This window comes from Pseudomonas frederiksbergensis (assembly GCF_900105495.1).
GTDB classification, from domain to species: Bacteria; Pseudomonadota; Gammaproteobacteria; order Pseudomonadales; family Pseudomonadaceae; genus Aquipseudomonas; species Aquipseudomonas frederiksbergensis.
This window is the reverse complement of the sequence record NZ_FNTF01000002.1, coordinates 974,729-1,032,399: the sequence shown is the minus strand read 5'-3', so window position 1 is coordinate 1,032,399 and position 57,671 is coordinate 974,729. Positions and strand designations below refer to the sequence as shown.

Below are 57,671 nucleotides of genomic sequence, written 5' to 3'. Positions count from 1 at the left end.
GACTGACGGGAAAAAAGTCCCGGTGGTGTACGACGGCGTGGGCAAGGACACTTGGCTGACTTCGCTTGATAGCGCGGCGCCTCGCGGCATGGTGGTGAGCTTCGGCAATGCGTCGGGTGCGGTAGACGGGGTGAACCTGGGCATTCTGTCGGCGAAGGGTTCGCTGTACGTGACCCGCCCGACCCTGGCGACTTACGCCAACAATGCCGAGAACCTGCAGCGTATGGCGGATGAGCTGTTCGAGATGATCATCAGCGGCAAGCTGAACGTGGACATCAGCCAGAAGTACCCATTGGCCGAAGCGGCGAAGGCGCAGACCGAGTTGTCGGCGCGACGTACGACTGGCTCGACTGTTTTGTTGCCTTAACACTGATCGTTCCCACGCTCTGCGTGGGAATGCAGCCAGGGACGCTCTGCGTCCCAAAGAGCGGACGCAGAGCGTCCGGTGAGGCATTCCCACGCAGAGCGTGGGAACGATCATGTGCTAATCCGGGCGCACAACGTGACCAGTCGCCAGATCGCGGATCACGCTCGGGTTCTTGCGGCCACCGAGGTTTCCGCCCAGCACCAAATCAACCTGTCCCCGGAAATATTGCTCCACGCGAATCCGTGTACGCGCCGCCGGCCGGCCCTGAGGGTTGGCCGAGGTCGACACCAGCGGCCCGACCAACGCACACAAATCCCGCACCTGCGGATGATCGCTGACCCGCAATGCCACCGTTTCATGCACGCCGGTAATCCACTGCGGCAACATATTCTGATGCGGCACCAGCCAGGTGTTCGGCCCTGGCCAGGTGCTGGCCATGCGGTCCATCCACAATTCAGGAAAGTCTTCGAAGAGGAAGTCGAACTGGCGAATGTTGTCGGCCACCAGAATCAACCCTTTTTCCACCGACCGCCCCTTGATCGCCAGCAGGCGATAGACCGCCTCTTCGTCCCACGGGTCGCAACCCAGACCCCAGACCGCTTCGGTTGGGTAGGCAATCACCGCGCCTGCGCGAATGGCTCGTGCGGCTTGTTGCACACGCCAACTGTTGACCATGAAAAACTCTCCGGAATAAGGCTCTGCGCAGTTTACCGATCTTCCTTATAAAACCTAGCTCACCCGCGCAAACCAACGCCCGCTTTCGCAGACTGCCCGGCCGTCCATTTCCAGCTCGGTCAACGCTGCCAGCACTTTCGGCAAGGCCCAGCCGCTGGTGACGGACAACGCTTCACTGGTGTGAGGCGCGGCATGCAGCAGCATGAGCAACGGATGTGTCACCGCAGGTGTCGCTGTGGATAACGGCAAATGCTGCCAGCCGCGCAATGCTTCAAGGATATGCTCGATGGTTTCCACCAGCACCGCGCCGTCGCGAATCAGCTGATGACACCCCTTTGCGCCCGGGTGATGAATCGACCCTGGGATCGCATACACCTCGCGCCCTTGTTCCGCCGCCAGCCTCGCGGTGATCAACGAACCGCTGGCGACACTTGCCTCCACCACCAGTACGCCCAGGGATAAACCGCTGATGATCCGATTGCGCCGGGGGAAGTTACTGGCGGTCGGCCCGGCGTCCAGCGGAAACTCCGAAAGCACTGCGCTGCCCGAGGCGATCATGGCGTCTGCCAGCCGTCGATTGCGCTGTGGATAAAACTTTTCAAGTCCCGTGCCAAGTACACCGACCGTTCGACCGCCCACGTCCAAAGCGGCTTGATGGGCGGCGGCATCAATGCCCAGCGCCAGGCCGCTGGTAATGACAAAACCGGCACCGGCCAGACTGCGGGAAAAAGCCGCTGCGGTGTCCATGCCCGGCCGCGAAGCGCGACGGCTGCCGACCATCGCCAGTTGCGGCTTTTCCAGAATGCCGGGATCGCCCGCCACGAATAACAGCGGCGGCGCATCACTGATTTCCGCCAGCAGTGCCGGGTAGTCAGGTTGGTCCCACATCAATAAATGCTGGCCCTGGCGCTCTAACCAGGCCAATGCATGGCTCGCGCCATCACGGATTTCACTGGAGCGCCTGGCCTCTGCGCAAGCGAGGGGCAAACCCAGCGAACGCCAGGCACTGGCCGGCGCGCTGATAGCCTTGGACGCCGAGCCGAAGGCCTCAAGCAATTTCTTGAAACGCACAGGACCGAGTTCCGGCAGGCGATGCAAACGTAAACGAGCTTCCAGTTCCGCAGGGGAAACCGGTGCAAAAGCAGACAGCGACATGGATCATCCTTGATCGTTATGAGCCCCGTTCAAACGGGAATAAGCTGTGGATAACTCTGTTGGTAACTTGTGGAGCCTGTTAAGGATTTCGCACCTTGTCCAGCACCGCCAGGGAGCGTGATGCATTGAGCACCAGACCGTAGCTGAGCTTGTCGTAGGTGCGGAAAACCATCAGCAGACCGGCGCGCTCATCCGGGATTTTCAGTGGTTGACCGGTGATCCGGTCCCGCACGGTCTCGCCGGTCTTCATCACCACCAAGACGTTGCCTTCGACCAGGCCATCGCGCTGACCCTTGTTCAGCGTGACCACATCCAGCGCGCCAATTTGGGTAACCCCGCGCGGCACGTCGATGATCAGCCCATTGATCTCGGTTTTTGGCGCACTGGGCATGAAGGCCGAGTTGATGGAGCGCTCTTCACCGCTGAACAAGCGGTCGCCGAGGCGAACTTCCTGAGTGGTGCGTTGCAGCGCCAGGGTAGCAACGTCGCCTTCAGTGGCCACAATTTCGCCCCCGCCGATGTCGTCGGCATTGATCCCCAAAAACTCCTTAGTGTCAGGATCGGTGTAGACCTTGCCCTGACGGAAGATGCCGTAAACCGGTTGAGCCAGGTCGAAATGGCCGCGAGCGAAGATTCGGTCACCGGTGCCACTGAGCACGCGTTCGGCATCGCCGGCGACGATGTAAGGCGCCTTGTCGAAATCCTCGACCTTGTCGACGATGCGGTTGCTCAGCAGAAAACTGTTGATCGATTGCAGTGGAATGCTCGGGATCGCATCGGCAACCGGGCTGCTGCGGATGCGTGGCGACAGCTTGATGGTGCCCCGGGAAGCGCCGCGGTTGAGGGTCAGACGCGGCTGCCCGTTGACATAGACCAACGACAGTGAGTCGCCGGGGTAGATGAGATTGGGGTTTTCGATCTGTGGATTGGCCTGCCAGAGCTCCGGCCATTTCCACGGCTCACGAAGGTATTTCCCGGATATGTCCCAGAGTGTGTCACCGGATACCACGGTGTATTGCTGTGGAAAACCTTCCCTGAGTTGCACTTGCCCGTGCGCAAAACCGGCCGAGGCCAGAAGGAGCAAGGCGAGTAGTGATTTCCTCATGCGGTGAATCCCTTTATTATGTGCATTCGCGTAGAACGCCAGAGCCCTCGTGGCTCGCTCCTGACCCTTTACCAAAAGAGAAGGAGCTACGTTTTACAACGGTAGCCTGCATCTTCGGACCCGCCAGGCCATCGACCCGACATTACCTCACATGTGCAGCAATTGAGCTTATGGCCATTTTAGACATCCTCGAATTCCCCGATTCGCGCCTGCGCACTATCGCCAAACCAGTGGCCGTAGTGGACGACGAAGTGCGTCAGTTGGTCGATGACATGTTTGAAACAATGTATGAAGCGCCAGGCATCGGCCTCGCCGCGACCCAGGTCAACGTGCACAAACGTATCGTCGTGATGGACCTCTCCGAAGACCGCAGCGAACCACGGGTGTTCATCAACCCCGAGTTCGAAACCCTGACCGACGAGATGGAGCAATACCAGGAAGGCTGCCTCTCGGTGCCGGGTTTCTACGAAAACGTCGATCGCCCACAGAAGGTCAGGATCAAGGCCCTGGACCGCGACGGCCAGCCTTACGAACTGATCGCCGAAGGCCTGCTCGCCGTGTGCATCCAGCATGAATGCGACCACCTGAATGGCAAATTGTTCGTCGACTACCTGTCCAATCTCAAACGCGACCGAATCAAGAAGAAACTGGAAAAGCTCCATCGCCAGAACGCTTGATGCCCTCCTTTCAAAGGCTTGCTGCGGCAAGCCTTTTTCTTTTGCGAGACCTTTTGAATGACTGAGCCACTGCGCATCGTCTTTGCCGGCACCCCGGAATTCGCCGCCGAACACCTCAAGGCCCTGCTCGACAGCCCTTACGAGATCGTCGCGGTCTACACCCAACCGGACCGTCCGGCGGGTCGCGGGCAAAAGTTGATGCCAAGTCCGGTCAAGCAGTTGGCTCTGGAAAACAACATCCCGGTGCTGCAACCGCCAACCCTGCGCAACGAAGACGCTCAGGCTGAATTGGCCGCGCTCAAGCCGGACTTGCTGGTCGTGGTTGCCTACGGCCTGATCCTGCCGCAAGTGGTGCTGGATATTCCGCGTTTGGGCTGCATCAACAGCCACGCCTCGCTGCTGCCACGCTGGCGCGGTGCGGCGCCGATCCAGCGCGCCGTTGAAGCGGGCGACAGCGAAAGCGGTGTGACCGTGATGCGCATGGAACTGGGCCTCGACACCGGGCCGATGCTGCTCAAAGTCACCACGCCGATTACCGCGGTAGATACTGGCGGCAGCCTCCACGACCGTCTGGCGGAAATGGGTCCGCCAGCGGTAATTCAGGCGATCGCCGGCCTCGCCGCGGGTACTTTGGAAGGCGAAGTCCAGGACGACAGCCTCGCCACTTATGCGCACAAATTGAACAAAGACGAAGCGCGCATCGACTGGAGCCGTCCGGCGGTTGAGCTGGAACGCCTGGTTCGCGCTTTCAACCCATGGCCGATCTGCCACAGCACGCTGAACGGCGAAGCCCTGAAGGTTCTGGCCGCCAGCCTCGCCGAAGGGCAGGGCGCTCCCGGTGAAGTCCTCGGCGCCAGCAAGGACGGCTTGATCGTCGCCTGCGGTGAACAAGCCCTGTGTCTGACTCGTCTGCAATTGCCCGGCGGCAAGGCGCTGAACTTCAGCGACTTGTTCAACAGCCGTCGTGAGAAATTCGCCGTCGGCACCGTCCTCGGTCAAGCGGCGGACGCTCAATGAATCCACGTCTGGCCGCCGCCAAGGCACTTGCTGCTGTTCTTAACGGAAAAGCCTCACTCAACAGTTCCCTGCCAACACAAATGGACAAGGTCGAAGATCGCGACCGCGGCTTCACCCAGGACCTGGCGTTCGGCACCGCGCGTTGGCAGCCGCGTTTGTCGGCGTTGGCGGCCAAGTTGCTACAAAAGCCGTTCAAGGCAGCCGACGCCGATGTCGAAGCGCTGTTGCTGGTCGGTCTGTACCAGTTGCTCTACACACGGGTTCCGGCGCATGCCGCCATCGGTGAAACCGTGGGTTGCGCCGACAAGCTGAAAAAGCCCTGGGCCAAGGCCTTGCTCAATGCCGTGCTACGCCGCGCCCAGCGTGAAAGCGAAGCGCTGCTGGCCGAGCTGGAACACGATCCGGTGGTGCGCACTGCCCACCCGCGCTGGCTGCAAAAATCACTCAAGGCGTTCTGGCCTGAACAGTGGGAAGCCATTTGCGCGGCGAACAACGCGCATCCGCCGATGATCCTGCGGGTCAACCGTCGGCATCACAGCCGCGATGCTTACCTCGGGTTGCTGACCGACGCCGGCATTGCCGCCACGCCGTGTGTTTACAGTCGGGACGGCATCATTCTCGACACCGCTTCCGACGTGCGCAGTTTGCCGGGGTTCGCCGAAGGCTGGATCAGCGTGCAGGACGAAGCCGCGCAACTGGCCGCCGATCTGCTCGACCTGGCACCGGGCCAGCGGGTACTGGACGCCTGCTGCGCACCGGGCGGCAAGACCTGCCACATTCTTGAAGCCGAGCCGGCACTCGCGGGCGTGGTGGCGGTGGACCTGGAAGCCAAGCGTCTGGTGCGAGTGCGGGAAAACCTCGCACGCCTGGGCCTGAGCGCCGAGCTGATCGCCGCCGACGGCCGCGATACCGCCACCTGGTGGGACGGCAAACCGTTCCAGCGCATTCTGCTGGACGCACCATGCTCGGCCACCGGTGTCATTCGTCGTCACCCGGACATCAAGCTGACTCGCCAACCAGACGACATCGCTGCTCTGGCGGTGCTTCAAGGCGAGCTGCTCGACGCCATGTGGATAACTCTGGAAGTAGGCGGTGTTCTGCTTTACGCCACCTGCTCGACGCTGCCGACCGAGAACACCGAAGTCATCGAGGCCTTCCTCGCTCGCACGCCGGGCGCCCGTGAACTGGACCTCGCGACTCAAGCCGGCATCAAGCAACCTCACGGTCGCCAATTGCTGGCACAGGACGGCGGCCATGACGGGTTCTACTACGCCAAGTTGATCAAGATCGCCGCCGCACGCGGTTAATGGGTTTTAAGGAGTGACTGGATGAAAATCATCATCCTCGGCGCAGGGCAGGTCGGCGGTTCGCTGGCAGAACACTTGGCCAGCGAGGCCAATGACATCACTGTGGTCGACACCGACGGCGAACGCCTGCGCGACCTCGGCGATCGGCTGGACATCCGCACAGTGCAGGGCCGCGGCTCGTTGCCGACGGTGCTGCGTCAAGCCGGCGCGGACGACGCCGACATGCTGGTGGCGGTAACCAACAGCGACGAAACCAATATGGTGGCCTGCCAGGTTGCCCACACCCTGTTCCACACCCCGACCAAAATCGCCCGGGTTCGTGAAGCGGCGTACCTGACTCGTTCCGAGCTGTTCGACAACGAAGCCATTCCGGTGGACGTGCTGATCAGCCCGGAGCAAGTGGTCACCAATTACATCAAGCGCCTGATCCAGCATCCGGGCGCCTTGCAGGTAATCGACTTCGCCGAAGGCAAAGCCCAATTGGTGGCGGTCAAGGCGTATTACGGCGGCCCGCTGGTGGGTCAGCAACTGCGTCAGTTGCGTGAGCACATGCCGAATGTCGAAACCCGTGTGGCGGCGATTTTCCGGCGTGATCGGCCGATCCTGCCGCAAGGCGATACGGTGATCGAGGCCGACGATGAAGTCTTTTTCATCGCCGCCAAGGCGAATATTCGCGCCGTGATGAGCGAAATGCGCCGGCTCGACGAGAGCTACAAGCGCATCGTCATCGCTGGCGGCGGGCAGATCGGTGAACGTCTGGCCGAGGCCATCGAAAGCCGTTACCAAGTGAAGATCATCGAGATGAACCCGGCGCGCTGCCGTCATCTCTCGGACACCCTCGACAGCACCGTGGTGTTGCAGGGCAGTGCCTCCGACCGCGACTTGCTGATCGAGGAGAACATTGCCGACGCCGATATCTTCCTGGCCCTGACCAACGACGACGAAGCCAACATCATGTCTTCGCTACTGGCCAAGCGCCTGGGTGCGAAGAAGGTGATGACCATCATCAACAACCCGGCCTACGTCGACCTGATCCAGGGTGGCGACATCGACATCGCCATCAGCCCGCAATTGGCGACCATCGGCACCTTGCTGGCCCACGTGCGTCGCGGCGATATCGTCAGCGTGCACTCATTGCGCCGCGGCGCGGCGGAAGCCATCGAGGCGATTGCCCACGGTGATGAGAAGTCGAGCAAGGTGATCGGCAAGGCCATCGAGAACATCGGCCTGCCGCCGGGCACCACCATCGGCGCAATTATCCGCGACGAAGAAGTGATCATTGCCCACGACAACACGGTGATCGAAGCCGGCGACCACGTGATTCTGTTCCTTGTGGATAAAAAGCATATTCGGGATGTGGAAAAGCTGTTCCATGTGGGGTTGAGCTTCTTCTAACTGATCGTTCCCACGCTCTGCGTGGGAATGCCTCAACGGACGCTCCGCGTTCGGCTTCAGATGGGACGCGGAGCGTCCCGGGCTGCATTCCCACGCGAAGCGTGGGAACGATCACTGACTGAGGGGAAATACCAATGATCGAATCCCTGGAAAAAATGCTCGCCAAGGGTGTGGATAACTCATTGCTGCGCTTCGGCCTGGGCAAGGGTTATCTGGATCTTGGGGAATACGCGAAGGCCGCCGAGCATTTCCAGCGCTGCGTCGAATTCGATCCGAAATATTCGGCAGCGTGGAAGCTATTGGGCAAGGCGCATCTGGGGCTGAAGGATTTCGCGTCCGCACGTCAGGCGTGGGAACAGGGCCTGGACGCTGCTCGCGCCCATGGCGACAAGCAGGCCGAAAAGGAAATGACCGTGTTTCTGAAGAAGCTTGAGCGTCAGGCGCACTGATCTATCCACAGCCAGCATCAGTACCAGCGTTCTTCACCCGGCGGCCGCTTCTTGAAGCGCTTCATGCTCCACATGTACTGGCTCGGATACGCCCGCACATAGCGCTCGACCACCTGGCTCATGGCCGCGCAGGACGTTTCGGTATCGGTGCTGTACATGGCCTCTGGCGCGGCTTCGAGAATCACTTTGTAACCCGAACCGTCCGGCAATCGCAGGGCATGCAAGAACACGCCGACCGCTTTGCCGCCAGCCAGCATGTTCGGTACGAATTTACTGGTCAGCGCCTGAGTGGCGAAGAACGGCACGAAGATCCCGGCGGATTCGGCCGGTTCCGGGTCAGCGGGAATGCCCACTGCCCCCCCTTTACGCACTTCCTTGATGACGCTGAGGATGCCTTCCTTGGTGGAAGCGGCCACCCGGTTGCCCAATTGCACCCGCTGCTTGCGCAGCAAATCATCCACAGCCTTCAGCTTTGGCGGACGATAAAAAATGATCGGTTTGCACTGGTTGCAATAGAAGTGGTTCAACACTTCCCAGTTGCCCAGGTGACTGGTGATGCCGACGACACCTTTGCCGGAGGCGAGTGCGTCCTTCAATACGTCGAGCCCTTCGACTTCACGCACCAGGTCGATGGAGCGCTGGGCCGGCCAGATCCAGGCACAGGCGCTTTCGGTCAGGGATTTGCCGATGTCTTTCAGGCTCTGGCCGACCAGACGCTCACGCTCGGCCGGGTCCATGTCCGGGAAACACTTGGCGAGATTGATCCGCACCACATCGCGGGAACGGTTCGGGGTTTTCCACATGACCCAGCCGATGACCGAGCCCACGGCTTGTACTGCCCGCCACGGAAGCAAGGCAAACAGACGCAGAGCGCCTACCAGCAAGGCGCCTTTCAACTTATCCACAGGTCACTCCTGATCTTGTGCTGTGCGCGAGGCGGCTATTCTAACCGCCGTTCGCCAGCGCCGCGTAGCGATCGCAATCCCGGGTGTGGTCCATGACCATGCCCGAGGCCTGCATCAGTGCGTAACAAATAGTCGGACCGACGAACGTGAAGCCGGCCTTTTTCAGGCCTTTGCTCATCTCCACGGCGGTCGGCGTCACGGCCGGCACTTCGCTGCGATCCTTGAAATGATTGATCACAGGCTTGCCGTCGACGAAGGACCAGAGAAACGCAACTGGGTCCTCCAGCGCCAGCCAGGCCTGGGCATTGCGCCGGGCTGCATTGAGTTTGAGGCGATTGCGAATGATGCCCGGATCGAGCATCAATTCATCGATTTCGGCGTCGCTCATTTGCGCCACGCGCTGTACGTCGAAGCCGAACAGCACTTCGCGATATCGCTCACGTTTGCGCAACACGGTGATCCAGGAAAGGCCGGCCTGGAACCCTTCGAGCAAAAGCAACTCGAACAATCCCTGCGCATCGCGTAGCGGCGTGCCCCACTCCTGATCGTGATAAGCCATGTACAGCGGATCTTCAGAACACCAAAAGCAGCGTGGCATAAGGCTCCAGGGGGCGTGCGCAGGACCGAATCGGGTATACTCCCGCTCTTTAAATCGCAGCCCAAGAAACAGGTGAATTTCGTGAGCCAGCCTACGCCAGCCGTGCGTACCTTCCAAGACTTGATCCTCGCCCTCCAGCAATACTGGGCCGAGCAAGGTTGCGTGGTACTTCAGCCCTACGATATGGAAGTAGGCGCCGGGACTTTCCACACTGCCACGTTTCTGCGCGCCATTGGCCCGGAAACCTGGAACGCCGCTTATGTGCAGCCCAGTCGTCGCCCGACTGACGGCCGCTACGGCGAAAACCCGAACCGTCTGCAGCACTACTACCAGTTCCAGGTCGTGCTGAAGCCGAACCCGGACAACTTCCAGGAACTGTACCTGGGCTCCCTCAAGCATGTCGGCCTGGACCCGCTGGTCCACGACATTCGCTTTGTTGAAGACAACTGGGAATCGCCAACACTGGGCGCCTGGGGCCTGGGCTGGGAAGTCTGGCTCAATGGCATGGAAGTGACGCAGTTCACTTACTTCCAGCAAGCGGGCGGCATCGAGTGCTACCCGGTGACCGGCGAGATCACTTATGGCCTCGAACGCCTGGCCATGTACCTGCAAGGCGTGGACTCGGTCTACGACCTGGTCTGGGCTGACGGCCCGTTCGGCAAGGTGACCTACGGCGACGTGTTCCACCAGAACGAAGTGGAGCAGTCGACCTACAACTTTGAACACGCCAACGTCGAGAAGCTGTTCGAACTGTTCGATTTCTACGAAAGTGAAGCCAAGCGCCTGATCGAACTCGACCAGCCGCTGCCATTGCCGAGCTACGAAATGGTGTTGAAGGCGTCCCATACCTTCAACCTGCTGGATGCGCGCCGGGCGATTTCGGTGACCGCGCGTCAGCAATACATTCTGCGTGTCCGCACCCTCGCGCGTTCCGTTGCGCAAGCCTATCTGCTGGCTCGCGCCAAGCTGGGCTTCCCGATGGCGACCCCGGACCTGCGTGACGAAGTGTTGGCTAAGCTGGAGGCTGCACAATGAGTGCTCTGGATTTTCTGGTTGAACTGGGCACCGAAGAGCTGCCACCCAAAGCCCTGAACACCCTGGCCGACGCGTTCCTGGCCGGTATCGACAAGGGCCTGCAAGCCGCTGGCCTGAACTACGAGACCAAAACCGTCTACGCCGCGCCACGTCGTCTGGCCGTGCTGATCACCGATCTGGCGACTCAGCAGCCGGATCGCAGCATCAACCTCGATGGCCCGCCATGTCAGGCCGCGTTCGATGCCGAAGGCAATCCGACTCAAGCGGCATTGGGCTTCGCCAAGAAGTGCGGCGTGGACCTGAGCGAAATCGATCGAAGCGGCCCGAAACTGCGTTACAGCCAGAGCATCGCCGGCAAACCGACCGCGAGCCTGCTGGCGACCATCGTCGAAGATTCCCTGAACGACCTGCCGATTCCCAAGCGCATGCGCTGGGGTGCTCGCAAGGAAGAATTCGTTCGTCCGACCCAATGGCTGGTGATGCTGCTCGGTGACCAGGTCATCGATTGCACAATCCTCGCTCAGAAAGCCGGTCGCGATTCCCGTGGTCACCGCTTCCATCACCCGCAAAGCGTGCGCATCACCTCGCCGGCCAACTACCTGACTGACCTGCGTGCCGCTTACGTACTGGCCGATGCCAATGAGCGTCGCGAGCTGATCAGCAAGCGCGTTGAAGAGCTGGCGACGATGCAGGAAGGGACGGCGATCGTGCCGCCAGCGCTGCTCGACGAAGTCGCCGCGCTGGTTGAATGGCCGGTGCCGCTGGTGTGCTCGTTCGAAGAGCGTTTCCTCGATGTGCCGCAAGAAGCCCTGATCACCACCATGCAGGACAACCAGAAGTACTTCTGCCTGCTGGATGCCGACGGCAAGTTGCTGCCACGTTTCATTACCGTGGCCAACATCGAAAGCAAAGACCCGCAGCAGATCATCGCCGGTAACGAGAAAGTGGTTCGTCCACGCCTGACCGACGCCGAGTTCTTCTTCAAGCAAGACAAGAAGCAGAAGCTCGAAGACTTCAACCTGCGTCTGCAGAACGTGGTGTTCCAGGAAAAACTCGGCAGCGTCTACGACAAGGCCGAGCGCGTTTCCAAACTCGCCGCGTTCATCGCTCAACGCATTGGCGGTAACGCCGCGTGGGCGTCCCGTGCAGGCCTGCTGTCCAAGTGCGACCTGGCGACCGAAATGGTCGGTGAGTTCCCGGAGATGCAAGGTGTCGCCGGTTACTACTACGCCCTCAACGATGGCGAGCCGGAAGAAGTCGCTCTGGCGCTGAACGAGCAGTACATGCCGCGCGGTGCCGGTGCTGAACTGCCGACCACCCTGACCGGTGCGGCCGTGGCCATCGCTGACAAGCTCGACACGCTGGTGGGCATTTTCGGTATCGGCATGCTGCCAACCGGTAGCAAAGACCCGTATGCCCTGCGCCGTGCTGCACTCGGCGTGTTGCGCATCCTGATCGACAAGAAGCTCGACCTCGACCTGAACGACGCCGTGGCGTTTGCCGTGAATGCGTTCGGTACCAAGGTGAAGGCGGCCGGCCTCAACGATTCGGTGCTGGAGTTCATCTTCGACCGTCTGCGTGCACGTTACGAAGACGAAGGCGTGGATGTCGGGACTTACCTGTCGGTCCGTGCCCTGAAACCGGGTTCGGCGCTGGACTTCGATCAGCGCGTACAAGCGGTAGAAGCGTTCCGCAAATTGCCGGAAGCCGCTGCCCTGGCCGCGGTGAACAAGCGCGTTTCGAACTTGCTGAGCAAGGTCGAAGGCTCTGTTCCTTCAGTCGTTGAAGCCAAGTACTTCGACAATGCCAATGAGTTCTCCCTGTACTCGGCGATCCAGCAAGCTGACCAGGCTGTCCAGCCGATGGCTGCGGCGCGTCAGTACAGCGAATCGTTGGCACGTCTGGCTGCCTTGCGCGAGCCAGTGGATGCGTTCTTCGAAGCCGTGATGGTCAACGCTGAAGATGCCAAGGTCCGCGCCAACCGTTATGCGCTGCTGTCACGTCTGCGTGGGCTGTTCCTCGGCGTCGCCGACATTTCGCTGCTGGGTTGAGGGGCTGCTGTTGAAACTGCTGATTCTCGATCGGGACGGGGTGATCAATTACGACTCCGACGCTTACATCAAGTCGGTGCAGGAGTGGATTCCGCTCCCGGGTTCGATCGAAGCCATCGCGCAGTTGAGCAAGGCCGGCTGGACGGTAGCGGTGGCTACCAACCAGTCGGGCATCGCTCGCGGCTATTACGACATCGCCACCCTGGACGCCATGCATGAGCGCTTGCGCTCCCTGGTGGCGGAGCAGGGCGGTGAAGTCGGGCTGATCGTCTATTGCCCGCACGGGCCGGACGATGGTTGCGATTGCCGCAAACCAAAACCCGGGATGTTGAAAACCATCGCCGCGCATTACAACGTATCGCTGACCAATGTTTGGTTTGTCGGCGACACCCTTGGTGACCTGGAGGCCGCCAAAGCCGTCGATTCTCAGCCAGTTTTGGTAAAGACCGGGAAAGGCGAAAAGACTTTGGGCAAGACCCTACCGGCAGGCACCTTGATTTTTGACGATCTGGCGGCGATTGCCGCAGAACTTATCCACAATTAGAGTGCTTCGATTGTCCTGACCAGGGATTTGATCGGGAGTGCGCTTTATATAGACGGGCAGAGCCCGCAACGGTAAACGTCGCTATGTCGATACTGCAGGCCATCAGAACTTTCCTCTTTTATCTGTTGTTGGGCACCACCTCTTTACTCTGGTGCAGCCTGAGCTTTTTTATCGCGCCTTTTCTGTCGTTCAAGGCGCGTTATCGCTTCATCAACGTGTACTGGTGCCGCTGCGCACTGTGGCTGAGCAAAGTCTTTCTAGGTATCAGCTACGAAGTGAAGGGCGCCGAGAACGTGCCCGACCAGCCCTGCGTAATTCAGTCGAACCACCAGAGCACCTGGGAGACGTTCTTTCTATCCGCCTACTTTGAGCCATTGAGCCAGGTACTGAAGCGCGAGCTGCTCTACGTTCCGTTCTTCGGCTGGGCCATGGCCATGCTGCGACCCATCGCCATCGATCGCGACAATCCGAAAGCGGCACTCAAGCATGTGGCGAAGAAGGGCGATGAATTGCTGAAAGACGGCGTCTGGGTCCTGATCTTCCCTGAGGGAACACGCGTTCCTTACGGCACCATCGGAAAGTTCTCTCGCGGTGGTACCGCTTTAGCCGTGAACGCCGCGCTTCCCGTGCTGCCGATTGCGCACAATGCTGGCAAGTTCTGGCCGAAAACCGGTTGGGCGAAGAAGCAGGGCGTGATTACCGTAATCATCGGCGCCCCCATGTATGCCGAGGGCAGCGGGCCGCGAGCGATTGCCGAGCTGAATGACCGGGTCCAAGCCTGGAACGAACAGATGCAACGTGAAATGGGTTCGCTGCCGGCCGCTCCTGCGGCCCCTTCTGCCAACGATCAAATCGCTGTCTGAGATTCTGTGGATAACCTGTGTACCGTTTTGTTGAAAAGCGTCTAATTTAGTTTTTAACTCTATGATTTATATAGATATTTTATAAACAATTAAAAAACCAAAAAAAGTGCATAAGTTTTTTTCGGATGTAAAAAAACCGGCTGATATAGCCGGTTTTTTTATGCCTTCGGTTCGGCAGCAATCACCGGGTTAACGGACGCAAATTTCGGTTAAAAAAAAGGCCAACGCTCAAGCGTTGGCCTTTTTCGTTTGGCAGGTTTGCTGGATCAGAAGTCCAGGTTGGAAACCGCCAGGGCGTTGCTTTCGATGAAGTCACGACGAGGCTCGACCGCATCACCCATCAGGGTGTTGAAGATCTGGTCCGCGCCAATGGCGTCTTCGATGGTCACTTTGAGCATCCGGCGCTGACTTGGGTCCATGGTGGTTTCCCACAGCTGATCCGGGTTCATCTCACCCAGACCTTTGTATCGCTGGATGGTGTGACGCTTGGTGCTTTCGGCCATCAGCCATTCAAGGGCTTCCTTGAACTCGGTGACCGGCTTCTTGCGCTCGCCACGCTGGATATACGCGCCGTCGTCCAGCAAGGTGCTCAGCTGAGCACCCAGAGAAACAACAGTCTTGTAATCGTTGCTGCCGAAGAAGTCGCGGTTGAAGGTGACGTAGTTCGACAAGCCGTGGGAGATCAGTTCGACCTCAGGCAACCAGACGTTACGTTCACGGTCTTCACGCAGGCTGGCTTTGTAAACCAGACCCGACTTCTCGACTGTGCGCAGACGAACTTCGTACTGGGCCATCCAATCCTGCATCGCTGCGTGATCGGAGAGTTGCTCCAGGCTAACGGCAGGCAGGTAGATGAAGTGCTCGGTCAGCTCCTGTGGGTACAGGCGCGACAGACGCTTGAGCGTCTTCATTACCAGACGGAAGTCATTCACCAGACGCTCGAGGGCCGGTCCGGAAATGCCCGGCGCTTCCTCGTTCAGGTGCAGGCTCGCATCTTCCAGGGCCGACTGCGTCATGTACTCTTCCATGGCGTCGTCGTCTTTGATGTATTGCTCTTGCTTGCCTTTCTTGACCTTGTACAGCGGAGGCTGGGCGATGTAGATGTAGCCGCGCTCGATCAGCTCCGGCAACTGACGGAAGAAGAAGGTCAGCAGCAGGGTACGGATGTGCGAACCGTCGACGTCAGCATCGGTCATGATGATGATGTTGTGGTAACGCAGCTTCGCGATGTTGTACTCATCGCGGCCAATGCCACAGCCCAGCGCGGTGATCAAGGTGCCCACTTCTTGCGAAGAGATCATCTTGTCGAAGCGCGCCTTCTCGACGTTCAGGATCTTGCCCTTGAGAGGCAGGATGGCCTGGGTCCGACGGTTGCGTCCCTGCTTGGCGGAGCCGCCAGCAGAGTCACCTTCCACGAGGTACAGTTCGGAAAGGGCAGGGTCTTTTTCCTGGCAGTCAGCCAGTTTGCCCGGCAGGCCGGCGATATCCAGCGCGCCTTTACGACGTGTCATCTCACGGGCTTTACGCGCCGCTTCACGAGCACGGGCCGCGTCGATCATCTTGCCGACGACCAGCTTGGCTTCGTTCGGGTTTTCCAGCAAGAAGTCAGAAAAGTACTTGCCCATTTCCTGTTCGACCGCGGTCTTCACTTCGGAAGAAACCAGCTTGTCTTTGGTCTGGGAGCTGAACTTCGGATCCGGCACTTTTACCGAGATAATCGCGGTCAGGCCTTCACGGGCATCGTCACCGGTGGTCGCGACTTTGTGCTTCTTCGCCAGCCCTTCGGCTTCGATGTAGGTGTTCAGGTTGCGCGTCAGCGCGGAACGGAAACCCACCAGGTGAGTACCGCCATCGCGCTGTGGAATGTTGTTGGTGAAGCACAACAGGTTCTCGTTGAAGCTGTCGTTCCACTGCAAGGCGATTTCCACGCCGATGCCGTCTTCGCGCTGGATGTTGAAGTGGAACACCTGGTTGACCGGGGTCTTGTTGGTGTTCAGGTATTCAACGAACGCACGCAGGCCGCCCTCGTACTTGAACAGCTCTTCCTTGCCGCTGCGCTCATCCTTGAGGACGATGCCGACACCGGAGTTGAGGAAGGACAGTTCACGAATCCGCTTGGCCAGGATGTCCCAGCTGAAATGGATGTTCTTGAAGGTCAGGTCGGACGGTTTGAAGTGGATCTGGGTGCCGGTGGTTTCACTCTCACCGACGATTTTCATCGGCTCTTTTGGAACACCGTGAATGTAGGTCTGTTCCCAGATTTTGCCGCTGCGGCGAACGGTCAAGACCAGTTCTTCGGACAGGGCGTTCACAACCGACACACCTACACCGTGCAGACCGCCGGATACTTTGTAGGAGTTGTCGTCGAATTTACCGCCGGCGTGCAGCACGGTCATGATGACCTCGGCTGCTGAGACGCCTTCTTCTTTGTGCACGTCTACCGGGATACCACGACCGTTGTCGCGAACGGTGATGGATTCGTCCGGGTGGATGATGATGCTGATGTCGTCGCAGTGGCCAGCGAGCGCTTCATCGATGGAGTTGTCGACTACCTCGAAGACCATGTGGTGCAGACCGCTGCCATCGTCGGTGTCACCAATGTACATACCGGGACGTTTGCGTACGGCATCCAGGCCTTTCAGCACTTTAATGCTCGTTGAGTCGTACGTATTTTCTTCGCTCAATGCCTTCACTCCCGATGGTCGTGGGTCTGGGTGATACGGCCCTGTTCCACGTGGAACAGAGCGACTGGCGTTTCCGTCTGCCAGCCTTCCCTCAATAATTCGTGATCTACACAGGTGATAAACACCTGGCAGCGTAAGTCTTCCAGCAAGCGGCAAAGCGCGCGGCGGTGGTGCTCGTCCAGTTCGGACGGCAGGTCATCCACCAGATAAATACACTGGCCGCGTCGGGCCTGGCTGACCAAGTGCCCTTGGGCAATCCGCAATGCACAGACCACCAGCTTCTGCTGACCGCGAGACAAGATGTCCGCGGCGTTGTGTGCGCCCAATCTAAGACGCAAATCAGCACGCTGTGGTCCGGCCTGGGTATGGCCCATTTGCTGATCCCGCTGAAGGGACCCGGCGAGCACTGCACTTAGCTCTCGGTCTTTGTCCCAACCTCGGTAATAGCTGAGCGTTAAGCCCTCGAGCTCAACCAGTTCGCTCAAGGTCTGTTCAAAGACTGGTTTCAAGGCTTTGATATAAGCGCGGCGGTATTCATCAATTTCAGCGCTGGCCTGGCACAGTTCCCTGTCCCAAACCGCTTGCGAAACGGCGTCAAGTGTACCATGCCGCAGCCAAGAGTTTCTCTGGCGCAGGGCCTTCTGCAAGCGCTGCCAGGTAGACATGAATCGTGGTTCCACGTGGAACACACCCCAGTCGAGAAACTGTCGGCGAATCTTGGGAGCGCCTTCCAACAAGCGGAAACTGTCGGGGTTGATTAACTGCAGTGGCAGGATTTCCGCCAGTTGCGCTGCGCTCCGGGCGTTCTGCCCGTCGATGCGAATCTGGAACTCCCCTTGGCGGTCGCGAGAGATTCCCAAAGCACTGTGCCCACCCTCCGCCAGCTCCACCTGACCGAACACCGTACAGGCGAGCTGCTCGTATTGGATAACCGGTAACAGGCGGGTGCTACGAAACGAACGGGCAAGCCCCAGCAGGTGAATGGCTTCCAGAACACTGGTTTTGCCGCTGCCGTTGGCGCCGTAAAGAATGTTGATTCGGGGGGAGGGGGAGAAGGTCACCGGGTGCAGATTGCGCACCGCGGTGACCGAGACGCGACTTAAGGACATCTAGCTTCTGCTGAGCATGATTACAGACGCATCGGCATGACAACGTAGGCCGAGTCATCGTTGTCGGACTCTTGCACCAGCGCGCTGCTGTTGGAGTCGGACAGGATCAAACGAACCTGCTCAGTGGTCATCACGCCCAATACGTCGAGCAGATAACTCACGTTGAAGCCGATTTCCAGATTGCCGCCGTTGTACTCAACGCCGACTTCTTCTTCCGCTTCTTCCTGTTCCGGGTTGTTCGCCTGAATCTTCAGCTGACCATTGGCCAGTTGCAGACGAATGCCGCGGTACTTCTCGTTGGACAGAATCGCGGTACGGCTGAAGGCTTCACGCAGGGCCTGACGATCGCCGAGTACCAGCTTGTCGCCACCTTTGGGCAGAACACGCTCGTAGTCGGGGAATTTCCCGTCGACCAGTTTCGAAGTGAAGGTGAACTCGCCAGTGGTCGCACGAATGTGGTGTTGACCCAGGACGATGCTGACGATGCCGTCCGGCTCAGTCAGCAGGCGCGCCAATTCAAGGATACCTTTACGTGGCACGATGACCTGGTGACGGTCCGGTTGACCGATATCAGCCTTCATCGAGCACATGGCCAGACGGTGACCATCGGTGGCCACGGCGCGGATGATGCCTTCGGAAACTTCCAGCAGCATGCCGTTGAGGTAGTAGCGCACGTCCTGCTGGGCCATGGCGAAGCTGGTGCGTTCAATCAGGCGACGCAACTTGTTTTGCTCAAGGCTGCACGTCAACGAGCCAGGGCCTTCTTCCACCGTCGGGAAGTCATTGGCCGGCAGGGTCGACAGGGTGAAGCGGCTACGGCCGGCCTTCACCACAAGCTTCTGCTCGTCGACCTTGATGTCGATCAGCGCATCGTTGGGCAAGCTTTTGCAGATATCCATCAGCTTGCGCGCAGGCACAGTGATGGAACCTGGATCAGCAGGCTCTTCGAGTTGTACACGACCGACCAGCTCGACTTCCAGGTCGGTACCGGTCAGCGACAGTTGCTGGCCTTCGACAACCAGCAGCACGTTGGAGAGCACCGGCAAGGTCTGTCGGCGCTCGACGACGCCTGCGACCAGTTGCAGGGGTTTCAACAGGGCTTCGCGTTGAATGGTGAAATGCATGGTCTAGTCCCTTGCCTTAATAAGCTGCGCTGGTGTTCATCAAGTGGTCAGTGTACGCAGCAGGTTCTTGTAGTCCTCGCGGATGTCCGCGTCGGATTCCTTAAGTTCATTGATCTTGCGGCAGGCGTGCAAAACAGTCGTGTGGTCCCGGCCGCCAAACACATCGCCGATTTCCGGCAAGCTGTGGTTGGTCAGTTCTTTGGACAACGCCATGGCGACCTGACGCGGACGAGCGACCGAACGCGAACGACGTTTGGACAACAAGTCGGAGATCTTGATCTTGTAGTACTCGGCGACGGTGCGCTGAATGTTATCCACAGAGACCAATTTGTCTTGCAGTGCCAACAGATCTTTCAGGGATTCGCGAATCAACTCGATGGTGATATCGCGGCCCATGAAGTGCGAGTGGGCGATCACGCGTTTGAGCGCGCCTTCCAGCTCACGGACGTTGGAACGAATACGCTGGGCAATAAAGAACGCCGCGTCATGGGGCAGATCGACTTTGGCCTGGTCGGCCTTTTTCATCAGGATCGCCACGCGGGTTTCCAGTTCCGGCGGCTCGACGGCTACCGTCAGGCCCCAGCCGAAGCGGGATTTGAGGCGCTCTTCAAGGCCTTCGATTTCTTTCGGGTAGCGGTCACTGGTAAGAATGACCTGCTGGCCACCTTCAAGCAGTGCGTTGAAGGTGTGGAAAAACTCTTCCTGGGAACGTTCCTTGCGGGCGAAGAACTGAATGTCATCGATCAGCAACGCATCCACCGAACGGTAGAAGCGCTTGAACTCGTTGATGGCGTTCAGCTGCAAGGCCTTGACCATGTCGGCCACGAAACGCTCGGAATGCAGGTACACAACCTTGGCATTCGGATTCTTCTTTAACAGGTGGTTACCCACAGCGTGCATCAAGTGGGTTTTACCCAAGCCGACGCCACCATAAAGGAAGAGCGGGTTGTAACCGTGCTTTGGATTGTCCGCCACTTGCCAGGCCGCAGCCCGGGCCAGTTGGTTGGACTTGCCCTCGACGAAGTTTTCGAAAGTGAAGGTGCGGTTCAGGTAACTGGTGTGCTTGAGCGCGCCTTCGACTTGCACCGTACGCTGTTCGGCACGAATAGGAGCTTGTTGCGAACTGGCCCCGGCCATCGGGTCGAAGCTGTCGCGCGATGGCTCTTCATTAACCTCGGCAACTTTTTGTGTCGCACGCTTGGTCGGAGCGGCCTGGGATGGCGCCGGGGCGCTGACAGGTGCTTGAGCGGCTTGCGCCTGCGAAGCAGCGGCGGCCAGCGGAGCATTCGGGGCGGCACGTGGTGCCGAACTGCGTTTGCTACCTATTAATAAGGACAGCGCCGGCGCCAGGCCATTGCCATGCTCATCCAGAAGCTCAAGAACGCGGCCCAGATACTTTTCGTTGACCCAGTCGAGAACAAAACGATTCGGTGCGTAGACACGCAACTCGTCGCCTTCGGCTTCGACCTGTAGTGGACGGATCCAAGTGTTGAATTGTTGGGCAGGCAGCTCATCGCGCAAAAGCTCCACGCACTGCTGCCAAAGTTCCACTGACACGGATATCCCCTAAGTTGAAAGCCGGTGAGGCAAAAACAAGCGGCCATTGTAGCCGACCAGGCCCCGACTTATCCACACGAAGGTTGTTCACCTCCTAGGAAGAATCGGTGATTTATATGAAAAAAAGACGACCAGCGGTCTGTGCATAAGCTCTGTGGATAACCGGGTCTAAGGTCGTTGCACAACTGGGGGGGAAACTCGGTGGATAACCGCCTTGTGGATAAGTACCTCTTTCACACACAGCTTATCCGACAGTGCAGCACAGGGTTACCACTGTTTTCCACCGTAGTTGTCATTCTCTGTACATCACGGCTTTAAAGGGCTAATGGCAGTTATCCACAGATGATCGCGCCCCTAGCTTTTATAAGCTTTACAGAAAAGCTTTAAATACTTTCCTTCTTAATTTCTATATCTAGCCAAGGCGCTCGGCAGGAAAAACGCCTGGAGATCTATTTATAAGGAAACGCTGGTTGGAAATTGACCTAGAGGCTTGCTTTCTCTAGAATCCCCGGTCTCTTAAAACGGGGGCCATTCCGGCCCGTTGTGGACGAACCAGGTAACACGACAATGAAACGTACTTTCCAACCAAGCACTATCAAACGCGCTCGTACCCACGGTTTCCGTGCTCGCATGGCTACCAAGAACGGTCGTGCCGTCCTGTCGCGTCGTCGCGCCAAAGGTCGTGCGCGTCTGGCAGTTTGATAATCCGGCACTGGAGGTGAGTCAGGACTTCAGTCGGGAAAAGCGTCTGCTTACTCCCCGGCATTTCAAGGCCGTCTTTGACTCCCCTACCGGCAAGGTTCCGGGGAAAAATCTCCTGCTCCTTGCGCGCAACAACGATCTTGATCACCCCCGTCTCGGGTTGGTTATCGGGAAAAAGAGCGTAAAGCTCTCCGTCGAGCGCAATCGCCTCAAACGTCTGATGCGCGAATCGTTCCGTCTGAACCAGGACTCACTGGCCGGCTGGGACATCGTTATCGTCGCGCGCAAAGGTTTGGGTGACGTAGAAAACCCCGAATTGATTCAGCATTTCGGCAAACTCTGGAAGCGTCTGGCACGCAGCACGCCGGTACCAGCAGTCAAAACCGAAACTGTAGGGGTAGACAGTCCCGATGCGTAAACTGGCACTCGTTCCGATCCAGTTTTATCGCTATGCCATTAGTCCTCTGATGGCCAGTCACTGTCGTTTCTACCCCAGTTGTTCCTGCTACGCGTATGAAGCCATAGAAAATCATGGTCTTCTGCGCGGTGGCTGGCTGGCCTTTCGTCGTTTAGGTCGCTGTCATCCGTGGAATCCCGGTGGTTATGACCCGGTTCCATCTATCCCTACCTCCCGTTCTTCTTCGATGGCCGAGTAATCATGGATATCAAACGCACGATCCTGATCGTCGCCCTGGCAATCGTGTCCTACGTTATGGTTCTTAAATGGAACCAGGACTATGGCCAGGCTGCCCTGCCGACTCAGAATGTTGCTTCCAGTACTACCGCACCGGGCCTACCGGATACGGCGACTGGCAATAATGCTTCTGTCAGTGACGACATTCCCCGCGCCCCAAGCGATACCAGTGCAACTGCACCTGCTGAAACACCAGTAGCTGCAAGCAAAGACCTCATCCAGATCAAAACGGATGTGCTCAACCTGGCAATCGATCCACAAGGTGGTGATGTTGCGCAGTTGACGCTGCCGCTGTATCCACGTCGCCAGGACCATCCGGAAATTCCATTCCAGTTGTTCGATAACGGCAACGAGCGGACTTATCTGGCTCAAAGCGGTTTGATCGGCACCAACGGTCCGGACGCCAGTCCTGCCGGTCGCCCGGTTTACTCCTCGGAGAAGAAGATTTATCAACTGGCTGACGGTCAGGACCAATTGGTCGCAGACCTGAAGTTCAGCAAGGACGGCGTCAACTACATCAAGCGTTTCACCGTGAAACGTGGCCTGTACGACGTAACCGTTTCCTACCTGATCGACAACCAGAGTGCGCAGCCCTGGTCTGGTGCGATGTTCGCGCAACTCAAGCGTGACGCCAGCGGCGATCCTTCCTCGACCACCGCCACCGGTACCGCGACTTACCTCGGTGCTGCCCTGTGGACAAGTAACGAGCCGTACAAGAAAGTGTCGATGAGCGACATGGACAAGGCTCAGCTCAAGGAAACCGTCACCGGTGGTTGGGTTGCCTGGTTGCAGCACTACTTCGTGACCGCATGGATTCCGGCCAAGGGCGAAAACAACATCGTCCAGACCCGTAAAGACAGCAAGGGCAACTACATCATCGGTTATACCGGCCCGGCAATGAGCGTTGCGCCAGGTGCAAAAGCCGAAACCAGTGCTGTTCTGTACGCGGGTCCGAAAAGCCAGGCTGTGCTGAAAGAGTTGTCCCCAGGTCTGGAACTGACCGTCGATTACGGCATTCTTTGGTTCATCGCCCAACCCATCTTCTGGTTGCTGGGACACATCCACGCAATCGTCGGTAACTGGGGCTGGTCGATCATCTTCCTGACCATGCTGATCAAAGGGATTTTCTTCCCGCTGTCGGCTGCCAGTTACAAATCCATGGCGCGCATGCGTGCAGTGGCACCGAAACTGGCCGCGCTGAAAGAGCAACATGGCGACGACCGGCAGAAAATGTCGCAATCCATGATGGAGCTGTACAAGAAAGAAAAGATCAATCCGCTGGGTGGTTGCTTGCCAATCCTCGTGCAGATGCCGGTTTTCCTTTCGCTGTACTGGGTTCTGCTGGAAAGCGTTGAAATGCGCCAAGCGCCGTTCATGCTGTGGATTACTGACCTGTCGATCAAGGATCCGTTCTTCATTCTGCCGATCATCATGGGCGTAACCATGTTCATCCAGCAGCAGTTGAACCCGACTCCTCCGGATCCGATGCAGGCGAAGGTCATGAAAATGATGCCAATCATCTTCACCTTCTTCTTCCTGTGGTTCCCGGCCGGTCTTGTTCTGTATTGGGTAGTGAACAACGTTTTGTCGATCGCCCAACAGTGGTACATCACGCGTAAGATCGAAGCGGCTACCAAAAAAGCCGAGGCGTAACTTACTCTGTGGATAACCACTCAAAACGCCCCCTAGTGGGGCGTTTTGCTATCTGTCACTTTTGTCTGGATACCGCTTTATGAGCGTTCCTCGTGAAACCATCGCAGCCGTCGCCACCGCTCAAGGTCGCGGCGGTGTGGGCATCGTCCGTATTTCCGGGCCGCTGGCAAGTGTTGCGGCCAAGGCCTTCAGCGGTCGTGAACTCAAGCCAAGATTTGCCCACTACGGCCCGTTCCTCAGTGAGAACGATGAGGTGCTGGATCAAGGCATCGCCCTGTATTTTCCGGGCCCGAACTCATTTACCGGCGAAGATGTGCTGGAACTCCAGGGCCACGGCGGTCCCGTCGTTCTGGATATGCTGCTCAAGCGTTGCCTGGAACTGGGCTGTCGTCTGGCCCGGCCGGGTGAATTCAGCGAGCGCGCGTTCCTCAATGAAAAGCTCGATCTGGCTCAGGCCGAGGCCATCGCCGACTTGATCGAGGCGAGTTCTGCACAAGCTGCACGAAATGCCCTGCGTTCATTGCAAGGTGCATTCTCCGAACGTGTGCATAACCTCACCGAGCAACTGATTGGCCTGCGCATCTATGTCGAAGCGGCGATCGACTTCCCGGAAGAAGAAATCGATTTCCTCGCCGATGGCCACGTACTGAGCATGCTCGACAAAGTGCGCGACGAATTATCCACAGTGCTGCGTGAAGCCGGGCAGGGTGCCTTGCTGCGAGACGGGATGACCGTGGTGATCGCCGGGCGGCCAAATGCCGGTAAATCCAGCCTGTTGAATGCACTGGCCGGTCGTGAAGCCGCTATCGTGACCGAGATTGCCGGCACCACCCGGGACATTCTCCGTGAACATATCCACATCGATGGCATGCCGCTGCACGTGGTCGACACCGCAGGTCTTCGAGACACCGATGACCAGGTGGAAAAAATCGGCGTCGAACGGGCGCTGAAAGCGATTGGCGAGGCTGATCGAGTCCTTTTGGTAGTCGATGCCACCGCTCCTGAGGCTCTTGATCCGTTCGCGTTATGGCCTGAATTTCTGGAAATCCGTCCCGACCCGGCGAAAGTTACGCTAATCCGTAACAAGGCAGACCTCACGGGCGAAGCCATTGCCCTGGAAGTCAGCGAGGATGGCCATGTCACCATCAGCCTGAGTGCCAGGTCTGCAGGTGAAGGGTTGGAGTTGCTGCGGGACCACCTCAAGGCCTGCATGGGCTACGAACAGACCTCTGAAAGCAGCTTCAGTGCTCGCAGGCGTCACCTTGAAGCGTTGCGTCACGCCAGTGCTTCCCTTGAGCACGGCCGTGCGCAGCTGACCCTGGCGGGTGCCGGCGAACTGTTGGCCGAGGATTTGCGCCAGGCCCAACACGCTTTGGGTGAAATCACCGGTGCATTCAGCTCCGATGATCTGCTGGGGCGGATCTTTTCCAGCTTCTGTATCGGTAAATAAGACTCTCCGTTGTCCACAGACAGGCCATTCGTGCCTGTCTGTTCCCTCCTTTTCTTGAATTCTCTTCCAGTGCCGAGCCGATTCTTTCTGCTTGAGCGGATTTTCCGTGTCCTGGATTTGCTCATTTAGCAGTTTTCTGTGGATTAAGCCCTGTGAATAACTGCCACTAAGGGCAGTTGATAACAGGGCCTCAAAACTGAAGATAACCGCCCCTGTGGATAAGCACCCCTTTCATCCACAGGCTTAAACCGGTTATCCAAGGGCCTCATTGGTACATGACCACAGGGTTTTGAATCTCTGTACACATTGAATATAGAGGCTTGTAGCGATCTATCCACAGAAAGGTGGCTCAGTAGAAATAAACATAAAAACAAAGATTTAATAAATTTCTCTCTTTTTAATTTCTATAACCGCGACTTCTCCACAGCTGGTTAAATTTTGTGCAAAGGGTTCTTTAGGAAGGGCGAAGTCCCTATACTTGCCGACCAGGTCCAAAAACCTGAGACCAACCTATTCCGGATTACCTAACTGAAGCAGGCACGAGGTGCGTGGTGGATTTCCCTTCCCGTTTTGAAGTGATCGTCATCGGCGGCGGTCATGCCGGTACCGAGGCAGCACTGGCCTCAGCACGCATGGGTGCAAAAACCCTGTTGCTGACGCATAACGTGGAAACCCTCGGTGCCATGAGTTGCAACCCCGCTATCGGTGGGATCGGCAAAAGCCATCTGGTCAAGGAAATCGATGCCCTCGGCGGCGCGATGGCCATGGCTACCGATAAAGGCGGTATTCAATTTCGCGTATTGAACAGCCGCAAAGGCCCGGCCGTGCGGGCAACCCGCGCTCAGGCTGATCGGGTTCTGTACAAGGCCGCTGTCCGCGAAATTCTCGAAAACCAGCCGACCCTGTGGATATTTCAACAGGCTGCCGACGACCTGATCGTCGAGCAGGAACAAGTGCGCGGTGTTGTCACCCAAATGGGCCTGCGTTTCTTCGCGGATTCCGTGGTGTTGACCACTGGCACCTTCCTCGGTGGACTTATCCACATCGGAATGCAGAATTTTTCCGGTGGCCGTGCCGGTGATCCACCGTCGATCGCCCTGGCTCACCGTTTGCGTGAGTTGCCATTGCGCGTCGGTCGCTTGAAAACCGGTACGCCGCCGCGTATCGACGGACGTTCGGTGGATTTCTCGGTGATGACCGAGCAAGCCGGCGATACACCGATCCCGGTGATGTCGTTCATGGGTTCCAAAGAGCAGCATCCGAAACAGGTCAGCTGCTGGATTACCCACACCAACGCCCGTACCCACGAAATCATTGCCGCCAACCTGGATCGGTCGCCGATGTATTCCGATGCCGGGTTGATCGAAGGCATCGGTCCGCGGTACTGCCCGTCGATCGAAGACAAGATCCATCGCTTTGCCGACAAGGACAGCCATCAGGTCTTCATCGAACCGGAAGGCCTGACGACTAACGAGCTGTACCCGAACGGGATATCCACATCGCTGCCATTCGACGTGCAACTGCAGATCGTGCAATCGATTCGCGGCATGGAAAACGCGCACATCGTTCGTCCGGGTTACGCCATCGAATACGATTACTTTGACCCGCGTGACCTGAAGTACAACCTGGAAACCAAAGTCATCGGCGGTCTGTTCTTCGCCGGGCAAATCAACGGCACCACCGGTTACGAAGAAGCCGGCGCCCAGGGTTTGCTGGCCGGGGCCAACGCCGCACTGCGGGCTCAGGGCAAAGATGCTTGGTGTCCGCGTCGCGACGAAGCGTACATCGGCGTATTGGTCGACGACCTGATTACCCTGGGTACCCAGGAACCCTATCGGATGTTCACATCCCGCGCCGAATACCGCCTGATCCTGCGCGAAGACAACGCCGACCTGCGCTTGACCGAAAAAGGTCGCGAACTGGGCTTGGTGGATGACGCGCGTTGGGCTGCTTTCTGCACCAAACGCGAAAGCATCACGCTGGAAGAGCAACGCCTGAAAAGTACCTGGGTTCGTCCGGGCACCGAACAAGGCGATGCGATTTCCGAGAAGTTCGGTACGCCGCTGACCCACGAATACAACTTGCTCAACCTGCTGAGCCGTCCGGAAATCGACTACGCTGGTCTGATCGCCGTGACCGGTGGCGGTGCAGAAGATCCACAAGTCGCCGAGCAGGTCGAAATCAAGACCAAATACGCCGGCTACATCGATCGCCAGCAGGATGAAATCGCTCGTCTGCGGGCCAGCGAAGACACAAAACTGCCTGTGGATATCGATTACACGAATATTTCCGGTCTCTCCAAAGAGATCCAGAGCAAGCTCGGTGCGACCCGTCCAGAGACTTTGGGCCAGGCGTCGCGCATCCCGGGTGTGACGCCGGCAGCGATTTCGCTGTTGATGATTCATTTGAAAAAACGCGGCGCGGGCCGTCAGTTGGAGCAAAGCGCTTGAGTTCGTTGGTCACCTCGCAACACGCAGAAGAGTTATCCACAGGTGCTCGCCAGCTTGGTGTCACGCTGACAGAAACCCAGCATGCTCAGCTGCTGGGTTACCTGGCCCTGTTGATAAAATGGAACAAGGCTTACAACCTGACCGCCGTACGCGATCCGGATGAAATGGTTTCCCGTCACTTGCTCGATAGTTTGAGCGTGATGTCGTTCGTCGAAAACGGCCGCTGGCTGGACGTTGGCAGCGGTGGGGGCATGCCGGGTATTCCGTTGGCCATCCTGTTTCCTGAGTCCCAGGTGACTTGCCTGGACAGCAACGGCAAGAAAACCCGCTTCCTGACACAGGTCAAACTCGAACTCAAACTGGATAACCTGCAAGTTATCCACAGTCGCGTCGAAGCTTTTCAACCTGCTCAGCCCTTCAACGGGATCATTTCCCGGGCGTTCAGCAGCATGGAGAACTTCAGCAACTGGACTCGCCACCTCGGCGACACCGAAACACGTTGGCTGGCAATGAAGGGCGTTCATCCCGCCGATGAGCTGGTAGCATTGCCGGCAGACTTCCACCTCGATAGCGAACACGCCCTGGCCGTACCCGGTTGCCAAGGCCAACGCCATCTGCTGATACTGCGCCGCACGGCATGATTGGGAACACAAGCAAGAATGGCTAAGGTATTCGCGATAGCGAACCAAAAGGGTGGTGTGGGCAAGACCACCACCTGCATCAACCTCGCAGCTTCCCTGGTCGCTACCAAGCGTCGGGTGCTGTTGATCGATCTCGATCCACAGGGCAACGCCACCATGGGTAGCGGTGTGGATAAACACGGCCTGGAAAACTCGGTCTACGACCTGCTGATCGGCGAGTGCGATCTGGCCCAGGCCATGCACTACTCCGAGCACGGTGGTTACCAACTGCTGCCGGCCAACCGCGACCTGACCGCGGCCGAAGTGGTTCTGCTGGAAATGCAGATGAAGGAAAGCCGTCTGCGCAGTGCGTTGGCACCGATCCGTGAAAACTACGATTACATTTTGATCGACTGTCCGCCGTCGTTGTCGATGCTCACACTGAACGCTTTGGTCGCCGCTGATGGGGTGATTATCCCCATGCAGTGCGAGTACTTCGCGCTCGAAGGCTTGAGCGACCTTGTGGATAACATCAAGCGTATCGCCGAGTTGCTGAACCCGAACCTGAAAGTCGAAGGCCTGTTGCGGACCATGTATGACCCGCGCCTGAGCCTGATGAACGATGTTTCGGCGCAGCTCAAGGAACATTTCGGCGAGCAGCTCTACGACACGGTGATTCCGCGCAACATCCGCCTGGCTGAAGCACCAAGCTATGGCATGCCGGCGCTGGCGTACGACAAATCATCCCGGGGCGCCATTGCCTATCTGGCATTGGCGGGCGAGATGGTTCGTCGTCAACGCAAAAACTCACGCACTGCCGCTGCTCAGGCAACTTAAGGAATCCCCATGGCCGTCAAGAAACGAGGTCTCGGACGTGGACTGGATGCACTGCTGAGCGGTCCGACTGTCAGCTCGCTGGAAGAACAAGCGGTGCAGGCCGATCAGCGTGAGCTGCAGCACCTGCCCCTGGACCTGATCCAGCGCGGCAAGTATCAGCCGCGACGGGATATGGATCCTCAGGCGCTGGAAGAACTGGCACAGTCGATCAAGGCTCAAGGTGTGATGCAACCGATCGTGGTTCGTCCGATTGGCAGCGGTCGCTTTGAAATCATCGCCGGCGAACGCCGCTGGCGCGCCAGCCAGCAAGCGGGTCAGGAAACCATCCCGGCGATGGTTCGCGATGTGCCGGATGAAACCGCGATCGCCATGGCGCTGATCGAGAACATCCAGCGTGAAGACCTCAATCCGATCGAAGAAGCGGTTGCGTTGCAGCGTTTGCAGCAGGAATTCCAGCTGACTCAGCAACAAGTGGCCGAAGCCGTGGGCAAATCCCGCGTGACTGTGGCCAACCTGCTACGCTTGATCGCGTTGCCGGAAGTCATCAAAACCATGCTGTCCCACGGCGACCTGGAAATGGGTCATGCCCGTGCTTTGCTCGGTTTACCGGAAAATCAACAGGTTGAAGGGGCGCGACACGTTGTCGCACGGGGGCTGACCGTTCGCCAGACTGAAGCACTGGTTCGCCAGTGGTTGAGCGGTAAACAGGAACCTGCTGAACCGGTAAAGCCGGACCCGGATATCGCTCGACTCGAACAGCGTCTGGCTGAGCGCCTAGGCTCTGCGGTGCAGATTCGCCACGGAAAAAAGGGGAAGGGGCAGTTGGTGATCGGTTACAACTCCCTCGACGAGCTTCAAGGTGTACTTGCGCACATTCGCTGAAACATTTCCTCATGTAGCGTGCAGTCGGAAATACTACCTGACAGTTGAATAGGGGCAGAACCGCCCCTATACTCTGCGCGCATTTTGTCGGCACAAATTATGCCAAGTTATTGAATTCCGGCAGCCGATCATTGGGGAGCAAAAACGATGGAGAGCCGCACGCCAAACCGCTTGCCGTTCCATCGCCTGGCAGTTTTTCCGGTCCTACTGGCTCAATTTGTCGTTTTGGTACTGGCCGCTTTGGCGCTTTGGTACTGGCATGGAGTCGTAGCCGGGTACTCGGGACTCTGCGGAGGCCTGATAGCCTTGCTACCCAATGTTTATTTCGCTCACAGGGCATTTCGGTTTTCCGGCGCCCGAGCAGCTCAAGCCATCGTCCGGTCTTTTTATGCCGGCGAGGCGGGCAAACTGATTTTGACGGCAGTGCTCTTTGCATTGACGTTCGCAGGTGTGAAGCCATTGGCGCCGCTAGCTGTATTCGGCGTCTTCGTGTTGACCCAACTGGTCAGCTGGTTCGCGCCCCTGCTGATGAGAACAAGACTTTCGAGACCTTAGGGCGTTTGAGGCAACCATGGCAGAGACAACCGCTTCGGGCTATATCCAGCACCACTTGCAGAACCTGACCTTCGGTCAGCACCCAACTGGCGGGTGGGGTTTTGCCCACACCGCAGCAGAAGCCAAGGAAATGGGCTTCTGGGCTTTCCACGTCGATACTCTCGGCTGGTCGGTCGCGTTGGGTCTGATCTTCGTTCTTCTTTTCCGCATGGCGGCAAAGAAGGCGACTTCCGGTCAGCCTGGTGCTTTGCAGAACTTCGTTGAAGTATTGGTCGAATTCGTCGATGGCAGCGTGAAAGACAGCTTCCATGGCCGTAGCCCGGTGATTGCACCGTTGGCACTGACCATCTTCGTCTGGGTCTTCCTGATGAACGCCGTCGACCTGATCCCGGTCGACTGGATTCCTCAGCTGGCCATCCTGATCACTGGCGATTCGCACATTCCGTTCCGTGCCGTATCGACCACTGACCCGAACGCTACCCTGGGCATGGCCCTGTCGGTGTTCGCGTTGATCATTTTCTACAGCATCAAGGTCAAGGGCATCGGCGGCTTCATCGGCGAACTGACCCTGCACCCTTTCGGCAGCAAGAACATCTTCGTTCAAGCCCTGCTGATCCCGGTGAACTTCCTGCTGGAGTTCGTGACACTGATCGCCAAGCCAATCTCTCTGGCACTGCGTCTGTTCGGCAACATGTACGCCGGCGAACTGGTCTTCATTCTGATCGCTGTGATGTTCGGCAGTGGTCTGCTCTGGCTTAGCGGCCTGGGCGTAGTTCTGCAGTGGGCGTGGGCTGTGTTCCACATCCTGATCATCACCCTGCAGGCGTTTATCTTCATGATGCTGACCATCGTTTACTTGTCGATGGCGCACGAAGAGAACCATTAAGACCAGTCTCGACTAGTCTGATGTCCCACTCGGTCAAACGAGTGGGTGCCCGAACAGGGCTATGAAACGATTTGTTTTACCGCTTTAAAATCTAAAAAACCTAAACCATACGACGTAAAAGTCGGGAGGAAAGATGGAAACTGTAGTTGGTCTAACCGCTATCGCTGTTGCACTGTTGATCGGCCTGGGCGCACTGGGTACCGCAATTGGTTTCGGCCTGTTGGGCGGCAAGTTCCTGGAAGGCGCAGCGCGTCAGCCAGAGATGGTTCCAATGCTGCAAGTCAAAATGTTCATCGTTGCCGGCCTGCTCGACGCCGTAACCATGATCGGTGTTGGTATCGCTCTGTTCTTCACCTTCGCGAACCCATTCGTTGGTCAACTCGCTGGCTAATTGCTCGAACCTTCGAGTAATTGGTGTGATGTGCAACGAACGAGCGAGGTGTTGGCGTGAACATTAATGCAACCCTGATTGGCCAGTCCGTTGCGTTCTTCATTTTTGTACTGTTTTGCATGAAGTTCGTGTGGCCTCCGGTCATCGCGGCTTTGCACGAACGTCAGAAGAAGATCGCGGATGGACTGGATGCTGCCAGCCGAGCAGCTCGCGACCTGGAGTTGGCCCAAGAGAAAGCGGGTCATCAACTGCGCGAAGCAAAAGCTCAGGCAGCTGAAATCATTGAGCAAGCCAAGAAACGCGGTAACCAGATCGTTGAAGAGGCTGTTGAAAAAGCCCGTATCGACGCTGACCGTGTGAAGGTTCAGGCTCAGGCCGAGATCGAGCAGGAACTGAACAGTGTCAAAGACGCGCTGCGTGCCCAATTGGGTGCTCTGGCCGTTGGCGGCGCCGAGAAGATCCTGGGTGCCACAATCGATCAAAACGCGCACGCGGAGCTGGTAAACAAACTGGCTGCTGAAATTTAAGCGAGGGCGATCATGGCAGAATTGACCACGTTGGCCCGACCTTACGCTAAGGCAGCCTTCGAGCACGCCCAGGCCCACCAGCAACTGGCCTCTTGGTCAGCCATGCTCGGCCTGGCTGCAGCAGTGTCGCAAGATGACACCATGCAGCGCGTGCTCAAGGCCCCGCGACTGACGAGCGCAGACAAGGCCGCCACGTTTATTGACGTGTGCGGCGACAAGTTTGATGTGAAGGTACAGAACTTCATTAACGTCGTTTCCGAAAACGACCGTCTCCCGCTGTTGCCGGAGATCGCCGCTCTGTTTGACCTGTACAAGGCCGAACAAGAGAAATCGGTAGACGTTGAAGTCACCAGTGCTTTTGCATTGAACCAAGAACAGCAAGACAAACTCGCCAAGGTTCTCAGTGCACGACTCAACCGGGAAGTGCGCCTGCAAGTCGAGGAAGACAAATCCCTTATTGGGGGCATTGTCATCCGCGCCGGCGACCTGGTAATCGATGGCTCGGTTCGCGGAAAACTCGCAAACCTTGCCGAAGCATTGAAATCTTGAGTTTGAAGGGGCAGCAGAGCAATGCAGCAACTCAATCCTTCCGAAATAAGTGAAATTATCAAGGGCCGCATCGACAAGCTCGATGTGACCTCCCAAGCCCGTAACGAAGGCACTGTCGTCAGCGTATCTGACGGTATCGTGCGGATTCACGGTCTGGCCGACGTCATGTACGGCGAGATGATCGAGTTTCCGGGCGGCGTCTTCGGTATGGCTCTCAACCTGGAGCAAGACTCCGTAGGTGCCGTTGTATTGGGCTCCTACCAGTCTCTGGCTGAAGGCATGAGCGCCAAGTGCACCGGCCGCATCCTCGAAGTTCCGGTTGGTAAGGAACTGCTGGGTCGCGTAGTCGACGCACTGGGTAACCCAGTTGACGGCAAAGGTCCGCTGAACAACACCGAGACCGATGCGGTCGAGAAAGTTGCTCCAGGCGTGATCTGGCGTAAGTCGGTAGACCAGCCTGTACAGACTGGCTACAAGGCTGTCGATGCCATGATCCCTGTCGGCCGTGGCCAGCGTGAGCTGATCATCGGTGACCGTCAGATCGGTAAAACCGCTCTGGCGATCGACGCGATCATCAACCAGAAAAACAGCGGCATTTTCTGCGTCTACGTAGCGATCGGTCAGAAACAATCGACCATCGCCAACGTGGTTCGCAAGCTGGAAGAAAACGGCGCACTGGCTAACACCATCGTCGTGGCTGCGAGCGCTTCGGAATCTGCAGCACTGCAGTTCCTGGCACCGTACTCCGGTTGCACCATGGGTGAATTCTTCCGCGACCGCGGTGAAGACGCACTGATCGTTTATGACGATCTGTCCAAGCAAGCAGTGGCTTACCGCCAGATTTCCCTGCTGCTGCGCCGTCCACCAGGCCGTGAAGCTTACCCAGGCGACGTGTTCTATCTCCACTCCCGTCTGCTGGAGCGCGCATCCCGCGTTTCGGAAGAGTACGTAGAGAAGTTCACCAACGGCGCAGTGACCGGCAAAACCGGTTCCCTGACCGCACTGCCGATCATCGAAACCCAGGCTGGCGACGTTTCCGCGTTCGTTCCGACCAACGTGATTTCCATCACCGACGGTCAGATCTTCCTGGAATCGGCCATGTTCAACTCCGGGATCCGTCCTGCTGTGAACGCCGGTGTTTCGGTATCCCGTGTGGGTGGTGCCGCTCAGACCAAGATCATCAAGAAGCTCTCCGGTGGTATCCGTACCGCTCTGGCTCAGTACCGTGAACTGGCGGCATTCGCCCAGTTCGCTTCTGACCTGGACGAAGCGACCCGTAAGCAACTTGAGCATGGTCAGCGCGTTACCGAGCTGATGAAGCAGAAGCAATACGCACCAATGTCGATCGCTGACATGGCGCTGTCGCTGTATGCCGCTGAGCGTGGGTTCCTGACTGACGTTGAAATCGCCAAGATCGGCAGCTTCGAACAAGCGCTGATTGCTTTCTTCAACCGCGATCACGCCGATTTGATGGCGAAGATCAACGTGAAGGGTGACTTCAATGACGAAATCGACGCTGGCATGAAAGCCGGTATCGAGAAGTTCAAGGCCACCCAAACCTGGTAAGCCGCAGCGGGAGCCGCAAGGCTCCCGCTTGCTAACCTGATAGGTGTTACATGGCAGGCGCAAAAGAGATTCGCAGTAAGATTGCGAGCATCAAAAGCACGCAAAAGATTACCAGCGCCATGGAAAAAGTGGCGGTCAGTAAAATGCGCAAGGCACAAATGCGCATGGCTGCTAGCCGTCCTTACGCGGAGCGCATCCGCCAGGTTATTGGTCATTTGGCCAACGCCAACCCGGAATATCGCCACCCCTTCATGATCGAGCGTGAAATCAAGCGCGTCGGTTATGTCGTAGTGAGCAGTGACCGTGGTCTGTGTGGTGGCTTGAACACCAACCTGTTCAAGGCCCTGGTCAAGGACATGGCGGTAAACCGCGAAAACGGCGTCGAGATCGACCTGTGTGTTGTTGGTAGCAAGGGTGCGGCTTTCTTCCGCAACTTCGGCGGCAACGTCGTTGCAGCTATCAGCCACCTGGGCGAAGAGCCGTCGATCAATGATCTGATTGGCAGCGTCAAGGTGATGCTGGATGCCTACCTGGACGGCCGTATTGATCGCCTGTCCGTGGTGTCCAACAAGTTCATCAACACCATGACGCAACAGCCTACTGTGGAGCAGTTGATTCCACTGGAGGCGACCGCGGATAAATCGCTCAAGCATCACTGGGACTATCTCTACGAACCGGATGCCAAAGAGCTGCTTGACGGCTTGATGGTCCGTTACGTCGAGTCGCAGGTCTACCAGGCGGTGGTCGAGAACAACGCGGCTGAACAAGCTGCGCGGATGATCGCGATGAAGAACGCTACCGACAACGCCGGTGATTTGATCAGCGATTTGCAGCTGGTCTACAACAAGGCGCGTCAGGCTGCGATCACCCAAGAGATCTCGGAAATCGTCGGCGGCGCTGCCGCGGTTTAACGGTTCAAATATTCAGAGGATCCAGCTATGAGTAGCGGACGTATCGTTCAAATCATCGGCGCCGTTATCGACGTGGAATTTCCACGCGACAGCGTACCGAGCATCTACAACGCGTTGTTGGTACAAAGCGCGGCCGGGACTACTCTCGAAGTTCAGCAACAGCTGGGCGACGGCGTGGTTCGTACCATTGCGATGGGTTCCACCGAAGGCTTGAAGCGCGGTCTGGAAGTCAAGGATTCTGGCGCAGCCATCTCCGTACCGGTCGGTAAAGCGACCCTGGGCAGGATCATGGACGTACTGGGCAATCCGATCGACGAAGCTGGCCCGATCGACACCGAAGAGCGCTGGGGCATTCACCGTCCTGCGCCAACCTTCGCTGAACAAGCGGGCGGCAACGACCTGCTGGAAACCGGCATCAAGGTTATCGACCTGGTTTGCCCGTTCGCCAAGGGTGGTAAAGTCGGTCTGTTCGGTGGTGCCGGTGTAGGCAAAACCGTAAACATGATGGAACTGATCCGTAACATCGCCATCGAGCACAGCGGTTATTCCGTGTTCGCCGGTGTGGGTGAGCGTACTCGTGAGGGTAACGACTTCTACCACGAGATGAAGGATTCCAACGTTCTGGACAAAGTGGCACTGGTTTACGGTCAGATGAACGAGCCGCCGGGTAACCGTCTGCGCGTAGCACTGACCGGCCTGACCATGGCCGAGAAGTTCCGTGACGAAGGTAACGACGTTCTGCTGTTCGTCGACAACATCTATCGTTACACCCTGGCCGGTACTGAAGTATCCGCACTGCTGGGCCGTATGCCTTCCGCAGTAGGTTACCAGCCGACCCTGGCCGAAGAGATGGGGACTCTGCAAGAGCGTATCACTTCGACCAAAAACGGTTCGATCACCTCGATCCAAGCGGTATACGTACCTGCGGATGACTTGACTGACCCGTCGCCAGCGACCACTTTCGCCCACTTGGACGCCACCGTCGTTCTGTCCCGTGACATCGCTTCCCTGGGTATCTACCCAGCGGTCGATCCACTCGACTCGACTTCGCGCCAGCTGGACCCGAACGTAATCGGCCAGGACCACTACGACACCGCTCGCGGCGTACAGTATGTTCTGCAGCGTTACAAGGAACTGAAGGACATCATTGCGATCCTGGGTATGGACGAGCTGTCGGAAGCCGACAAGCAGTTGGTAAACCGTGCTCGTAAGATCCAGCGTTTCTTGTCGCAGCCGTTCTTCGTGGCTGAAGTCTTCACCGGTGCTTCGGGTAAATACGTTTCCCTGAAAGACACCATTGCTGGCTTCAAAGGCATCCTCAACGGTGACTACGACCACCTGCCAGAACAAGCGTTCTACATGGTCGGCGGCATCGAAGAAGCGATCGAGAAAGCCAAGAAACTGTAATCCCGGCGCCCGGCAACGGGCGCTAATTTAGGTTGAGGCAATCAGATGGCTATGACAGTCCATTGCGATATCGTCAGCGCGGAAGGGGAAATCTTTTCCGGCCTGGTCGAGATGGTGGTTGCGCACGGTGCACTGGGTGATCTTGGTATCGCCCTGGGTCACGCGCCGCTGATCACTAATCTCAAGCCGGGTCCTATCCGCCTGATCAAGCAGGGCGGGGAAGAGGAGGTGTATTACATCTCCGGCGGTTTCCTCGAGGTTCAGCCGAACATGGTCAAGGTACTTGCCGACACTGTGCAACGTGCTGCCGACCTGGACGAAGCCTCCGCTCAGGAAGCCGTTAAGGCTGCCGAGAAGGCCTTGCATGAACGAGGTGCAGAATTCGATTACGGTTCTGCTGCCGCACGTCTGGCCGAGGCTGCAGCTCAGCTGCGCACCGTCCAGCAGATCCGCAAGAAGTTCGGCCACTAATAGGCCACCGCTTGTTGTGCGATTGATTAAAAAGGGTAGCCTCGGCTACCCTTTTTTCTTTTTAGAATTCAAAACCTGGTCGCAGCCGCTGACCACCCAGGATTGGTAGCCAGTCATGTCTTTAGAAATCGTTATTCTCGCTGCTGGTCAAGGCACTCGCATGCGTTCGGCACTGCCGAAAGTGCTGCATCCGATTGCCGGCAACTCGATGCTAGGCCATGTTATCCACAGCGCCCGGCAACTTGATCCACAACGCATCCACGTGGTGATCGGGCATGGCGCCGATGCGGTGCGCGAGCGTCTGGCGGCTGATGATCTGAATTTCGTCCTGCAGGACAAACAGCTTGGGACTGGCCACGCCGTTGCTCAAGCGGTGCCTTTCATTGAGTCCGACACCGTCCTGATTCTTTATGGCGACGTGCCATTGATCGAAGTCGAGACCCTGCAACGTCTGCTCAAGCAAGTAGCGCCGCAGCAATTGGGTTTGTTGACAGTAGAACTGGATGATCCGACGGGCTATGGCCGCATTGTCCGCAACGCCGAGGGCAAAGTGACAGCCATCGTCGAGCAGAAAGACGCCAACGAAACCGAACGTGCGATCACTGAAGGCAACACCGGCATTCTGGCGCTGCCGTTCGCGCAATTGGCTGGCTGGATGAGCCGTCTTTCGAACAACAACGCTCAGGGCGAGTACTACCTGACCGACGTGATCGAGATGGCAGTCAGTGACGGTCTGGTGGTGGCCACCGAGCAACCGCATGACGCCATGGAAGTGCAGGGCGCCAACGACCGCAAGCAGCTTTCCGAGCTTGAGCGTCACTATCAACTGCGCGCTGGTCGTCGGTTGATGGCTGAGGGCGTGACCCTGCGTGATCCTGCTCGTTTCGATGTACGCGGTGAAATCACCGTCGGCCGCGACGTGCTGATCGACATCAACGTGATCCTCGAAGGCAAGGTCGTTATCGAGGATGACGTGGTGATCGGCCCGAACTGCGTGATCAAGGACAGCACCTTGCGCAAAGGCGTGGTGATCAAGGCTAACAGCCACATCGATGGCGCGGTGCTCGGTGAAGGCAGCGACGCCGGCCCGTTCGCGCGTTTGCGTCCAGGTACTGTGCTGGAAGCTCGTGCCCATGTGGGTAACTTTGTCGAGTTGAAAAACGCTCACCTGGGCGAAGGTGCCAAGGCCGGTCATCTGACCTATCTGGGCGATGCAGAGATTGGCGCGCGTACCAACATCGGCGCGGGCACCATCACCTGCAACTACGACGGTGCCAATAAGTGGAAAACCGTGCTGGGTGAAGATGTGTTCATCGGTTCCAACAACTCGTTGGTTGCGCCTGTGGATATCTCTTCGGGTGCGACCACGGCGGCGGGTTCGACCATTACGCAGAATGTGGATAACTTGCAGTTGGCCGTGGGTCGTGCACGGCAGAAGAATATCGATGGTTGGAAAAGACCGGAGAAGATTAAGAAAAGCTGAGTTATCCACATATTTGTGACCTGCTTAAGTTATTCACAGGCAGCACCATCGAATTCGCGGGCAAGCCCGCTCCCACATGGATCTCGCAAAACCTGTGGGAGAGGGCTTGCCCGCGATGCTTTTATCCGCAGGTCTTTTTATCGCCCCGCGCTTGACGTTGTTTCGCCAATAGGTTTTGATTGCTTCCGCTATCTTTCGAATCGAAACTTAAGCCATGTCGAAACGCAATACACCTCAACGCCGTCACAACATCCTCGCCTTGCTCAATGAGCAGGGCGAAGTCAGTGTGGATGAGCTGGCCAAGCGCTTCGAAACGTCGGAAGTCACGATCCGCAAAGATCTCGCCGCGCTTGAGAGCAACGGTTTGCTGCTGCGCCGTTATGGCGGAGCGATCACCTTGCCTCAAGAACTCGTAGCCGACCTCGGTCAGCCGATATCCAAATACAAACAAGCCATCGCTCGCGCCGCCGTTGGGCGGATTCGCGAGCATGCGCGGATCATCATCGACAGCGGCAGCACCACGGCGGCGATGATTCCGGAACTCGGCCAGCAGCCGGGCCTGGTCGTGATGACCAACTCCCTGCACGTCGCTAATGCCTTGTGCGAACTTGAGCATGAGCCGGTCCTGTTGATGACCGGCGGCACTTGGGACCCGCACTCCGAGTCTTTTCAGGGGCAGGTGGCCGAGCAGGTACTACGCTCATACGATTTCGACCAGTTGTTCATCGGTGCCGATGGCATCGACCTGGTTCGCGGCACCACCACCTTCAACGAACTGCTTGGGCTGAGCCGGGTCATGGCAGAAGTCGCCCGGGAAGTGGTTGTCATGGTGGAGGCCGACAAAATCGGCCGCAAGATTCCCAACCTGGAGCTGCCCTGGAGCAGCGTCCATACCCTTATTACCGATGATCGCCTGCCGTTCGAGGCACGGGATCAGATACAGGCCCGCGGAATCAACTTGATCCTCGCGGCTGTCAGTCAGGAGAAATAGCATGTGTGGAATTGTCGGCGCAGTCGCAGAACGTAACATTACCGCCATCCTGCTCGAAGGCTTGAAACGCCTGGAATACCGTGGCTATGACAGTGCAGGGGTGGCGATCTACACCAATGACGAACAGCTTGTGCGCCTGCGGCGACCGGGCAAGGTCAGTGAATTGGAACTGGCGCTGGCTGAAGAGCCGCTGGTCGGCCGCCTGGGTATTGCCCACACCCGCTGGGCCACCCACGGTGCGCCGTGCGAGCGCAACGCTCACCCGCATTTTTCCGATGATCTGGCGGTGGTGCACAACGGCATCATCGAGAACCACGACGCCCTGCGCGATCAACTGAAAGCCTTGGGTTACGTGTTCACCTCGGACACTGACACCGAAGTCATTGCTCACCTGTTGCACCACAAACTCAAGGATCTGCCCGATCTCACCGTGGCCCTGAAGGCTACTGTCAAAGATTTGCACGGTGCTTACGGTCTGGCGGTGATCAGTGCTCGGCAACCGGACCGTCTGGTCGCCGCCCGTAGCGGCAGCCCGCTGGTCATCGGTTTGGGCATGGGTGAAAACTTCCTGGCTTCCGATCAGTTGGCCCTGCGTCAGGTCACTGATCGCTTCATGTACCTGGAAGAAGGCGATATCGCCGAAATTCGCCGCGACAGCGTGCAGATCTGGGACGTGAGCGGCCAAGTGGTCGAGCGTGAGTCGGTGCAGTACCGCGATGGCGCCGAAGCCGCTGATAAAGGTGAATTCCGCCACTACATGCTCAAGGAAATTCATGAGCAACCGGTGGTGGTGCAGCGCACCCTGGAAGGTCGCATCAGCCACAATCAAGTGCTGGTGGAAGCGTTCGGTCCACAGGCAGCCGAGCTGTTCGCCGAAGTGCGTAACGTGCAGATTGTCGCGTGCGGTACCAGCTACCACGCCGGTATGGTTGCTCGTTACTGGCTCGAAGAACTGGCCGGCATCCCGTGCCAGGTCGAAGTCGCCAGCGAGTTCCGCTACCGCAAGGTAGTGGTACAGGCCGACACGTTATTCGTGACCATTTCCCAGTCCGGCGAAACCGCCGACACCCTGGCTGCACTGCGTAACGCCAAAGAGTTGGGTTATCTCGCGAGCCTGGCGATTTGCAACGTCGGCATCAGCTCATTGGTGCGTGAATCCGACCTGACTTTGCTGACCCAGGCCGGTCGCGAAATCGGTGTGGCTTCGACCAAAGCGTTCACCACTCAATTGGTCGGTCTGCTGTTGCTGACCTTGTCCCTGGGCCAGGTTCGCGGCACGTTGGCCAACGGCATCGAAGCCACGTTGGTCGAAGAGTTGCGTCGCCTGCCAACCCGCCTCGGCGAAGCCCTGGCCATGGACGGTACCGTCGAAAAAATCGCCGAGCTGTTCGCCGAGAAAAACCACACCCTGTTCCTCGGTCGTGGTGCGCAATTCCCGGTGGCAATGGAAGGGGCGCTCAAGCTCAAGGAAATCTCCTACATCCACGCCGAAGCCTATCCGGCCGGCGAGCTGAAACACGGCCCGTTGGCGCTTGTGGATAACGACATGCCAGTGGTCACCGTGGCACCAAACAACGAGCTACTGGAGAAGTTGAAATCCAACCTCCAGGAAGTCCGCGCCCGTGGCGGCGAGCTGATTGTCTTCGCAGACGAACAAGCTGGCATGACCAATGGCGAAGGCACTCATGTTGTGCAAATGCCGCACATCCACGACATCCTGTCGCCGATCCTTTACACCATTCCGCTGCAGTTGCTCTCGTATTACGTTGCCGTGTTGAAAGGCACCGACGTTGACCAACCGCGTAACCTGGCGAAGTCGGTGACGGTGGAATAAGTTATCCACAGGTGATGGAAACATTAAAAATCGCAGCCTTCGGTTGCGATTTTTTTTATCTGAATTGAGGACACGCCCATGGACCGATTCCAGGAAATGCAGGTCTTCGCTGCCGTCGCCCAAGACCAAGGCTTCTCGGCGGCGGCGCGGCGTTTGGGCCTGTCGGCTGCTAGCGTCACCCGTGCGGTAGCAGCGCTGGAGAAACGCATCGGCACGGTGCTGCTGACGCGAACTACCCGCAGTGTGCATTTGAGTGAGGCGGGTCAGCGTTACCTGGAAGACTGTCGGAGGATTCTCGCCGAGGTGCAGGAAGCCGAGGATTCGGCGGCGGGCAGTCATACCCAACCGCGTGGGCAACTGACGATTACTGCGCCGGTGTTGTTCGGTGAGCTGTTTGTCACGCCTGTAATGGTGAATTATCTGACGCAGTTTCCTGAAGTCAGCATCAATGGGTTGCTGGTCGATCGAGTGGTCAGCATGGTCGAGGAGGGCATCGATGTCGCTGTGCGTATAGGTGAGTTGCCCGACAGTAATCAGCATGCGATTCGCGTGGGTGAGGTTCGGCGGGTGATTTGCGGCTCGCCGGGGTTCCTGACGGCCCATGGTCGACCTCGACATCCTCAGGATCTGGCTCAGGTGCCGGTTGTTGCGACGTCCTCTATCGGGCAGTCGAGAACCTGGCCGTTCCTCGAAGGGGGAGAGACGCTGACTGTTCGACCCACGCCGCGCCTGGTGGTGACGGCCAATCAGGCGGCGATTACGGCGGCGTGCCTGGGCTTGGGGCTGACCCGGGTTCTGTCTTATCAGGTCGCGAGCAAAGTCGCTTCCGGTGAGCTGGAAATCGTTCTGGCGGACTTCGAACTGCCGCCATTGCCTATCCATGTGGTCTATCAGGGCGGGCGCAAGGCCCCTGCGCGGATTCGCAGTTTTGTGGATTTTGCGGTGAGCGCGCTGCGTGAGCATCCGTCCTTGCAGGCCTGATGGTTTATTTCGCTGGGTGAAATAATGGATTGCGTTGGCTGGTTATTCTGTTGTTTTGGGTGCGGGTGGAAGATAGCCCCCCATCGGTGCTGAACACTGTTCAACAGCGCCACCACCCAGCGGAGTCGACCATGCAAGCGATCAAACTCTACAACTTCCCACGTTCCGGCCACGCTCACCGCATAGAGCTGATGATGTCCCTGCTGCATTTGCCCACCGAGTTGGTATTTGTCGACTTGGCCAAGGGCGCGCACAAACAGCCGGATTTCCTCGCGCTCAATGCGTTTGGCCAGGTTCCGGTCATCGATGATCAAGGCGTGGTGCTGGCCGATTCCAACGCGATTCTGGTTTATTTGGCGCAAAAATATGGCGACGGACGTTGGCTGCCAACCGATCCGGTCGGGGCGGCCAAGGTTCAGCGCTGGTTGTCGATTGCCGCAGGGCCGATTGCCTTTGGCCCCGCCAGGGCGAGGCTGATCACGGTGTTTGGGGCGGCTTACAACGCTGAAGAAGTGATCGCTTATTCCCACACCGTGCTCAAAGTGATCGATCAGGAACTGGCCGCAACGCCTTATCTGGCTGGCACCGAGCCAACCATTGCCGACGTTTCTGCCTACAGCTATATCGCCCATGCGCCAGAAGGCAACGTGTCGCTGGAGGACTACGCGAACATCCGCGCCTGGCTGGCACGGATCGAAGCCTTGCCAGGGTTTGTCGGCATGCCGCGCACTCTGGTCGGTCTGCAAAAAACCGCCTGATGCTTACGGCCCGTCATTGTCGGGTTGTTCACACTGCGCCGATGGCGCAGGGGAGAAGTCGTTGTGGATCGTTCACCCTGGCACGCCGGCGAAAAACAATTGCAGGTTCATGTGGGCATTGCCGAGCGAATGGAGGTGCTCGGTCGTAAGGTGATTCGTCGCGAGATGCCGGATCAGCACCGCACGTTTTATGAGCAATTGCCGTTCATGCTGTACGGCGCGGTGGATGCCGACGGTAATCCCTGGGCCAGTATTCTTGAAGGGCCACCGGGTTTCGCTCACTCGCCAACGCCGGGTGCGCTGCAATTTAGCAGCCTGCCGGGGGCTGATGATCCGGCGCAATTAACGGAGGGCGCAGCGATTGGGCTGCTGGGGATCGAACTGCACACCCGGCGCCGCAATCGTCTCAACGGCCGAGTCGGCGCGATGACGGCGAGCGGCTTCGATGTGGCGGTTGAGCAGTCTTTCGGCAATTGCCCGCAATACATCCAATTGCGGCAGTTTCGCTCGGTGCCATTGGCGGAGCCGTCGACTCGCATCGCACAACACCTCAACGGGCTGGATGAAGCGGCCAAATCCCTGATCGCGGGAGCCGATACATTCTTTGTCGCCAGTTACGTCGACGTTGATGGCCAACGCTCGGTGGACGTTTCTCACCGCGGCGGCCAGGCCGGTTTCGTACAGGTAGAAGGCAATCGCCTGACCATTCCGGATTTCGCCGGCAACCTGTTTTTCAACACCTTGGGCAACCTGTTGCTCAATCCCCGGGCCGGTTTGCTGTTTATCGATTTCAATTCGGGAGACCTGCTGCACCTCAGCGGTCGCACCGAAGTCATTCTTGAAGGGCCGCAGATCGAGGCGTTTCAAGGGGCCGAGCGCTTGTGGACATTCGAGGTGGAACGCGTTGTGCGTCGGCCCGCCGCGCTTGCTCTGCGCTGGCGCTTCGACGGCGTGTCACCCACCAGTTTGCTCACTGGCACGTGGGAGCAGGCCAACGCCCGTCTGCAAGCCCAGGCCTTGGGCGATCGTTGGCGGCCGCTGCGGGTGGCGCGCATTAAAGAGGAAAGCCACAACATCCGCTCGATCTATCTGGAACCTGCCGACGGCGCGGGGTTGCCAGTGTTTCAGGCCGGGCAGCATTTGCCGCTGCGCTTCAACATTGCCGGCGAGGTGCACATCCGCACGTACAGCCTGTCGAGTGCGCCGTCGGATGATTTTTTCCGCATCAGTGTGAAGCGTGAAGGCTTGGTGTCTTCGCACCTGCATGAACAGGTGCGCGTCGGTGATCTGTTGGAGGCCCGTGCGCCTCAGGGGCATTTCACCGTGGCACCTGATGAGCGTCGGCCGCTGGTGCTTCTGGCGGCCGGTGTCGGCATCACGCCGTTGCTGTCGATGCTGCGCGAGGTGGTTTACCAGGGCCTGCGCACCCGCCGCATCCGGCCGACCTGGTTTTTCCAGAGTTCGCGCACGTTGGCCGATCAAGTGTTTCGTCCTGAGCTGGATCGTTTGCTCGAGGACACAGGGGATGCGGTCAGGGTGTTGCGTCTGGTGAGTCAGCCGGAAGCCGGGGCCTTGGAGGGTGAGGATTTTGACCTGACAGGGCGGATCGACACTGCGTTGCTCAAGACCCTCCTTGAAGTGGAGGACTACGATCAGCTGGATTTTGTCCTATGCGGTCCGGGCAGTTTTACCCAAGGGCTGTACGACGGCCTGCGGGAACTGCACATCCGTGATGCAAGGATTCACGCCGAAACCTTCGGCCCCTCGACCTTGCGCCGAGTGCCGGACCCCGACTCGGTGGTCATCGAGCAACCGCCCGCTGCTACCACCTCGGTGCCGGTGGTGTTTCAGCGCTCGGCTAAAGAGGCGCGCTGGCAACCGGACGGTGGCAGTTTGCTGGAGTTGGCGGAAAGCCGTGGATTGCGCCCGGAATTCAGCTGTCGCGGCGGTTCCTGCGGGACCTGCAAGACCCGGCTGATCAGCGGGCAGGTGAATTATCCACAGCCGCCAGCCGAAGTGCCGGACGACGGACAGGTGCTGATTTGCTGTGCGATTCCGGCGCAGGGATCGCAACCTTTGGTATTGGATATTTGATGATTCAGCACCGGTGATCATTGCCCGCAAGCCACTGGCTAAGTAGGGTAGCGAGCAGAGCGAAAAAGGGCCTTGAGAGGCCCTTTCTGCATTTCAGGGATAAGACTTTTGATGGTTTTTTTCATTCGCATGATCGGTTTGCTGGCGATGATGGCGTTGCTCAGCGGTTGCGAACGACAGGACGCGCCACCGCTTGATCAGCAACTTTACGTCTGGCAACGGCAATGGACACCGGCCCACGAATCAGCGCTGAGGGACAGCCGCGCTGACTTTTCCACCCTGCGGGTGCTGGCCTTGCAGGCATTCCCCGAGGCGGGTTGGAGCCGGGCGCGGATTGACCCGGCGCTGCTCAAACGCGATGGGCGACCACTGATCGCGGTGATTCGTCTTGATGGCCAACTCAAGTCGCTGGATCGGGACGTAGTCACCGCGCAGATCCGGCAAGTCCTCGGCGATTGGCAAGGGCAGGGGTTGAATCTCTCCGGCGTGGAAATCGACCACGATGCCGGTAATGCTCGGCTACCGGCCTACCGCGAATTTCTTATGCACCTGCGCGCAGTTCTGCCTGCCTCTCTGCCGTTGAGCATTACCGCGTTGCCGGCCTGGCTCGACAGCCCCGAGTTGCCGGCATTGTTATCCACAGTCGACAGCAGCGTGTTGCAGGTACACGCGGTGAGCGATCCGCGTCTTGGCTTGTTCGACGCGGATCAGGCTAGGCAATGGACCAAGGCCTGGAGCCGCATCGCTGCCAAACCTTTCTATCTGGCGCTGCCGGCTTATGGCGTGGCGTTGTTTCCGGGAGAGGGCAGTGCGCCGGTAGTGGAAAGCGAAGTGCCGATAGAACGAGGCGGCAAGCGCCGGGAATTGCTGGCCGACCCGCAGCAACTGAGTCGGCTCGCGACCGAGTTGCGCAACGATCCGCCCGCTCATCTTGCAGGACTGATCTGGTTTCGTTTGCCGCTGGCGAGCGACCGCCGGGCCTGGAGCCTGACGACCCTGGGCGCCGTGGCGCGCGGCGATGCCCTCGACAGTCGACTGGCGTTGAAACTCTCGGTGCAGAACGATCTCTACGACATCAGCCTCAGCAATCAGGGCAACCTCGACAGCGCCTGGCCCGAACGCCTGACTCTCGCGGTGCAGGGCTGTGACGGTGCCGATGCGCTGGCCGGTTATGCATTGCAACAGCGGCCGGATCTGCTTACCTTCACCCGCCTGCGCGACGGTCGAATACCGGCGGGCGGGCAGCGCGCCATGGGTTGGGCTCGTTGCGCGCATATTGATCAAGGAGGTTCGAATGTTGACCCGTAACTGGCCCCGCCATCTGCTTTGCCTGAGCCTCAGCCTGCCGCTGGGTTCGGCACTGGCCTGTGGGCCGGATTTCCCGATGCGTCTGCTGGACAACCGCGGTCAGTCGCTGGCGGAACTGCCGGAAGGAAATTTCAGGTTTGAAATCAGTCGCCTCGGGCATGCGGTCGCCGGGCTGAAGAACGTCAGCGAAACTGCCTATAACATGGAGGCGCCCGACTACGCAGAACAGCGGGATAAGGCTGAGCAATCCGGTTTGACGGCTGAGCAGCAAGCGCGGGTGAAACAGTTGCGCAGCCTGACCGATGCGCAGGAGGTCGAGAGTCAGGGCGCGAGCCTTCCGCCGGAGCTCAAGCTCTATCTGGCCGGCGCTGTGGCATTCAATGCCGGCGATCATGGACTGGCCGCCGAGTACTTCCAAAAGGTGCTGGCACTGCCGGCGGATCAACGGGTGTTGCGCAGCACGTGGGCGGCTTATTCGCTAGGTCGGGCGCTGTTTGCCATGAGTTCCGAAGCGGACGCTGGCCCTGACGTGTTGGCTCAATCGGCAAAGGCCTTCGAGCAGGCCCGTCAACTGAGCATCGACGGCTTCAGTGACCCTCTGGAGCTGGGCGTCGCCAGCCTCGGCGAAGAAGCCCGCGTCGCCCGCACGGCCGGCGACTGGAACCGCGCTATCGAACTTTATGCCACGCAAAACCTGCAGGGTTCGGCGGTGGGTTACACCTCGCTGAAACTGCTGGTAGCCGACCTCGCGGCACTGCCGGAGGATCAACTGGCCGTGTTGCTCGAGGGCAAACCAGTGCAGCAACTGGTGACCGCGTCGTTGATCAGCCGACTGGGCTGGTCATTCGGTGATCAACCGCCGAACGAATTGAAACTGATCAAACTGCTGCAAAACAGCACCCGCGGCAGCCTCGATAACGCGGATCGCCTGGCGGCGGTGAATTATCAACAGGGTGATTACGCCAGCGCCAAGGCGTTCCTCGAACACGCCGGTGATGGCGGACTGGCGTGGTGGCTGCGGGCCAAACTGGCCGTGCGCGATGGCGATAAAAACGCGGCTGCCGCGGCATACGCCAAGGCTGCCCAGGCCTTCCCGCAGAATGAGTCGTGGGGCGAGCGGCGCACGCCAGACTGGGACTTCGAAACGCTTCAGCCCAAGTGCCGGGTCGAGGGTGAAAGCGCGATCCTGGCGTTGCAACGCGGGGATTACCTGCAAGCGTTCGATCAGCTTTATCGCAGTAAGGATATCTACTGGTTCGACGCCGCCACGGTCGCCGAGCGGGTGTTGACCGTCGATGAGCTCAAGCAATACGTCGACACTCAAGTGCCGGCACCGCCCCCTCTGACTCAGCAGGATCGCGACAACTATGTGCAGTTACCGGTGGCGGCGAAACTGCGCAATTTGCTCGGGCGGCGCTTACTGCGCGAAGAGCGGTACGACGAGGCACCGGCGTACTTCGAGAACGTCGAGTTGCAACACAAGGCTACGTGGTACGGGCAGTGGCGCCACGACGCCGAATCCAAATGGTGGCCGACCAAACGGGCATTCGCTTATTACCAAGCAGCGACACTGGCGCGTTTCGACGGAATGGAGTTGTTGGGCTACGAGATGTCCCCGGATTACGCGACCTTCGGTGGTAATTACAGTCTCGAAAACAGCGAACTCAAGGTCGGTTCATTAGTGGCTGAAGGTGAAGTCAAACGTCAGCTGGCAAGCGCAGCCCTGCCCGATCAGCGCTACCACTATCGTTTTGTCGCCACCGCATTAGCCAGTCGCGCAGCGGACAATTTGCCGCATTCCAGTGCGGCCTTTGCGGCAGTGCTGTGTGATGCGGCGGGGTGGAACAGCAGCCTTGAAGAAGAAAGCGCCTTCTACCAACGCTATGTCAAAGAAGGGCCGTACGTGTATTGGGCAGTGAACTTCGGTCTCCATTGTCCCTATCCTGATTTCCAGAACGCTGACAAACGTTATGTAACCCAGGCATTGGACCCTGTTCGCTCGGCCTTGCGACCTTACAAAAAATGGCTGCAAGCGGGCGGCGTTGTTGTGTTTACAGCGGTAGCGCTGGTGCTGATCAATCGCCGCAAGCGCAAGGCGCTGGCGTAATCAGGCTTGTTGCACAAAGGTCAGCCGCACGGCGAAGCCGATCAACAAGCTGCCGAACAGCCACTGCTGCACGCGCTGGGCTGAAGGACTGCGTTGCAGCCAACGGCCCAGCGCTGCGCCGGTCAGTGCGTAAGCACTGTCGAACAGCAAACCGACACCGACCAGCACAATCCCGAGGGTCGCAAATTGCGCGAGCACCGGTCCGTCGTGTGGATCGATGAATTGTGGCAGCAGCACCGAACAGAACAGCAAGGCTTTGGGGTTGAGCAGGTTAGTCAGCAAACCGCGCTGGATCGCTGCGCGCCAGCGAGGTTTCTCGGTGGTGGCGTCTGCTCCGTGCAAATTCGGCAGCATAGTGGTTCGCAGGCATTGAATGCCGATCCACAGCAGATAGGCGGCCCCGGCCAGGCGTACCACGTCGAACGTCCAGGGCGCAGCCTTGAACAGTGCCGCCAACCCCAACGCTGCCAAGGCCACATGGCAACCGCGGGCAATGCCCAGACCCACCGCAGTGGCCAACGCCGCGCCTTTGCCCTGACGAGCGCCGGTCTGCAACAGCAGGATCATGTCCGGGCCCGGCAACAGATAGACCACCGCCAGCGCCATGAAAAACACCCAGAGTCCTGCCACGTTGCACCCCCTTCGTTGTCGATTCGGTACGGCCAGTCTATGGGCGAAGGGCGGGGCAGGTGGTTGCGTAGTTCGCTTCTAAAATGCTTGTGGTTGGCATAACCTGCCACTCAATTGCAGGAAAACCATCAGGATCTGCCAAATCATGAAACTCGACGCCTATGACCGCAAGATTCTCGCAGCCCTGCAACGGGACGGTCGCCTGAGCAATGTGCAACTGGCTGACGAGATCGGCCTGTCCGCCTCGCCTTGTTTGCGCCGGGTACGGATGCTTGAAGAAGCCGGGGTCATACGCGGTTACCAGGCCAATCTGGATCGCGACGAAGTGGGGCTTGGGCTGACGGTGTTTGTCGGGGTCAAGGTCGAACGGCACAACGATGAACAGGCCGAAGCCTTTCGCCTGGCCGTGACCGCGTTGCCCGAGGTGATTTCGGCTTTTCTGGTGTCAGGGGAATCGGATTTTCTGCTGCAAGTGGTGGTGCCGGACCTGCGCGCCTATGACCGTTTTCTCACGGGGCGGTTGCTGAAGTTGCCGGGCGTGAGCGACATCCGCAGCAACTTTGCGATTCATACGGTGAAGACCCCGGGGGCGTTGCCGCTGGAACATTTACCCGCGAACTAAGATCGTTCCCACGCTCTGCGTGGGAATGCCTCAACGGACGCTCCGCGTTCGGCTTCGGAAGGGACGCGGAGCGCCCCGGGCTGCATTCCCACGCAGAGCGTGGGAACGATCAGGGGCAACACCATTACATCTGCGTCGCCATCCCCTCCACATTCATCGCCGCCTGGCGCAAGGCCTCGGAGCGGGTCGGGTGTGGATGGCAGGTCAGGGCGATGTCTTCGGCAGAAGCGCTGAACTCCATGGCTACGCAATATTCGCCAATCATTTCACTGACGCTTGGACCCACCAGGTGCACGCCGAGAATCTCGTCGGTGCGCTCATCGGCCAGCACTTTGGCGAAGCCTTCGGTTTCGTGATTGATCTTGGCCCGGCTGTTGGCGGTGAAGGGAAACTTGCCGACCTTGTAGGCGCGACCTTCGGCCTTGAGCTGTTCTTCGGTCTTGCCGACGCTAGCCAGCTCGGGTTTGGTGTAGATCACATTGGGGATCAGGTCGTAGTTGACCTCGGCCGCCTTGCCGACAATCTGCTCGATGCAGACCATGGCCTCGTCTTCGGCCTTGTGGGCGAGCATCGGCCCGGACGTGACGTCGCCAATCACCCAGACACCAGCCGCTTCAGTGCGATGGCGCTTGTTGGCGAGCATGCCGCGTTTATCCGTGGCGAGGCCAACGTTCTCCAGCCCCAGGCCTTGGGTGTAAGGCCGGCGTCCGATGGATACCAGCACGTAGTCCGCTTCAATCGTTTCGGCCGTGCCACCAGCCGCGGGCTCGACGCTGAGCTGAACGCCGGTCGCCGAGGGTGTGGCGCTGGTGACTTTGCAACTCAATTTGAAGTCGATGCCCTGCTTGCTCAACGAACGTTGCAGGGTTTTGCCGGCTTCACTGTCCACACCGGGGCAGATCCGGTCGAGAAACTCGATTACCGTCACCTGAGCGCCCAGACGCCGCCACACCGAACCCAGCTCCAGACCGATCACTCCAGCGCCGATCACCACCAGATGCTTGGGCACTTCAGCCAGCGACAGTGCGCCCGTCGAATCGAGGATGCGTTTGTTGTCGATGTCTACGCCGGGCAGGGGAGTGGGCTCGGAGCCGGTGGCGATGATGATGTTCTTCGCGGTCAGTTCGGTCTTGCCGCCCTGGTTGTCGGTCACCGTGACTTTGCCGGGCCCGTCGATGTGGCCCCAGCCCCTGATCCAGTGGACTTTGTTTTTGCGAAACAGAAACTCGATGCCCTTGGTCAACCCGGCAACGCTTTCATCCTTTTGTTTCATCATCTGCGCGAGGTTGAGTGTGGGTTTGACTTCGATCCCCAGGTTGGCGAATTCCGCGCCCATGGCAGCGTCGTAGAGTTCGGAAGCATGCAGCAACGCTTTTGACGGCATGCACCCGACGTTCAGGCAGGTGCCGCCGAGCGTGGCGCGTCCTTCTATGCAGGCTGCTCTGAGGCCCAACTGACCGGCGCGGATCGCCGCGTTATAACCGCCGGGGCCTCCGCCCAGAATCACGACGTCATAGATGCTCATGGTGTACTCCTGGAGTGAATCGGATCGGAATGGGTAACCGTAGTTCCTGGATAAAATTACGAGCGTAATATGTGCGTTGCGCGGCAGTTCGGTCAAGGCTTCAGCCAAGCGACAGGTTGAGCGCTTTTAGATGCAGCATTTAAGAACGGAAATTTCACGGCTTTCGTTATATCGTAACGAATTGCGATATGAGCAACGATAACTGGGGTGGTATGCAAGTCGATCTCGATGTCGATGGGACGCAAGTAGCCGGGCTGCCGCGTTTCCAGCAGGCGGTTTTTCAAGGGCGGCGATTGCGTCAGTTCGCAATCGGTCTCGGCGCTCTGGCGGTAATTGGTTGGTTGCTGGCGTTTTTTGTTGGGTTGTTTGCGCCACAGTCCCTGTGGCCCGCGTTGCTGGTCAATCAGAGCGCCGGTTTGCTGGTGCTGGTCGCCGGTTTGCAATCGGCCTGGTGGGTGACGCAGTGGCGTGCGCGGGCATTGAACCCAGTGGTGCAGGTTGTCGTTGCTGACGAAGTCGTTGCCCCGGTGGGTTGGTACGAACGGCTGCTGGATAGGCTCAGCCAGCGATGGTTGCGAATGCTGGTGCAGATCGGCGCGCCGACACTGTGGCTCGCGGGTTGGTCGCTGTTGACGTTGGTGAGCATCGAACAGGTCTGGAACCTTGCACTGCCGCCAGCCGCACTGGGAGTGTCGGCCAGTGTCGGTGCAGCGCTGTCCTTGTTGCTGGCTTTCGGTTTGTTGGTGTTGGAGCGACAACTGGCACAGGAAAACGCCGCCCAGTGGCCCGAAGCAGCGTCGCTGGCGCAGCTGACTCGAGTGGCGATCATTGGTCTGGTGCTCAGCGCTTTGTGCCTGTTGCTTGGGAGCGAAACCTCGGTCTGGCCGGTGCGTCTGGCGGTACTGATGGGTTTGCTACCAGGGTTGGTCGCCGCCGAGCTGCTGCTGCGCGCGATGCTGTCATTGTTCAGCCCGCAGCGCGAACAACTCGAACCGGCGTTGCTGGCGCGCAGCTTCGTCGCCGACATGCTGCGCTGGCCGCCGCAACCTTTGCTGGCATTGCAGCACGAATTGCACAACCGCTTCGGCATCGACCTGCGACAGATCTGGGCTTTCACCTACATGCGTCGGGCTTTTTTGCCGGTGCTGGCCGTGGTTTCGATAGTGGGCTGGTCACTTACCGGCATTCACGAAATCCCCATGCAAGGGCGGGGCATCTACGAGCGATTCGGCAAACCGGTGGAGGTGTTCGGTCCCGGTTTGCACGCAGGTTTGCCTTGGCCGTTGGGCCGAGTGTTGAGCGTCGAGAACGGTGTGGTCCACGAGTTGGCCACCAGTGTGGGCGACACACCGGCGCCGGTCGTGGCCGATCCCGCTGAAGGCCCGGCGCCCGCGATTGCCAATCGCTTGTGGGACGCGAGCCATGTGAATGACAAATCCCAGGTTATCGCCAGCAGTCGAGCCGACAAGCAGAGCTTCCAGATCGTCAACATGGACGTGCGTTTCGTCTACCGCATCGGCCTGAGCGATCAAGCGGCGTTGGCGGCGACCTACAACAGTGCCGATGTCCCGACGCTGATTCGCAGCACCGCCAGCCGGATTCTGGTCCACGATTTCGCCTCGCGTACCCTCGACGGTTTGCTCGGCGCGGACAGGGTCGGGCTCGCCGAAGAGATTGGCCGGGCGGTACAGGCTGACCTGCACAAACTCGACAGCGGCGTGGAAATTCTCGCCACCGTGGTCGAGGCGATTCATCCGCCGGCCCGTGCCGCCAATGCTTATCACGGCGTCCAGGCTGCGCAGATTGGCGCCCAGGCATTGATTTCCCGCGAGCGTGGGGCGGCGGCGCAAGCCACCAACCAGGCGCAATTGCAGGCCAGCATCGCTCGCGATCAAGCGACGGCCAGCGCACGTGAAATCAACGCCACCGCCCAAGCGGCTGACCTGAAATTCAGTGCCGAGCAAAAAGCCTACGCCAGCGCCGGCCAGGCCTTCGTGCTGGAGCAGTACTTGAGTCAACTGTCCCAGGGCTTGGCCAATGCCAAATCGCTGGTGCTCGATCATCGCCTGGGCGGCAGCAGTAACGCGCCGACCATTGACCTCCGTACCTTCACGCTGCCGGCTGATCCGGCGCCGGCGCGTAAAACCGCTCAGCCAGGAGCTGCCAATTGAGCCAGTCGCACACTCACGATCACGATGACCACACTGGCCACGATCACGGTCATGGCGGACATCATCACGGCCATCACCACCACGGTGATCCCCAGGAAGCGGGCCCGTTCCCATGGCGGCGAATGGGCTGGGCAGCGTTGCTGGTGGCGTTCGCCATCGCGGCGGCGAGCCTGGTTCAAGTGCGTTCGGGGGAGGCCACGGTGATCACGCGTTTCGGTAATCCGTCGCGGGTATTGCTGGAACCAGGTCTTGGCTGGCGCTGGCCTGCTCCTTTTGAAGCGGCGATTCCTGTCGATCTGCGACTGCGCACGACCTCGAGTGGTTTACAGGACGTGGGTACGCGGGACGGTTTGCGCATCATCGTTCAGGCTTATGTGGCCTGGCAGGTTCAGGGCGATCCGGACAACGTGCAACGCTTCATGCGCGCCGTACAGAATCAGCCAGACGAAGCCGCGCGGCAGATTCGCACGTTTGTGGGGTCGGCGCTGGAAACCACGGCCAGCAGTTTTGATCTGGCTAACCTGGTGAACACTGACGCCAACCAAGTACGCATCGCTGACTTTGAAGCGCAGTTGCGTCAGCAAATCGATCAGCAGCTACTCACCACTTACGGCGTGCGGGTGCTGCAAGTCGGCATCGAGCGTCTGACCTTGCCGTCGGTAACCCTCACCGCTACGGTTGATCGCATGCGTGCCGAGCGTGAAACAATCGCCACCGAACGCACAGCCATCGGCAAGCGCGAAGCGGCGCAAATCCGTTCTGCCGCCGAGCGTGATGCACGAATCGTACAAGCCGATGCGACGGTGAAAGCGGCCGATATTGAAGCGCAATCGCGCGTCGAAGCCGCACAAATTTACGGTCGTGCCTACGCCGGATCGCCACAGCTCTACAACCTGCTGCGCTCCCTCGACACACTAGGCACGATCGTCACGCCCGGCACAAAACTGATTCTGCGCACGGACGCCGCGCCGTTCCGGGTGTTGGTTGACGGTCCGCCGACCCTCGATAACAAGTCCGGGTCGCAGCCATGAAATTAGTTCCACGTGGAACAAACGAGTTAAGCAGTCCCTGGATTCAGGCGGGGCGATTGGCTTTTTTGGCTCTTTATGCCGTGACAGTGCTGGCCGCTTTGGTGTGGGCATTTTCCAATGTGCGGCAGATTGATCCGCAAAATCGCGCGGTGGTTTTGCACTTCGGCGCACTGGATCGCATCCAGAATGCGGGTCTGCTATTGGCCTGGCCCCGTCCGTTTGAGCAGGTGATTTTGTTGCCCGCGGCGGATCGGGTGATGGAGCGTCGGGTGGAAAACCTGTTGCGCACCGATGCAGCATTGCAGGCAGACCGAGTGGCGAGTTTCGCCACACCGATCAGCGATGCACTCGCCGGCTCGGGATATCTGCTCACCGGTGACGCGGGCGTGGTGCAACTGGATGTGCGGGTTTTCTACAAAGTCACCGAGCCCTATGCCTTCGTCCTGCAAGGCGAACATGTGTTGCCGGCATTGGATCGATTGGTGACTCGCAGCGCGGTGACCCTCACTGCCGCACGAGATCTGGACACCATTCTGGTGGCGCGCCCAGAACTCATCGGTGCGGATAAACAGGCTGCCGAACGGCGCGAACGGCTACGCGGTGATCTGGTGCAAGGCATCAATCGGCGCCTGGCTGACCTGACCGCGACCGGGCAGGGGTTAGGCATTGAAGTGGCACGAGTCGACGTGCAATCGAGTCTGCCCGGGCCCGCGGTCAACGCTTTCAACGCTGTTCTGACCGCCAGTCAACAAGCCGACAAAGCCGTGGCCAATGCTCGCACCGAAGCGGAGAAACTGACTCAGACCGCCAACGAACAAGCCGATCGCACGCTGCAAGTCGCTCACGCCCAAGCGAGCGAACGGCTGGCCAAAGCCTCGGCGGACACGGCCACGGTGTTGAGCCTGGCCAAGGCGCAACAACAAGGGACCGACCCGCAAATGCTGCTGCGCATCTATCGCGAGCGGATGCCGAAGATTCTCGGTCAGGCCGGTTCGGTGACCACGGTCAATCCGAAAGACGATTCCCGCCTGATCATTCAGGGAGCTGCACAATGACCACCCCAACCGCCGCCGCACCGAGCATGTTGTCCTCGGCTGAACAACGCAGCGCCGCCCGCCAGTTGACCTTGGCCATGCTCGCACTTGGCCTGCTCGCGCTCGGCCTGACCTGGCGCTGGTTGTCGCCGGAGCAGACGGGCGTCAGTCAATTGCTGCTGGGCTTTGCTTCGTTATTGGTCGCCGTGCCCGTGATGCGTTCAGCCTGGTACAGCCTGCGTTACCCGAGCCTGCACGGGATCACTGATCAGTTGATCGCCCTGGCGATGCTCGGGGCGTGGGCCACGGGTGATCTGCTGACCGCGGCGTTGCTGCCGATCATCATGATCTTCGGTCACGTGCTGGAAGAGCGCAGCGTGATCGGCTCGCAGGAGGCGATTCGCGCCCTCGGCAAACTGACGCGCAGCCACGCGCGCAAAGTTCAGGCCGATGGCTCTATCGTCGAAGTCGATAACGGCACACTCAAGGCGGGCGACCTGGTCGAGGTGCGCGCAGGTGATCGAGTGCCGGCGGATGGTCGGGTGTTGTCGGGTCAGGCGAGCCTGGACACCGCTTCGATTACTGGCGAATCGGTGCCGATGGAGGCGGGCGTCGGCATGCAAGTCTTCGGCGGCGCGATCAACCTCGACGGTCTGCTGCGCATCGAGGTGACTCGCACCGGCAATGAGTCGACCCTCGGCAAAGTCATCGCGCTGATGCAAAGTGCCGAGCGTTCCAAACCACCGATCACGCGTTTGCTGGAACGCTACGCCGGCAGCTACATGGTGCTGGTGTTGCTGCTGGCCGCCGTGACCTGGTTCGTCACTAACGATGCCCAGGCCATGCTCGCCGTGTTAGTGGCGGCCTGTCCTTGCGCGCTGGTGTTGTCGGCACCCGCCACGGCGATTGCCGGGGTGGCGGTGGCCGCTCGGCACGGGATTCTGATTCGCAGCTCCGCGTTCCTCGAAGAGTTGGCAGACCTGACGTCACTGGTGGTCGACAAGACCGGAACCCTGACCTTTGGCACCTTGCGTTTGCAATCCATCGACAGTCCGCTCGAGGATCGCAGTCACGTCCTTAAACTCGCTGCCAGCCTCGGTTCAGCCAGCAGTCATCCGGTCAGCCGCGCGCTCGCCGGGTTGGTCACCCAGGAACATTTCCTGCTGCTCTCCGACATCCACGAGCGTCAGGGGTTGGGCGTGGTGGCGATGACGGAGCAGGGCGAGGCGGCGCTCGGTCGTCCGGAGTTATTCGCGCAATTGGGTATCGCCACTTCAAATGTCCCCGACCACGATGGCCCGATTGCCGGACTGGCGCTCAACGGTGAATTCCTTGCCTGGTTGTTGTTGGCTGACAGCGTCAAACCCGAGGCTCGATTTGCCTTGAGCGAGCTACGTGAATTGGGGTTGGGCCGGCAGTTGCTGTTGACAGGTGATCGGCAAAGCGTCGCACACACCTTGGCGCGTAATGTCGGGATCAGCGACGTTGAAGCTCAAGCGTTGCCCGAGGACAAACTCAATCGCGTGCTGAAGGAAATCGGCAGCGGCTTCCGGCCGATGGTCGTGGGAGACGGGATCAACGATTCGCTGGCGCTCAAGGCCGGGGTGGTTGGCGTCGCCATGGGCGCAGGCGGGGCGGACATTGCGCTGGCTTCGGCCGACATCGTGCTGATCGGCAGCGACCTGCGTCGACTCGGCACGTGTGTGCGCTTGAGTCGCCAATGCCGGCACACCTTGCAGGTTAACGTGATCATCGGTCTGGGCTGGACGCTGGCGATTGTAGCTTTCGCCGCTTTCGGCTGGCTTGGCGCTGCGGGTGCGATGATTGCTGCGCTATTGCACAATTTCAGCACGCTGCTGGTGTTGGGGAACGCCGGGCGTTTACTGCGTTTTCAGGAACCCTTGCTCAAGCTTGAGGATGAGGATTGAGGCCGC

52 protein-coding genes (1 of these 52 cut by a window edge) are annotated in these 57,671 nt (G+C 58.8%); 41 read left to right on the top strand and 11 right to left on the bottom strand.

Going from position 1 to position 57,671, the window contains the following annotated elements:
• Positions 1-367 carry the end of an NADPH:quinone reductase gene (locus BLW70_RS05370; protein WP_074872244.1) on the top strand. It extends 611 nt beyond the left edge of the window, so 367 of the gene's 978 nt are visible here — the last part of the coding sequence; its start codon lies off the left edge, out of view; its stop codon occupies positions 365-367.
• 117 nt (positions 368-484) lie between these two features.
• On the opposite strand, the gene BLW70_RS05365 is transcribed toward BLW70_RS05370, so the two are convergent.
• The 3 genes from BLW70_RS05365 to BLW70_RS05355 form a co-directional block, all read right to left on the bottom strand.
• Complete coding sequence (locus BLW70_RS05365) at positions 485-1,042, bottom strand: L-threonylcarbamoyladenylate synthase type 1 TsaC (protein ID WP_074872243.1); 558 nt, start codon at positions 1,040-1,042, stop codon at positions 485-487.
• 54 nt (positions 1,043-1,096) lie between these two features.
• A complete protein-coding gene (gene dprA, locus BLW70_RS05360) occupies positions 1,097-2,197 on the bottom strand; it encodes a DNA-processing protein DprA (protein ID WP_074872241.1) in 1,101 nt (366 codons plus the stop codon).
• 79 nt (positions 2,198-2,276) lie between these two features.
• Positions 2,277-3,302, bottom strand: coding sequence for a LysM peptidoglycan-binding domain-containing protein (locus BLW70_RS05355; RefSeq protein WP_074872239.1), 1,026 nt, complete (start codon positions 3,300-3,302; stop codon positions 2,277-2,279).
• A gap of 170 nt (positions 3,303-3,472) precedes the next feature.
• On the opposite strand from BLW70_RS05355, the gene def reads away from it, so the two are divergent.
• The 5 genes from def (at position 3,473) to BLW70_RS05330 (ending at position 8,147) form a co-directional block, all read left to right on the top strand.
• Positions 3,473-3,979: a peptide deformylase gene (def, locus tag BLW70_RS05350; protein ID WP_074872237.1), complete on the top strand. Its 507-nt coding sequence runs from the start codon at positions 3,473-3,475 to the stop codon at positions 3,977-3,979.
• 57 nt (positions 3,980-4,036) lie between these two features.
• On the top strand, positions 4,037-4,996 hold the full coding sequence (fmt, locus tag BLW70_RS05345; RefSeq protein ID WP_074872235.1) for a methionyl-tRNA formyltransferase: 960 nt from the start codon (positions 4,037-4,039) through the stop codon (positions 4,994-4,996).
• Complete coding sequence (gene rsmB / locus BLW70_RS05340) at positions 4,993-6,303, top strand: 16S rRNA (cytosine(967)-C(5))-methyltransferase RsmB (protein ID WP_074872234.1); 1,311 nt, start codon at positions 4,993-4,995, stop codon at positions 6,301-6,303. The genes fmt and rsmB overlap by 4 nt, the downstream gene beginning before the upstream one ends.
• Positions 6,304-6,324: 21 nt before the next feature.
• Positions 6,325-7,698: a Trk system potassium transporter TrkA gene (gene trkA, locus BLW70_RS05335; RefSeq protein ID WP_074872232.1), complete on the top strand. Its 1,374-nt coding sequence runs from the start codon at positions 6,325-6,327 to the stop codon at positions 7,696-7,698.
• 134 nt (positions 7,699-7,832) lie between these two features.
• Positions 7,833-8,147, top strand: coding sequence for a tetratricopeptide repeat protein (locus tag BLW70_RS05330; RefSeq protein ID WP_074872230.1), 315 nt, complete (start codon positions 7,833-7,835; stop codon positions 8,145-8,147).
• A gap of 17 nt (positions 8,148-8,164) precedes the next feature.
• Here the strand turns inward: BLW70_RS05330 and BLW70_RS05325 are convergent, their stop codons facing one another.
• Both BLW70_RS05325 and tag read right to left on the bottom strand, forming a co-directional pair.
• On the bottom strand, positions 8,165-9,052 hold the full coding sequence (locus tag BLW70_RS05325; protein ID WP_074872229.1) for a lysophospholipid acyltransferase: 888 nt from the start codon (positions 9,050-9,052) through the stop codon (positions 8,165-8,167).
• Between the two features lie 40 nt (positions 9,053-9,092).
• Positions 9,093-9,650, bottom strand: coding sequence for a DNA-3-methyladenine glycosylase I (gene tag, locus BLW70_RS05320; protein ID WP_074872227.1), 558 nt, complete (start codon positions 9,648-9,650; stop codon positions 9,093-9,095).
• Positions 9,651-9,731: 81 nt separating this feature from the next.
• Here tag and glyQ point away from each other — a divergent pair, with 81 nt between their 5' ends.
• The 4 genes from glyQ to BLW70_RS05300 all read left to right on the top strand — a co-directional run bounded on the left by glyQ (position 9,732) and on the right by BLW70_RS05300 (position 14,143).
• Positions 9,732-10,685, top strand: a complete 954-nt coding sequence (glyQ, locus tag BLW70_RS05315) for a glycine--tRNA ligase subunit alpha (protein ID WP_003213601.1) — start codon at positions 9,732-9,734, stop codon at positions 10,683-10,685.
• Complete coding sequence (glyS, locus tag BLW70_RS05310; protein ID WP_074872226.1) at positions 10,682-12,736, top strand: glycine--tRNA ligase subunit beta; 2,055 nt, start codon at positions 10,682-10,684, stop codon at positions 12,734-12,736. The genes glyQ and glyS overlap by 4 nt, the downstream gene beginning before the upstream one ends.
• Positions 12,737-12,740: 4 nt before the next feature.
• Entirely contained in the window at positions 12,741-13,280 is a 540-nt protein-coding gene (gene gmhB / locus BLW70_RS05305; RefSeq protein ID WP_162842868.1) for a D-glycero-beta-D-manno-heptose 1,7-bisphosphate 7-phosphatase, read from the top strand.
• A gap of 83 nt (positions 13,281-13,363) precedes the next feature.
• The gene (locus tag BLW70_RS05300; RefSeq protein WP_074872222.1) at positions 13,364-14,143 is read left to right on the top strand and encodes a lysophospholipid acyltransferase family protein; all 780 of its coding nucleotides are present in this window, start codon (positions 13,364-13,366) and stop codon (positions 14,141-14,143) included.
• A 266-nt stretch (positions 14,144-14,409) separates the two neighbouring features.
• Here BLW70_RS05300 and gyrB read toward each other — a convergent pair whose 3' ends face one another.
• Genes gyrB through dnaA form a run of 4 tightly spaced genes read right to left on the bottom strand, consistent with a single transcriptional unit; the run spans position 14,410 to position 20,617 of the window.
• Positions 14,410-16,827 carry a DNA topoisomerase (ATP-hydrolyzing) subunit B gene (gene gyrB, locus BLW70_RS05295; protein ID WP_074872220.1) on the bottom strand — a complete coding sequence of 806 codons (2,418 nt, stop codon included), beginning with the start codon at positions 16,825-16,827 and terminating at the stop codon, positions 14,410-14,412.
• 5 nt (positions 16,828-16,832) lie between these two features.
• Positions 16,833-17,936 (bottom strand): DNA replication/repair protein RecF, encoded by a 1,104-nt coding sequence (gene recF / locus BLW70_RS05290; protein ID WP_007969883.1) that lies wholly within the window; start codon positions 17,934-17,936, stop codon positions 16,833-16,835.
• Positions 17,937-17,956: 20 nt separating this feature from the next.
• On the bottom strand, positions 17,957-19,060 hold the full coding sequence (gene dnaN / locus BLW70_RS05285) for a DNA polymerase III subunit beta (RefSeq protein WP_074872219.1): 1,104 nt from the start codon (positions 19,058-19,060) through the stop codon (positions 17,957-17,959).
• A gap of 39 nt (positions 19,061-19,099) precedes the next feature.
• Complete coding sequence (gene dnaA, locus BLW70_RS05280) at positions 19,100-20,617, bottom strand: chromosomal replication initiator protein DnaA (RefSeq protein ID WP_074872217.1); 1,518 nt, start codon at positions 20,615-20,617, stop codon at positions 19,100-19,102.
• A gap of 567 nt (positions 20,618-21,184) precedes the next feature.
• Between dnaA and rpmH the strand changes: the two genes are divergently transcribed.
• The 26 genes from rpmH to BLW70_RS05150 all read left to right on the top strand — a co-directional run bounded on the left by rpmH (position 21,185) and on the right by BLW70_RS05150 (position 48,724).
• Complete coding sequence (gene rpmH, locus BLW70_RS05275) at positions 21,185-21,319, top strand: 50S ribosomal protein L34 (RefSeq protein ID WP_003213577.1); 135 nt, start codon at positions 21,185-21,187, stop codon at positions 21,317-21,319.
• Positions 21,320-21,335: 16 nt separating this feature from the next.
• A complete protein-coding gene (gene rnpA, locus BLW70_RS05270) occupies positions 21,336-21,737 on the top strand; it encodes a ribonuclease P protein component (RefSeq protein WP_031319201.1) in 402 nt (133 codons plus the stop codon).
• Positions 21,730-21,975 (top strand): membrane protein insertion efficiency factor YidD, encoded by a 246-nt coding sequence (yidD, locus tag BLW70_RS05265; RefSeq protein WP_074872215.1) that lies wholly within the window; start codon positions 21,730-21,732, stop codon positions 21,973-21,975. The genes rnpA and yidD overlap by 8 nt, the downstream gene beginning before the upstream one ends.
• Positions 21,976-21,977: 2 nt before the next feature.
• Positions 21,978-23,666 (top strand): membrane protein insertase YidC, encoded by a 1,689-nt coding sequence (gene yidC / locus BLW70_RS05260; protein WP_074872213.1) that lies wholly within the window; start codon positions 21,978-21,980, stop codon positions 23,664-23,666.
• Positions 23,667-23,745: 79 nt separating this feature from the next.
• Positions 23,746-25,116 (top strand): tRNA uridine-5-carboxymethylaminomethyl(34) synthesis GTPase MnmE, encoded by a 1,371-nt coding sequence (gene mnmE, locus BLW70_RS05255; protein ID WP_074872211.1) that lies wholly within the window; start codon positions 23,746-23,748, stop codon positions 25,114-25,116.
• Positions 25,117-25,667: 551 nt separating this feature from the next.
• The gene (gene mnmG, locus BLW70_RS05250) at positions 25,668-27,566 is read left to right on the top strand and encodes a tRNA uridine-5-carboxymethylaminomethyl(34) synthesis enzyme MnmG (RefSeq protein WP_074872209.1); all 1,899 of its coding nucleotides are present in this window, start codon (positions 25,668-25,670) and stop codon (positions 27,564-27,566) included.
• On the top strand, positions 27,563-28,207 hold the full coding sequence (gene rsmG / locus BLW70_RS05245; protein ID WP_008155708.1) for a 16S rRNA (guanine(527)-N(7))-methyltransferase RsmG: 645 nt from the start codon (positions 27,563-27,565) through the stop codon (positions 28,205-28,207). The genes mnmG and rsmG overlap by 4 nt, the downstream gene beginning before the upstream one ends.
• A gap of 18 nt (positions 28,208-28,225) precedes the next feature.
• Positions 28,226-29,023, top strand: coding sequence for a ParA family protein (locus tag BLW70_RS05240; RefSeq protein WP_008155709.1), 798 nt, complete (start codon positions 28,226-28,228; stop codon positions 29,021-29,023).
• Positions 29,024-29,032: 9 nt separating this feature from the next.
• The gene (locus tag BLW70_RS05235; protein ID WP_008027541.1) at positions 29,033-29,905 is read left to right on the top strand and encodes a ParB/RepB/Spo0J family partition protein; all 873 of its coding nucleotides are present in this window, start codon (positions 29,033-29,035) and stop codon (positions 29,903-29,905) included.
• 147 nt (positions 29,906-30,052) lie between these two features.
• The gene (locus BLW70_RS05230) at positions 30,053-30,460 is read left to right on the top strand and encodes a F0F1 ATP synthase subunit I (protein WP_007948092.1); all 408 of its coding nucleotides are present in this window, start codon (positions 30,053-30,055) and stop codon (positions 30,458-30,460) included.
• Between the two features lie 16 nt (positions 30,461-30,476).
• Complete coding sequence (gene atpB, locus BLW70_RS05225) at positions 30,477-31,346, top strand: F0F1 ATP synthase subunit A (protein WP_074872208.1); 870 nt, start codon at positions 30,477-30,479, stop codon at positions 31,344-31,346.
• Positions 31,347-31,479: 133 nt separating this feature from the next.
• Positions 31,480-31,737, top strand: a complete 258-nt coding sequence (gene atpE / locus BLW70_RS05220) for a F0F1 ATP synthase subunit C (protein WP_002555987.1) — start codon at positions 31,480-31,482, stop codon at positions 31,735-31,737.
• A 56-nt stretch (positions 31,738-31,793) separates the two neighbouring features.
• The gene (locus BLW70_RS05215) at positions 31,794-32,264 is read left to right on the top strand and encodes a F0F1 ATP synthase subunit B (protein WP_008155711.1); all 471 of its coding nucleotides are present in this window, start codon (positions 31,794-31,796) and stop codon (positions 32,262-32,264) included.
• 12 nt (positions 32,265-32,276) lie between these two features.
• Positions 32,277-32,813 carry a F0F1 ATP synthase subunit delta gene (locus tag BLW70_RS05210; protein ID WP_074872206.1) on the top strand — a complete coding sequence of 179 codons (537 nt, stop codon included), beginning with the start codon at positions 32,277-32,279 and terminating at the stop codon, positions 32,811-32,813.
• Between the two features lie 21 nt (positions 32,814-32,834).
• A complete protein-coding gene (gene atpA / locus BLW70_RS05205; RefSeq protein WP_008155713.1) occupies positions 32,835-34,379 on the top strand; it encodes a F0F1 ATP synthase subunit alpha in 1,545 nt (514 codons plus the stop codon).
• A 50-nt stretch (positions 34,380-34,429) separates the two neighbouring features.
• Entirely contained in the window at positions 34,430-35,290 is an 861-nt protein-coding gene (gene atpG, locus BLW70_RS05200) for a F0F1 ATP synthase subunit gamma (protein ID WP_074872204.1), read from the top strand.
• A gap of 27 nt (positions 35,291-35,317) precedes the next feature.
• Entirely contained in the window at positions 35,318-36,697 is a 1,380-nt protein-coding gene (atpD, locus tag BLW70_RS05195) for a F0F1 ATP synthase subunit beta (RefSeq protein ID WP_033059678.1), read from the top strand.
• A 45-nt stretch (positions 36,698-36,742) separates the two neighbouring features.
• Entirely contained in the window at positions 36,743-37,168 is a 426-nt protein-coding gene (locus BLW70_RS05190) for a F0F1 ATP synthase subunit epsilon (protein WP_010465460.1), read from the top strand.
• Positions 37,169-37,283: 115 nt separating this feature from the next.
• Entirely contained in the window at positions 37,284-38,651 is a 1,368-nt protein-coding gene (gene glmU / locus BLW70_RS05185) for a bifunctional UDP-N-acetylglucosamine diphosphorylase/glucosamine-1-phosphate N-acetyltransferase GlmU (RefSeq protein WP_074872202.1), read from the top strand.
• 214 nt (positions 38,652-38,865) lie between these two features.
• Positions 38,866-39,642 carry a DeoR/GlpR family DNA-binding transcription regulator gene (locus tag BLW70_RS05180; protein ID WP_074872200.1) on the top strand — a complete coding sequence of 259 codons (777 nt, stop codon included), beginning with the start codon at positions 38,866-38,868 and terminating at the stop codon, positions 39,640-39,642.
• A gap of 1 nt (position 39,643) precedes the next feature.
• Positions 39,644-41,476 carry a glutamine--fructose-6-phosphate transaminase (isomerizing) gene (gene glmS, locus BLW70_RS05175; protein WP_074872199.1) on the top strand — a complete coding sequence of 611 codons (1,833 nt, stop codon included), beginning with the start codon at positions 39,644-39,646 and terminating at the stop codon, positions 41,474-41,476.
• A 78-nt stretch (positions 41,477-41,554) separates the two neighbouring features.
• Positions 41,555-42,457: a LysR family transcriptional regulator gene (locus BLW70_RS05170; protein ID WP_074872197.1), complete on the top strand. Its 903-nt coding sequence runs from the start codon at positions 41,555-41,557 to the stop codon at positions 42,455-42,457.
• A 131-nt stretch (positions 42,458-42,588) separates the two neighbouring features.
• On the top strand, positions 42,589-43,215 hold the full coding sequence (locus BLW70_RS05165; protein WP_074872195.1) for a glutathione S-transferase family protein: 627 nt from the start codon (positions 42,589-42,591) through the stop codon (positions 43,213-43,215).
• Positions 43,216-43,278: 63 nt separating this feature from the next.
• Positions 43,279-45,309 carry a pyridoxamine 5'-phosphate oxidase family protein gene (locus tag BLW70_RS05160; protein ID WP_074872193.1) on the top strand — a complete coding sequence of 677 codons (2,031 nt, stop codon included), beginning with the start codon at positions 43,279-43,281 and terminating at the stop codon, positions 45,307-45,309.
• A gap of 111 nt (positions 45,310-45,420) precedes the next feature.
• Positions 45,421-46,617, top strand: coding sequence for a DUF3142 domain-containing protein (locus tag BLW70_RS05155; protein WP_074872191.1), 1,197 nt, complete (start codon positions 45,421-45,423; stop codon positions 46,615-46,617).
• Positions 46,604-48,724, top strand: coding sequence for a hypothetical protein (locus tag BLW70_RS05150; RefSeq protein ID WP_074872189.1), 2,121 nt, complete (start codon positions 46,604-46,606; stop codon positions 48,722-48,724). The genes BLW70_RS05155 and BLW70_RS05150 overlap by 14 nt, the downstream gene beginning before the upstream one ends.
• Here BLW70_RS05150 and BLW70_RS05145 read toward each other — a convergent pair whose 3' ends face one another.
• Positions 48,725-49,354, bottom strand: a complete 630-nt coding sequence (locus tag BLW70_RS05145; RefSeq protein WP_074872186.1) for a LysE family translocator — start codon at positions 49,352-49,354, stop codon at positions 48,725-48,727.
• Between the two features lie 145 nt (positions 49,355-49,499).
• Here BLW70_RS05145 and BLW70_RS05140 point away from each other — a divergent pair, with 145 nt between their 5' ends.
• Complete coding sequence (locus BLW70_RS05140; protein WP_074872185.1) at positions 49,500-49,976, top strand: Lrp/AsnC family transcriptional regulator; 477 nt, start codon at positions 49,500-49,502, stop codon at positions 49,974-49,976.
• 124 nt (positions 49,977-50,100) lie between these two features.
• Here BLW70_RS05140 and lpdA read toward each other — a convergent pair whose 3' ends face one another.
• Positions 50,101-51,501 (bottom strand): dihydrolipoyl dehydrogenase, encoded by a 1,401-nt coding sequence (gene lpdA / locus BLW70_RS05135; protein ID WP_074872183.1) that lies wholly within the window; start codon positions 51,499-51,501, stop codon positions 50,101-50,103.
• A 212-nt stretch (positions 51,502-51,713) separates the two neighbouring features.
• On the opposite strand from lpdA, the gene hflK (BLW70_RS05130) reads away from it, so the two are divergent.
• The 4 genes from hflK (BLW70_RS05130) to BLW70_RS05115 are packed head-to-tail and all read left to right on the top strand — an operon-like array spanning position 51,714 to position 57,665.
• Positions 51,714-53,672, top strand: coding sequence for a protease modulator HflK (gene hflK, locus BLW70_RS05130; RefSeq protein ID WP_074880416.1), 1,959 nt, complete (start codon positions 51,714-51,716; stop codon positions 53,670-53,672).
• Positions 53,669-54,703 carry a protease modulator HflC gene (gene hflC / locus BLW70_RS05125; RefSeq protein WP_074872182.1) on the top strand — a complete coding sequence of 345 codons (1,035 nt, stop codon included), beginning with the start codon at positions 53,669-53,671 and terminating at the stop codon, positions 54,701-54,703. The genes hflK (BLW70_RS05130) and hflC overlap by 4 nt, the downstream gene beginning before the upstream one ends.
• Positions 54,700-55,758 (top strand): protease modulator HflK, encoded by a 1,059-nt coding sequence (gene hflK / locus BLW70_RS05120; RefSeq protein ID WP_074872180.1) that lies wholly within the window; start codon positions 54,700-54,702, stop codon positions 55,756-55,758. The genes hflC and hflK (BLW70_RS05120) overlap by 4 nt, the downstream gene beginning before the upstream one ends.
• Complete coding sequence (locus BLW70_RS05115; protein WP_074872179.1) at positions 55,755-57,665, top strand: cation-translocating P-type ATPase; 1,911 nt, start codon at positions 55,755-55,757, stop codon at positions 57,663-57,665. Before hflK (BLW70_RS05120) ends, BLW70_RS05115 begins: the two co-directional genes overlap by 4 nt.
• Positions 57,666-57,671 lie beyond the last annotated feature (6 nt).

Bases quoted from the DNA above. Each gene is read 5' to 3' on its own strand.
- BLW70_RS05365 (WP_074872243.1), bottom strand. From the start codon at position 1,042: ATGGTCAACAGTTGGCGTGTGCAACAAGCCGCACGAGCCATTCGCGCA.
- dprA (WP_074872241.1), bottom strand. From the start codon at position 2,197: ATGTCGCTGTCTGCTTTTGCACCGGTTTCCCCTGCGGAACTGGAAGCT.
- BLW70_RS05355 (WP_074872239.1), bottom strand. From the start codon at position 3,302: ATGAGGAAATCACTACTCGCCTTGCTCCTTCTGGCCTCGGCCGGTTTT.
- def (WP_074872237.1), top strand. From the start codon at position 3,473: ATGGCCATTTTAGACATCCTCGAATTCCCCGATTCGCGCCTGCGCACT.
- fmt (WP_074872235.1), top strand. From the start codon at position 4,037: ATGACTGAGCCACTGCGCATCGTCTTTGCCGGCACCCCGGAATTCGCC.
- rsmB (WP_074872234.1), top strand. From the start codon at position 4,993: ATGAATCCACGTCTGGCCGCCGCCAAGGCACTTGCTGCTGTTCTTAAC.
- trkA (WP_074872232.1), top strand. From the start codon at position 6,325: ATGAAAATCATCATCCTCGGCGCAGGGCAGGTCGGCGGTTCGCTGGCA.
- BLW70_RS05330 (WP_074872230.1), top strand. From the start codon at position 7,833: ATGATCGAATCCCTGGAAAAAATGCTCGCCAAGGGTGTGGATAACTCA.
- tag (WP_074872227.1), bottom strand. From the start codon at position 9,650: ATGCCACGCTGCTTTTGGTGTTCTGAAGATCCGCTGTACATGGCTTAT.
- glyS (WP_074872226.1), top strand. From the start codon at position 10,682: ATGAGTGCTCTGGATTTTCTGGTTGAACTGGGCACCGAAGAGCTGCCA.
- BLW70_RS05300 (WP_074872222.1), top strand. From the start codon at position 13,364: ATGTCGATACTGCAGGCCATCAGAACTTTCCTCTTTTATCTGTTGTTG.
- recF (WP_007969883.1), bottom strand. From the start codon at position 17,936: ATGTCCTTAAGTCGCGTCTCGGTCACCGCGGTGCGCAATCTGCACCCG.
- dnaN (WP_074872219.1), bottom strand. From the start codon at position 19,060: ATGCATTTCACCATTCAACGCGAAGCCCTGTTGAAACCCCTGCAACTG.
- rpmH (WP_003213577.1), top strand. From the start codon at position 21,185: ATGAAACGTACTTTCCAACCAAGCACTATCAAACGCGCTCGTACCCAC.
- yidD (WP_074872215.1), top strand. From the start codon at position 21,730: ATGCGTAAACTGGCACTCGTTCCGATCCAGTTTTATCGCTATGCCATT.
- yidC (WP_074872213.1), top strand. From the start codon at position 21,978: ATGGATATCAAACGCACGATCCTGATCGTCGCCCTGGCAATCGTGTCC.
- mnmE (WP_074872211.1), top strand. From the start codon at position 23,746: ATGAGCGTTCCTCGTGAAACCATCGCAGCCGTCGCCACCGCTCAAGGT.
- BLW70_RS05240 (WP_008155709.1), top strand. From the start codon at position 28,226: ATGGCTAAGGTATTCGCGATAGCGAACCAAAAGGGTGGTGTGGGCAAG.
- BLW70_RS05235 (WP_008027541.1), top strand. From the start codon at position 29,033: ATGGCCGTCAAGAAACGAGGTCTCGGACGTGGACTGGATGCACTGCTG.
- BLW70_RS05230 (WP_007948092.1), top strand. From the start codon at position 30,053: ATGGAGAGCCGCACGCCAAACCGCTTGCCGTTCCATCGCCTGGCAGTT.
- atpB (WP_074872208.1), top strand. From the start codon at position 30,477: ATGGCAGAGACAACCGCTTCGGGCTATATCCAGCACCACTTGCAGAAC.
- atpE (WP_002555987.1), top strand. From the start codon at position 31,480: ATGGAAACTGTAGTTGGTCTAACCGCTATCGCTGTTGCACTGTTGATC.
- BLW70_RS05210 (WP_074872206.1), top strand. From the start codon at position 32,277: ATGGCAGAATTGACCACGTTGGCCCGACCTTACGCTAAGGCAGCCTTC.
- atpA (WP_008155713.1), top strand. From the start codon at position 32,835: ATGCAGCAACTCAATCCTTCCGAAATAAGTGAAATTATCAAGGGCCGC.
- atpG (WP_074872204.1), top strand. From the start codon at position 34,430: ATGGCAGGCGCAAAAGAGATTCGCAGTAAGATTGCGAGCATCAAAAGC.
- atpD (WP_033059678.1), top strand. From the start codon at position 35,318: ATGAGTAGCGGACGTATCGTTCAAATCATCGGCGCCGTTATCGACGTG.
- BLW70_RS05190 (WP_010465460.1), top strand. From the start codon at position 36,743: ATGGCTATGACAGTCCATTGCGATATCGTCAGCGCGGAAGGGGAAATC.
- glmU (WP_074872202.1), top strand. From the start codon at position 37,284: ATGTCTTTAGAAATCGTTATTCTCGCTGCTGGTCAAGGCACTCGCATG.
- BLW70_RS05180 (WP_074872200.1), top strand. From the start codon at position 38,866: ATGTCGAAACGCAATACACCTCAACGCCGTCACAACATCCTCGCCTTG.
- glmS (WP_074872199.1), top strand. From the start codon at position 39,644: ATGTGTGGAATTGTCGGCGCAGTCGCAGAACGTAACATTACCGCCATC.
- BLW70_RS05170 (WP_074872197.1), top strand. From the start codon at position 41,555: ATGGACCGATTCCAGGAAATGCAGGTCTTCGCTGCCGTCGCCCAAGAC.
- BLW70_RS05165 (WP_074872195.1), top strand. From the start codon at position 42,589: ATGCAAGCGATCAAACTCTACAACTTCCCACGTTCCGGCCACGCTCAC.
- BLW70_RS05155 (WP_074872191.1), top strand. From the start codon at position 45,421: ATGGTTTTTTTCATTCGCATGATCGGTTTGCTGGCGATGATGGCGTTG.
- BLW70_RS05150 (WP_074872189.1), top strand. From the start codon at position 46,604: ATGTTGACCCGTAACTGGCCCCGCCATCTGCTTTGCCTGAGCCTCAGC.
- BLW70_RS05140 (WP_074872185.1), top strand. From the start codon at position 49,500: ATGAAACTCGACGCCTATGACCGCAAGATTCTCGCAGCCCTGCAACGG.
- lpdA (WP_074872183.1), bottom strand. From the start codon at position 51,501: ATGAGCATCTATGACGTCGTGATTCTGGGCGGAGGCCCCGGCGGTTAT.
- hflK (WP_074880416.1), top strand. From the start codon at position 51,714: ATGCAAGTCGATCTCGATGTCGATGGGACGCAAGTAGCCGGGCTGCCG.
- hflK (WP_074872180.1), top strand. From the start codon at position 54,700: ATGAAATTAGTTCCACGTGGAACAAACGAGTTAAGCAGTCCCTGGATT.
- BLW70_RS05115 (WP_074872179.1), top strand. From the start codon at position 55,755: ATGACCACCCCAACCGCCGCCGCACCGAGCATGTTGTCCTCGGCTGAA.